Consider the following 51787-nt stretch of genomic DNA (forward strand, 5'->3'; position numbering starts at 1 on the left):
TTGATTTAGTTTTCAGTTTGATACTTTTCAAACCACCACAGTATATGAGCCACTTTCGAGATTCTAAACTGTGGTTTGTTTATTGATTTAGTTTTCAGTTTGATACTTTTCAAACCACCACAGTATATGGGCCACTTTCGACATCAAATTACTGGGCCTTTTATAAATTCCATGGGGCGCATCAGGAATTCGCACCATAGCAGTATCAATATTGCGTAATTTAAGCGCTTGATAAAACTGCTCAGTTTCAGCAATAGGTGTACGTTGATCTGCTTCACCGGTTAATAGCATTGTTGGGGTGGTGACATTACCCACATAGCTGATGGGTGATAATTTCATGTAATGGGCGCTGTCTTCCCACGGCATTTTCTCGAACCAGTTTTTAATCACAAAAGAGTAGATATCAGTTGTTAATACAAAGCTATACCAATTGATTACCGGTTTTGCGACCACAGCCGCTTTAAATCTGTCAGTGTGCCCCACAATCCACGCTGTCAGTACGCCGCCACCAGAGCCGCCAGTAACAAATAATGCATCTTCATTAATCGCATCTTGTGCGATAACGCCATCAACCACAGACATTAAGTCATCATAATCTTGGCTTGGGTAGTTATTATGGATTGTTTGAGCAAACTCTTTACCGTAACTGTCACTACCGCGGGGGTTAGCGTATACCACTACGTAACCACTTGCCGCCATCAGTTGTACTTCAGCTGAAAAGTGCGGTCCGTAATTGGTGACGGGGCCACCGTGGATTTCTAAAATTAGCGGGTATGTTTTACCGGCTTTTTTACCTGCTTCATAACCCAGCGGGTAAGCGACCCATGCTTGAATATCGCGCTGATCAAATGAAGATTTAACATTGAGCTCTTTAATGGTGGCCAAGGTTTTGTAATTAAGGGCGCTATCGCTAAGGCTGGTTAACTGCTTAGTTTTGCCTTTTTTAGTAATGGCGACATCAGCAGGGCGTTGTGGATTTGAATAGGTAAAGGCAATGGTGCCATCTGCAGCTACATCAAATTGACTACCTGTATATGGGCGGCCAAATGCTAATCCACCAAGGTTTTGTGCCACTACCTTACGTTTGCCGTTAAGGGGTTGATAGGCAACATAGGTTTCGCCATGGTCATGGTAATTAAAGTAAACTGCTTTACTGTTATCAGCCCATTTTATGCTGTTAATTGAACGGTCTAAATTGGCGGTTAATGAATGTTTACCTGAACCATCAATATTCATGATGTATAGCTCAGTATTTTCGTAATTTTTATGGTTTTGATCTGCACCTAAATAAGCAATATATTTACCATTTGGCGATACCATAGGGCTGATATCTGGGCCGACTCTATCGGTTAACTGAGTGACTTTTTTGGTATTGAGATCTAAGCGGTACAGATTATTATCAGTCCATTCTAAGTCACTTTCTGCGCGCTTATTACTTGAGTAAAATAGTTGCTTACCATCCTGACTCCAACTTAATTGGCCATTATGATCATAATCACCTGAGGTTAATTGACGCGCTGAACCGCCATCTGCTGACATCACAAATATGTGGCTATTTCCGGGTTTACTAAAGCCTGCACCATCAAAGCGGTAATACATATCATCAATATACACCGCTGGTTTGGCCCATTCAGCGCCTTTTGGCTTGCCCGGTAATGACACTACAGATTTTGGTTTGCTAGCAACAAAACGGGTAAAGGCTAGTTGCTTACCATTTGGTGACCAAGACAAATTAGCTGGCGAATGAGCAAAGTGACTCATTTGTGCAGTGTCTCCAGTTTCTAGCCATTTCATATGGATTTGAGGTGCGCCACTGGCAGTAGAAATATAGGCTAACTTGGTATTATCTGGTGACAGTGTTGGCGAGTAATCGACATGCAGTCCATTCGTCACTGGAGTGAGCGTTTTATTTTTATCGACCTTCCAAATATTACCGAGTTTTTTGTCCGTTTGAATGTCCATATAATTACGAACAAAAAAAACCTCATCGCCATCCTTGTTGATGGTAAGGCCTGATGCATATTGTAGATTGAAAACATCTTCTAATTGCAAGGTTGAGTCAGAGTCTTGCGCAAACACCATCATTGACGCAAAAGGGGCAATTAATAACATGCCAATGCTTTTATTGATTATATTCACTAAATTTAGTCCTTTAATAAGCTGTAGAGTCGTATTTATTCGGCCTTTCTTGCTGTTAGTTTTATGGTTTACGCATTCTAAATTAGCAGATGCAGTTCAAATGACAATTTTATATAGAGTTAAGTGTCAACAAAACTGGGGGAAGATCACACCGCTGGTTAGTTAAAATTATGGCTAATCTAGCAACTGGTTCTAAACTTGGTAATGAAGTGTAGTAGTAAAACCCTCATCATATTTTTCGCTGTGCACGTTTCTACACAGTTAGATTAAGCAAAGGCAGGTAATAATGGCAAAAGATAAGCCAAGTTTTATTGAGCTATATGGGCACTTATATAACCCCGCTGATGGCTCAGTTAATCGAGCTGAGGGCTCTAATCATCAGGTTGAAGACCCTGGTAATCAAGTTAGCGGCGCTGTGAATTACACTGCGGTTAACGATAGTGGTCAATACACTAATCATTCTTTAGGGGTGTCTTTTACAAAACCTGCCGGTTGGCATTTTATGTCGTTAAAGCCGTTTACAGCATCGATAACTTCACAAGAACTTTCACAAAGTCGCTTTACCCAAAATCTTATTAATGGTGAAGATCCGATTGTAGTGATGTCGCAAATCAATGCTCAATATAGCCGCACCATGGGGCCTTCTATCAGTGTTTATGCCGAACCTTTTACTTATCAAAAAGGTGAAAGCTTGCATGGGTTAGTGAAAGGGTTTGAAGCCTTATACAAAAAAGGTTTAAAGCAATACAAGATCCTCAGCATCGCTAAAGAATTCAAAATAAATCAGTGTGACTCAATCGAATATACCTCACAGTTTTTATTTAAAGCGACCTGGGCGGAAAAACTCACTCGGAATCGGTGCCTTATTTCGGTGAATGAACCAATTATATTCACTTTTAATATGATTGATGTACCTAAAGATGAATTAGTAAATCCCGCTAATGATAACCCTTCACATGATGCCCAATATATATTTGATCAATTTAAAGCCAGTATTCGCTACTTTTGATGGTTTAAAAAGCGCCTTTTTTACGATTACGTGATTCAGACTGAACTGAGTTTATCATTTTGCCAAAGGCTTTATCTTTAGCCCTTTTTTCCGCTAAGGTGGCACCATTTAACGCTTGTTCACGCATAAGTTTTTGATAACTAGCATAGCGCCGAGCAGTAATTACCCCAGACTCTATGGCTGCACGAACCGCACAACCTGGTTCATTGGCATGACTACAATCAGCAAAACGACACTGCTGGGCTAATTCAGTAATTTCACTGAAGGTTTCATTTACGCCTTGCTCGCAAGCGCCAAGTTGTAACTCGCGCATACCTGGAGTGTCGAGTATTAAACCGCCTTGTGGCAAAGTCTTTAAGGCTCTAGAGGTAGTGGTATGACGGCCTTTGCTGTCATCTTCACGTATATCACTGGTTAATTGTGCTTCAAAACCCATAAGCCCATTTACTATTGTTTATTTATCTACACTCGACGAACCAAACATGGCAATGGTATTTCCCTGTTTACAACATGTATCTGAAGCCGAGAGTTGTCGTTGGTTTAAAACATTATTGGCATGCACCATCATGAAAGGAGCAAGGCTTTGCACTTGTTCCAATTTTTGTTATAAGTCATCCCAAAGATCTGCTTTAGTTTAAATAATTACCGGCTCAACTTGTGCTCCTTTAGTTAACGATTAATAGCCCTCTATGCAGCTTAGATTAAAATTTTTATTCGAAAAATACACAATTGACACTCACTGAAATCAATTATTATTCAACTTTACTGTCTGGGACTTTACGCTGAAATAACGACTGTCTTTCTAACAGTCTATGAAATTGATTATCACCATTAAATAACACCCAGTCACCAACACATAAACGTTTAGCGTCCTCTGAATAGGATTAATGAGATTGAACTGTCCTAATTCAGACAACACGATGACATCGCTTCGATGTGGCTCAATTACTTGCCCAATCGTAAATTCGGTTAACTAATCTAAAGAGAACTGCTGTTGAAACAAGGGGTACCAACCAAGTTGGACTAATGACAATCGTGAATTCCTTTGAATACCTTTAATGCGTCTAATCATATTTATAGTACAAATGATAACAAGCTAATGCCGTGTTTGAATGAATAAAAGCGACAATATTATCTCGCTACATGTCTCAAAAAATAGCTTTTATGTTAATAAAACGAATGAAGTTCTAACGATATTACTATTTTTATAAGCGTATCTCAGTGATTAATATCGTACCAGCAAAACAAACAGAACAAAGGCACCAAAGATTTGTTCCCCTCCAGTATCGGTTTTTAAGTATCTGTTTTTAGGTGGTATTGTGTTTTCGAATATAAGCTTTTAAGGCTGTTTAATCCATATGGATTGGCTATATGTAAAGTCTTATAAATTGAACTTTAGGTCTTGCATATCTAAACATCATATGTTTACATATGAGTTATATTTAACAAGCTTCACAAAGCTGTAAAGACAGTAACGGTTAAGATGTTGTACAGGAAGTGAAGTTCAGAACAACACACTGATCCATAGATAGCTTATCTAAAAGATAAAAGGACCATCTTTAATGAAACCTAACTTTGCCAAAAACGCTTTATTTTTGCTGATAGCCCAAAGTTTAACCGCTTGTCAGAATGATGAGACGGTTAAAGAAGACACCACAGCGACAGTCAACACTGACATGGTCACTGTTGAGCAAGTTATGCCGTACTCAGATCCGAACAATGAAGGTGGCTGGGTATTAAATACTGAAATCAGTGATGAGTTTAACGCAGATGTTATTGATCAAGAAAAATGGTTTGTTCAAGGTGCAAATGATGAATACTACATTTGGAAAGGGCGCGCACCATCGCAGTTTGCGCCTCATAACGTTATTTTAGAAGATGGTTTACTCAAACTTCGCAGTCAGTGGGAACCCGACTTTGATTTTGCTGACGAAGCTTACGCAGATGGAAAAATTAAAGCCAAATATGGCACTGCAGAAAGTGGCGAGTTTATGCCTATTACTACTGCTGCTATTGTGAGTAATAAACGTTTTCTTAACGGTTATATGGAAATACGCTCTAAAGCGGTTAACGCATCCATGACTAGCGCCTTTTGGGCTATTGGTTACCAGTCTGAGCTTGATATTTATGAGCAAATTGGTAATCCAAAAATCATTGGTGATATTAAACCTGATCAATCTAAATCAACCGTTCATGATTGGAGCCCACCAGCAAAACGTCCTACACGTGTTTTTCATCATAAAGAAAACTTGCCATATCGCGTAGCTGATGAATTTCATATTTATGCAGCTGAGTGGGATGAAGATTACTTAAACCTGTATTTAGACGGCAAATTACTGGAACGTTTTACTCAAAAAGAATTAGGCGATCGTTGGGTATTGAATAATCCACTAGAAATTTGGTTAGATTCAGAAATCTTTGCATGGCTTGGCATGCCAAATAAAGATGAACTACCAGCAGATTTCGAAGTTGACTATATGCGTGTGTGGCAAAAGCCTAACCCGCAGTTATTAGATAGAGCATTCTTTGGTTTTGAAGGGCCTATTTTATTCCAAGAAAATAAGCGTCCACTTAAGTTGGTACCTGAAAACTCAGCAAATAATGATTACCAAAAGTTCTGGGATATCAGTACTGAGTCAGCTAAATATGCCGAGATAACTAAAGAGCAACGCATTACAGGTTTGCGTAGCTTAAAAGTGTCAGCATTGGCTGCAGATGCTACGCAACCAATTATTATCAGCTCTCCTGAAGCTGCAGTTAAATTAGATGCTGGTAAGTATGTTTTTTCTATGCGCCTATGGGTTGATACCAGTAATTCGCTCAAAGAGTTTGATGTCACAGTCACTAACGATGCGAATACTGATGTTGGTTTTAATTTAAAGCCGATTAATTTAAGTCATATTGATCATGCACATAAAGCGCAATGGATAACCGTCAGTCAAGAAATTTACTTAACCCAAGCAGTTCCAGCGGATGCCAAACTGACAATCGCAATTGACCCTTCTCTTATAGCTAAAGAGTCAGCTTTGTTTTATATCGATGATATTTCGGTGGTTAAACAGTAAAGGGTACGACTTAGAGATATCAACATAGCTAAAAGCTAGTAAGACTGTTGTGCGGGCAATTTGGGGAAGAGTGTCAATGATCCATTTACATTCTTAAGAGCTCGCGCAGTCTTTACTCGTAGAACAATTTACTTATAAACACTTACTCATAATCACTTACTCATAATCACTTACTGATAAAGAAGAGCACAATCTAGCATCATTGTTCTAAGAGGTTTTGTAAGTGACTGTTGTAAAACATGATTTTAAGTAATTGTTTTAAATGAGTAGAGAAAGACCAAACAAGAGACAAAATAATGATAAACAATAATCTGAAAACATTGCTGACATTAACCTGTGTTGGAATAAGCACATTAGTAAGTCAAGTTGTGCATGCTAATGAAGCAAACGACACCAATTTAAAATCAGCACAACAAGTTCAGCCTAATGTATTGATCTTGATGTTTGATGACATGCGTTTCGATACTTTTTCTTACCGTGATGGCCCAGTTAATACGCCTAACATTGATGCGTTAGCTCATGAAGGTGTTCGATTTGATAATGCAATGACCAGTACCGGTTTATGTTCTCCATCTCGAGCTGCAATGTTTACTGGACGCTGGGGTCATAAAACAGGCTTAGATGACAACGTCGGCTTATATCATTCACGCGTTGATGAATTAAACCCAGAAGAAGGAGGCGTTATTCGCCGCGCCGTTGATGTGGGTTACAAGGTTGGCTACGTCGGTAAGTGGCATATTGGCGCTCAAGGTCCAGCATTACGAGGAGCTGAGTTTATATATGGTCACGATAAAGACGTAGAGCGTCATGGCCGTCAATGGACACCTTATGAAACACAGGCCAATATTGCGAAATTTAATCGTGGTGAGCGTGATGCTAATGGTGAAAAGCACGAATATTACCGCACTATGCCAGGCACTTTTGAAGACACTAAAGCGGGTAAAGAGGTTCGTGAAGGTCAGAAAATGTTGCGCGCAGCCGCTAAAAAAGACGAGCCTTTCTTTGGTATCGTAAGTTTTGAGCAACCGCATCCGCCTTATCGCGTTCCTGAGCCATACGCGAGTATGTTTGATCCGAAAACTGTTGAGCTACCTAAGAATCATGGGATTGAACGTATTCATAAGCCGATGGCTCAAGATGATATTTGGTGGCCTTGGCACGATGTAAGCCACATGACAGATGAAGATTGGCGTAAGTCTCGGACCTTCTATTATGGAGCGATCGCAATGATCGATCATGCTGTCGGTGAACTGATTGCAACGGCTAAAGAAGTCGGCATGTATGATGATTTACGCATCATTATCATTGGCGATCAGGGCAGTATGCTAGGGGAACATAACCTTTATGATAAAGGGCCATATGCTTACGATGAATTAATGAGAATGCCATTAATTATTCGTGACCCAAGTGTTGAACCGAAGATTATCCAACGTCAAGTTTCTATGTTGGACATTGCTCCCACATTAGCAGATTGGATGACGCTTGCTGACGATGGTGATGTGGATGGCCGTTCATTGGTACCACTGATGGAACAAGGTGATGTGGCTGATAAAGGTAAAGATGATATCGCGCTATATGCCTACGAATGGTACAACGGTGGCTGGTTTGGAATAAGAGCTATCCGTACCCCAGAAATGAAATTTGTATGGAACCCAGGTGATAGTCGTGATGAGTTATATGACTTGAACAACGATCCTTACGAAATGACCAATTCAATCAAAGACCCCAAGTACAAAAAACAACTAAAACAGATGGTTAAATATATGCATGACGAACTGGTGCGCTTAGAAGATCCTTCTATCGTTAAGTTTCGTCAACATATGAAAGGCCTTTTGTAGACTTATATTTACCTTGCGAATATTACTCAAGGCGTAATGGTAAAAATAGGTAACAGTAACTTGTCACAACAATCATGAACTAAACAAAAATTGTTGTGATGACATATCGGCGCTGTGATTACAGCATCAGTATTAATGAAAGCTCATGTTAACTAAAGCATATGTTAACTAAAGCTTTTGTTAACAACTGAATGTGTCAATAACACAAGCGCCAACAATCCCTGTTTTAGATTGGAAACCACTTTTGGCTGTATAGCCAAGAGCGGGGTTTTGCGGCTCCAATGTTGGCAAAGCAGTAAAAATAATGTGAATTAGGAGAAATTATGAACAACGGTTTTAACACCAGCATCGGGAAAACTGCCCAGACATGTTTACTCGGAAGTATGCTAACGCTTTCAATGGCATCAATGACTTATGTCGCGCCAACAGCAGCTGCAAGTATTGGTAATCAAGGCCGTTATTTTACTAACAAAGTGACCGGAGCAACTGAAACCGTCACATTATCGGGTAGTGCAGCAGTGCAAACGCGAGCACTTCAAGCCGCTATCGATCGCGCTACTAATAAGCCAAATGGCGGCGTGGTAAAAGTGATGGGTAATGATTTGAAATTGGCGCAAGTTGATTTAAAAGCCAATGTTCGATTAGAAATTCAGTCAGGTAAAACCATTAAAATGGCTGATAAAGTTTTATTTAACCTCAACCGTAATGGTCAAGGTCCTCGTGCGCCTTTAATGCAAAATGTGGAGATTACCTCAACCGGTAATGCTCGTTTTAAAATTGACGTCAATAAAAATGCCATTTTTTTAAATGCAATTCCGGTACGTGTGGGTTATGTGAAGAACTTTGCGTTATCAAATTTTGATATCAAGGATAACTATTCTATTTTCCCATCACTATTTATGGTTGCTGATAGTGACGCTAGAACAGTGGCTAACAATGCGACTTATGGTCGCATTCCTCAAAAGGGTGTTGTCGAAAATATCTCTGCTACAAAGGTGGCAGCAGGTTACGCATTGATCCAACTATTCAGCGGTAAGCAGATGCGTCTAAAGAACTTAGATGCAGAAGGGGGGTTAACCATTCGTTTAGAGCCTGGTAGTGGCAGACCATCAGATTACTTAAACCAAGCAGGTCCCCGCGTCGGTAATATTGCAGATATCAAAATGATTGATATTGAAAACACTGAAGGTATGGCTGCTTTGTTTCTAAAACCGCATCAAAAGATTTGTTCTGATATCACCGGCACCAATATCCGTGGTGTAAACAGTGCATTTACCATAATGAGCAACTCAAGTGACTCTAGCACCTTTAGCCGTGGTTATTTTGAGCGCACTAAGTTTACTGGCCGCATATCTCTGACTAAAACTAAAAACACGCCGTTAGCTGATATTGGTGCGTCGTCACAATATTTTGTCGAACCAAGTGAAAGCGCGGGCAGAACTAAGATTGCTGATTTCCCGAACGATCCTTCTGGTCGTCGCTGGCACACCAAACCAATTGCACCAGTATTGTTGGCTTCTGCGCTTAACAAAAATAATGTTGGCACAGCTGTAAAAGGGCGTTTTGGTATTGATATTTCAAATGCCAATATTACAAAAACGGGCAATTACGAACGTGCAACGAAAGTCTTTTACCGTGAAGATGCCGTCAAACTAAATGGCAAAGCCGCGACAGTGTGGATTAACAAATAAGTTTAGATTAAGCCTTAGCTTGGTCATTACGTTAATAAAAGTGTTTGAGCAGTGAGTGATTCGCCGCTCAAACACTATAAACATTAATAGTCATATTGTTGAGTGGGTCATGAAAAGGGGAATGCAGTGTTAAATCATCAAACAAATTTAGTGTTTAATATTAGAACTAATAAACAAATCGCAGCAGCCTTGTTATTTTCAGTATGCATGATGTTTATTGGTTTTCTGTTTGGGTTCTTCTTTAATGATTTAACTAATAGCGCTTCATCTAGATATGCAAGTGAATATCAAGAACGTGACCAAAACCAAGGCCAATTACAAAACTCAAACCCAAACCAAGAGAACCCAGCTCAGTTTACTGATGACTCAAACTTGATTAGGGTAACAAATAACAAACCGCAGCCAATGATTATCGATAATCTAGATGCTGTATCCAGTGAGGCAATGACAGTTGAGCAATGCCAGCTGATTTCATCATTGTATGATCAACAATGGGATTTATCTTCTAATACTGAATTTTACCAGTTGATGAGTGATATTAATTCACTGCAAGATTCAGCGATTAAACAAATGGGGATAACAGCCATGTTGTCGATAACGTCTGTTGAGGATGAAGGTTTAGAAGAGGGGATATTTGAGTTTTTAATTGAAAATCCAAATGATGTTATTGCGAATCAACTATACCAACAAAATTATTCACATAAGTTATTGCCAGAACAGCGACAACAATTAAGACAGAATTTAGTCAATATAACAGATCCTAATATATTAACTGACAGCATAAAGCTGACTAGCCAAGTCAGTTACATGGCTGAAGAGAAAAAGCAGCAATTCAATCAAGCGTATCAGCAATTTTATTATTCTCCTTATGACAATGTTCGTGCTGCAGCCATTGAAGTGATTGGTGTGGTTTCAAGGGACGATGAAGTGATGTTATTAACGGATGCGCTATCAGATCCCTCAGATGCGGTCATTGATATGGCTTTAGATGTCATAGGAAAAAGACAATTAACCGATCCGCAATTACTCAGTGCATTAGAAGAATTGCATTACCAAAGAACCGATCAATTAAATACTGCGCAGCAGCGTGACATGGTAGAGCACATTCTTTTTGAATCAGGGGCTATTTGAATAAAGTGCTATTTGATTCAGGCGCTATTTGACTCAGGTGCTATTCGAATCAGGGGCTATTCGAATCAGGGGTATATGCATAAGGCTAATTCGATACATGTTTAGTCGGCAAGTATATGGTTGCAGCCGGTATAAAACTTTGAGCATGTGTATGAGATTTTGCAGGAGTTTTAATGTGAGAGTTTTCACATCTCAGTAGCTAGATTTGCTACATAAAATTGTACAGGAAAACGGCATTTATAATGCCGTTTGTATCGCGTTAAGCAAAATAAATTATCATATTTTATTAAATGAATTAAGTAACTTAGTTCTAGTAGTGATAATTTACTTTAGTGACGGTAAAGGCTTTGAGCGTTTAATGCGTAATAAGTTAATACACGCTAAATTAATACTCGCTCAGTTAATAAAGCATGATTAATGATAATTGCAGTAATTAGAGAAATGGATGTTATGAATAAATTACTTACTACAAGTTCAACATTAAGCCCTTATCAGCACTTGAATTTAAAAAGGGAAGCTAAGGTCAAGGTTAATGTTTTGGGCGTTTTCTCATCATTAGCCATGCTAGTGTCAACCTCGGTCACAGCTGTACCAGCTATCGCTGCAGAAACTTCGCATACCAGTCAGCAACAGCCGAATATACTGCTTATTTTGACTGACGATCTTGGCTATAACGACGTTGGATTTAATGGCTCGACTGATATTACAACACCAAACTTAGACGAGTTAGCTGCAAATGGGACTTCATTCTCACAAGCTTATGTGGCGCATCCATTTTGTGGTCCCAGCCGAGCGGCGTTAATGACAGGGCGATACCCACATAAAATTGGTTCTCAGTTTAATTTACCTACCAAAGGTTCATTTGTTGGCGTTCCAACCAATGAGCAATTTATCAGTAAGCTACTGCAAAATAACGGCTACAACACTGGAGCAATCGGTAAGTGGCACTTAGGTGAAGCGCCTGAGTTCCATCCCAATGCGCGTGGCTTTGATGATTTTTATGGTTTTACTGGCGGTGGGCATAATTACTTCCCTGAACAGTTTAAAGCGCAATATGCTAACCAAGTAAAACTGGGCAATACCAATATCAATCATTACATTTTGCCTTTGGAACATAATGGTAAAGAAGTTGATGAAAACGAATACATCACTGATGCGCTTTCTCGCGAAGCCAGTCGTTTCGTTGAAGATGCAGCGACCGATGACAAACCATTCTTTTTATATTTAGCCTACAACGCACCTCATGTTCCTTTAGAGGCGAAACAATCTGACATGGATATGTTTCCTAACATTACCGATGAAAAACGTAAAACCTACGCAGGAATGGTCTATGCGGTAGATCGCGGTATTGGGCGCGTTGTTGACTCGTTAGAAAAGACTAATCAATTAGATAACACCTTGATTGTTTTTTTAAGTGATAACGGAGGCAAGCTAAGCAAAGGTGCTAGTAATTACCCGTTAAAGGAAGGCAAAGGAAGCGTGTATGAAGGCGGATTTAGATCGCCAATGTTGTTTCACTGGCCTAAACAAGTTGCTGCTGGTCAGCGCTTCGAACACCCCGTGTTAGCGTTAGATTTATATCCGACATTTGCAGCGTTAGCTGGCATAACAATTCCGAGTCAAAAAAGGTTAGACGGTAAAGATATTTGGTCTGCATTTAGTGCCGGAGAAGATCCGCATAAAGATGAGCTCTTTTATGTTTTACGTCACCGTAAAGGCTATAGCGATGCATCTGTTCGCCGCAATCAATGGAAAGCGGTAAAGCAGGGTGACAAGCCTTGGCAATTGTTTAATGTTGAAGTGGACTTAAATGAAACCAATGATTTAAGTAAAAAGCATAAAACAATGTTGATTGACATGGTACGAGAGATGGAAAAGTGGAGTTGGGATAATAAACAACCGCTTTGGTTCCATGAAGCCTATGAAGGCGCAGATTGGCGTTTAAAAGGCATGCCGCGTTTCGATCAAACCTTTTCTACCAGCAAGTAGATTTGACTCTCACTCATCTTAATTGATTGTGTTTATATCATTAGTTATGCACTTTTAAAGCTCATCGGTATTAACTCATCAATCTAATTGAGTTAATACCATGGCCCTTCATGCAGGAAGCACTCATGTTACAGTTTAAAAAATTATCGACGGCGCTCGCTGTCAGTTTAGCTATTGCCAGTTTGTTAGGTTGTGAAACTACAACTGAAGACTCTGGTTCAGCAGACACAGTGACCAATCAACGCATATTATTCTCAGACCAGCACCAAGATATCAAACTGGAAAGTGTTAATCGCCGTAAATGGGATAATCCGGTGATAGCCGATTTTGACCAGGATGGTTATCCAGACCTTTTGCTGACCGATCATGGATATTCAGTAAAGCTTTATTGGAACAATGAAGGCACATATTCGAAAGGTCATGATTTGATTGTGGGTGACATGCATGGCATTGGTGTTGCAGATTTTAATCAAGACGGAAAAGTTGATATTTTAATTTCTCGTGGAGGCGGTTCAGGCTCCAATGCACGTAATGCCAAGCTATATCATTTTGATGGCCGAACGATCATTGAAGGTAATGAATTTAACCCGCCATTACAAAACTTACGTGGCAGAACCAGTAAGTTTTTTGATGCAAATAACAATGGTGAATTAGATTTAATATTAATGGGTTTTCCCTCGCGGGCTAAGGGGCCAAAGCCCAAAAGTACGACTGAAAACTTTATTTATCAAAATGACGGTAAAGGCAATCTCAGTTATGCGACAGATTTACCGCAAACCTATCAGGATGGGCAAAAAGTACTAGTTACTGACTTTAACAATGACAAAATTGATGACTTATTTATATACGGTCATGGCCGGCTAATCGCTTTAAAGGGAAATGGTGATTTAACTTACACAGAAGTGACTAATGGTGTGTTTGCTCAAGATATAAAACATGTCACTGGTATAGCTGAAATTGATTATGATAATGATGGTGACTTTGACCTCTATCTTACTAGAGCAAGACCATTTGAAGCGGGTGACACCTTCTTTGATAAAGCCAGTAATACTTTTGCCTTTTATACTAAACGTGGCAAGTTCCGCTTTGAGGATTTAATCATTGGTGACACTTTTGAATTAGAAAATTACCAGTCACCTTATCCAAATCAAGATGTGTTTATAGGAGAGGGAGCTTATAAGTACCAATTTGAAGGTGAGCGTCATAGTGGACAAAACATCAAGTTGGTTAGCAGTAATGCATTAGGCTGGCCTGACAAACTACCCAAAAAAGGGCTATATGTTGGTTACATAGGTAATGATACCTGGCGGATCGCAGGGAATACCTTCTCGCCAACTACTGGGGTAGTTAAAGGTGTTGAGCAATATGACGCGACAGAGCAACTGCCTGCGCCTAAAGACATGTTACTTGAGAATCGACATGGAAAATTTGTCAATGTCATGGCTAAGGCTAATCTAGTGATGAATGAGCATACTTCAAGTGTCGCGGTGGCAGACTTTAACAATTCAGGGTATCAAGATTTGTTTGTGGTTAAGCAAGGAGATTTGTCTCAGGCAACAGAACAGCTACTTTGGCTTAATAATGGTGATGGTACATTTACAGTTCAAGCGCACCATGGCATTAAATCACTTGAGCTCGGCGCAGCAGGCTCTGGCAGTGATGTGGTGGATTACAACAGAGATGGTTTTAATGATCTTGTTTACGCAAATGAGCGTGGTCAATGGCATGTTTACAAAAACCAAGCGGTCAATCGCGATACGGGGAATGCGAACTTCACTGTAGTAACAGTTAATAACTCACCAAAGGATAAAGCAACTGCACAAGGGGCTTTGGTAAAACTTAGTGCTTGTGGCAGTAGTCAAATTAGGCGAGTCGGCGCATCTGGTGCGCCTTACACGCAATCTTATAATCAACAAATCCATTTTGGGTTGGGCGAATGTCAGCAAGTTGATTCTGTTGAGGTCAGTTGGACTAATGGCGAAACGTCGACATTTAAAGGCATTAACCCTAATACCATCAATCAAATGGTTTACGACAAGTAATAAATAACGATTGATAAGTATTCAGTAATGAGTGGCGAGTATTAATTAAGCAATATAAGTGACAGTGAAAGGTTTCCCAACTTAACCAAATTGATTAACAGTTTTAATCGCGCCGTAATTCGACTTTATTTGGATTACGGCTTTTTTATAATGGTATCAATTTATTTTGCACTAGGTGTTACATACTGAAACCTCATATGTTTATATGTGAGTAGGACTTAGCCAGCCTCATAAATCAATGCATATAAAAATGATTAACATGTGATCCAGGCTGTGAAACTGAAAGCGATAACGATTTTAGTGTGACCAAAAGCCGCATAAACGCAGCGTAATGTTTCTGGAACTTGCTGGCGTATCAGTGATGCTAGGTACTTTTACATCTCGCCTCATCATGTTGACGCCAAAGAGACTGTGTATTACGCGTACACTAGTGCAAGCGCGAATGTTTGCGGGTCATGATTCTTAATGATGCATATTTGAACCAGTTTTATCATAATCTCAGCAGCGATATGGCTACCCACTTCCATTAAAGGTAGATATATTACCTCGCTAGGTTGCGAAAGAAGGGAGATTTTGTTTGAAACCGATAGATATTGGCAAAGCTTATAATCAAATTACGCATATTTGGGATAGTCAAAAATTCGATATGAGTAATGGCATTGTGCAACACAAGAAAGCAATAAGCTTTGTTAAGAATCGCGGAAAAGCGTTGGATATTGGCTGTGGCTGCACAGGGCGATTTATAGCGTTACTTACGGCTGAAGGTTTCGTTCCTACAGGGCTGGACGTTTCATCTGAAATGCTCTATCTTGCGCGCAAACGGCAACCTGAGATTCACTTTATACAAGCTAATATCTGTGAATACGACTTGCCAGAAAAATACGATTTTATCACCGCATGGGACAGTATTTGGCTTGTTCCTTTGACAGAGCAACGAAACGTTCTTACCAAAATAGTCGCAAGCTTAAATGTTGGTGGGGTGTTTATATTTTCATTTGGTGGAACAGACAAAGAAGGCTTTCATACGGATAATTTTATGGGGCTAGAAGTTTACTATTCATCACTTGGTACCAATGGTTTCGTCAGATTATTTATTGAGCTTGGTTGTATTATCAGGCATTTAGAATTTGACCAATACCCAGAGATTCACACATATCTTGTGGTAGAAAAAACCTAAAAATACCCTTATGTGGAGCAGCGACCTTATGCAAAGCGTTAAACAATCCCTAATAGCTGCATTGGGTTAACTTGTTTAAGGGATAAATTACGGATAGCGCTTACTATGCCGACAAATTTCATCGATGATTCTTTTGTGGTACCCAAAATATGGGTCACTGAACACTTTCACTTAACCATGCTCGAAGATGCACTTGCTAGAATAGATTATGAGGCGGTGATGTCGAGCCAAAAAAGGCTGCAAGGCACGTTTGGCTTAGATTCTGATTGGCCAAAAGCGACGATGTCGTTACAACAAAATACTGAAGATCTTAAAAATCACAAACTAGAATTTGAAGCAAGAGAGGCATTTGCTTACTCCGTTTTAAATCCTAGTAAAAGCAAATGTCTTGGTTGTGTTTATATCGATCCGAGTCAATCAGCAGAATATGATTGTGAAGTCTATTTATGGGTTCGCGATGATAGTTTGGCGTTAGAGCAAGCACTTTATGAATCAATTTTACTATGGCTTAATAATGATTGGCCTTTTGCTCGCATTGCCTTTCCTGGGCGATGTATTTCATGGCTAGCTTGGACTAAGGCAATCATGTCATAAAGACGCCTAGTCTGCCTTTCGTCTCAATAAAAGGGTACTGACCTCATTTCCAACAATGGTTTAGTCGCCAAGCAGCTTAACAGGCTTTGGGCTACTATTTACTTTCTCTGGACACCAGTATTCTAGACATAAAGCTGATTTGTAAAAAATAGCTAAATAGAGTTTGCCTAAGGAAGACTCCGTCATGTAAATCCATTAACATACTTAATTATTATCGTATATTCACTGTACTCATGCTCATTTCGGAGGTTGTTAAATGTATATAGAGTTGGCGATTTTGGCCGTTTTTACTTTATGTTACAGCTTGGTCGAAGGGCGATTTGAACGCTCGATGATTTCTGGCCCTATGGTGTTTGTACTGGTGGGTTTTGTGCTGGGTCCTTTGGTGCTTAATTGGCTAGGTACTGATCTTGACGGTATCGGTTTACGTGTTTTTGCTGACATAACCTTAGCGATAGTCTTGTTTTGCGATGCATCAAACTCGAATTTATCTGTGCTTAGAAAGCACATTAGTATACCCACTCGAATGCTAATGTACGGCTTACCTGGTGCGATTTTTCTTGGGGTTGTTGTTGGTTTTGTGCTGTTTCCTAATCTTGGTATCTTTGAGATTGCTGCGTTAGCCACCATGCTCGCCGCCACGGACGCAGCTTTAGGTAAAGCAGTGGTTTCAAGCCCCATTGTACCTGCAAGGTTACGTGAAGGTTTGAACATAGAAAGTGGCTTAAATGATGGTATATGCGTGCCTATTTTGTTCGTGTTTTTAGCGTTAGCGGCTGGCACAGTGGCAGAAGGTGATGTGTCAGAATTGGCAATTCATTTCTTAGTCGAAGAATTAGGCATCGGGCTTGTGGTGGGCTTAACCACCTCTTTTATGGGTGCTAGCTTAATAAAATTGTGCCACAAAAAAGGCTGGATAACCGATGTTTGGAGCCAGAATATTGTACTCAGTTTAGCGCTTTCTTGTTTTGCTATTTCACAAGAGTTAGGCGGTAGTGGTTATATTGCGGCATTTACTGGTGGGCTGTTGTTTGGCCATTTATGTAAAGAGACTAAGCATAAATTATTGCTGCCTACCGAGGGTATGGGTGAAATTATGGCGCTTCTGACATGGTTATTATTTGGTGCATTTGTCATTGGAAATGCCTTTCACGAGTTTACTTGGACTATGCTGATTTATGCCTTACTCAGCTTGACCATTGTTCGTATGTTACCGATATTTTTGTCATTGTGCCGTGCTGGTGGCAATATCCCTTCGAAAATTTTTCTAGGCTGGTTTGGACCTCGGGGCCTTGCATCGATAGTGTTTGTTATTATCATGCTGGACAAGGATTTACCCGGCGGTAATTTTATGGCCATGACGGTGATTTGCACTGTGTTTATTAGTCTTATTTTACACGGGATGACTGCTCAACCTTTCGCTAAATGGATCAGTAAAAGGGCAGATTAAGTCCTGATTTAATAGGGAAGTGAGAGATTAGCTATCTCTCCCTTAATTTTTTGTCAGCAGCAAACAAAGCTAATCCCCATTCATGTTACGCCTTTCACTTTTCACTATTTAAGATTTTATTCTTTGGTTTCACAGCACATATTAGATTAAAAATCGTTAAGCTTGATGTTGTTATTGATTGGTATTTGCTAATCTAAGTTAATGATTTGTTATTACATAAAAAGGAATTTATATGAACAATGCTGTAGTGAAAGCGATTAAAGCCAATAAGTCGTTATTGTTATTTATCATGTTAATGTGTGTTTTTCGAAGCGCTGTTGCAGACTGGTATACCGTGCCGTCGGGCTCAATGAAACCGACTATCATTGAAGGTGATAGATTGTATGCCGATAAAATGGCTTATGATTTACGAGTACCTTTTACGCACATTTCGCTTTATAAGATTGCAGATCCTCAGCGCGGCGATATTATTATTTTCGAATCTACTGCTGCTGATAATAGACTGATTAAACGTGTCATTGGCATACCAGGGGATGTCATTGTATTGACGGATAATGTGCTCAGCATTAATGGAAAGACATTAGCCTATCAACCAATAAGTGCAACTGATTCATCCGAGGACAAAATTGAGCAGTTATTCTCTGAAACTAGCACGGTTAACCATTTCGTTCGTACCAGTAATAGTGGCTCTAGGCTTTCAAATTTTTCTGAGGTTACCGTACCAGAAGGTCATTACCTAGCACTAGGCGATAACCGTGATCATAGTTCTGATTCTCGAGTGATTGGTTTTGTACCTAGAGATGAAATCATAGCCAAAACATCCAGTGTAGTAATGTCATTTGACTATGATAATTACTACATTCCACGTTCAGAGCGCTTTTTACATAGCTTAATTAAGGGCTAAACTTTCATAAGCAAGATCATAAGCTTTGCCTAAATCTACGGTTTTAGGTTTAGCTGACTTGTGGTCTGCTTCTCGTTTATCGGTTGCTCTTATTGTGGCTGGATGAATAAAAACGATAGCTGGCTTCAATGTCGCCAATAAAGCACCTTCCAATAAAAAAGTACCCGCGCCGCCAGCACCTTGTCCTGTTGTAGATCGTCTATTAATAACTACTTTTTCAATATTATTGGCATCACAATATTGTGAAATTTGCTCTATCAGAATTTTCACTTCCGCTTGCTGAGGGTGCTTGTCTACAGCCAGTTTATTGAACTTTGGATTAATGAGTTCATGTGCTGTTCTTGTGCCCGTTAACGTCACTATCCGCAATTCATTTGCTTTAAGCATGATTCCCATTACATTCATGATATGTTCTCTTTTGTCATTTTTATTTGGTCAAATCAGCCTTTTGAAGGCGCTGACAGATAAACTTAATCGGCTATCACTTAATTGACTATCACTTAATTTACTATCACTTAATTTACTATCACTTAATTGATTAGAGTGAAAATCATTATGATAATTATAGTGATAATAGCGCACTAACTTAACATGATACTGTTTATTTATACAGCGTTTGTGATTGGCGTTATTGAAGGCTGATATAGAGGTATATCTTGTCTTTGTAGTGGTTTTTTTGCTGTGTTAGTGGATATTTTAACCATTGGCGCTTTTTTCATTAACTGAGTTCAGCAAGGGAAATTTGGGATGTACGACAAATTCATTTGTATAAAATAAGAAGGCTATAAAAATTATAATCTTATAGCCTTTTGTATATCTTAGTTAGCAGCTTGTCTAGAAAGTTATTAGCCTAAGAATAACTGCATGATTATCAAGCAGATTAATACTGGGCAAACAAACTTCACATAAACAGGCCACATACGCCAAAAGTAGCTATCTTTATCAACGCCTTGTTGCTGTGAAATTGCTGCAAGTAACGAATTCCTATGCCAAACCCAGCCTAAATATATCGCAATACCCAAGGCAATTAATGGCTGTGCTCGTTCAGTCGTTATGGTGATGATCAAACCAAATAACTCATTAAAGTTAAACACAATCACGCAAGCAACAGTGGCGATAAACGCGCCGACGACTAAACTGGCACTGTTACGTGTTAAGGACGTTTTTTCAACTAAATAGCTGGTGGGTACTTCTACAATTGACATTGCCGAGGTCAAACCGGCAATGGTCATTAATGAAAAAAACACGATTGCTAATAGATATTGGCTGATCCCACCTAAAGAATCAAAAAGCGCTGGTAATACACTAAACACTAAGGTGTCAGAATTTAGTAAACTGCCATCGTCAGCGAAAATTTGTACGCCATTGTGCTGGGCCACATACATGGCTGGAATAATCATTAACGCGGCTAGCAATGCGACGCTGGTGTCCATTAAGGTAACGTATGCGGTTAGTTTAGCTATGTTTTCTCGTTTATTAAGGTATGCACCGTATACCATCATGGCGCCAGTACCCACAGACAGTGAGAAAAAGGTTTGCCCTAATGCGCCCATTAACACCTCTGTATCTAATACCCTCGAAAAATCAGGCACAAATAATACTGACAAACCTTGCATTGCCCCTGGCTGGGTTAAAATATAGATAGCGCCAGCGACTAACATGACTAGTAACAGTGGCATCAATCGTTTTGACCAACGCTCAATTCCTTGCTGTACCCCTTGGCGGATCACCCATATCACCAGTGTGATAAACAATAGGGTAAAGACTAAATTTCTACTGATAGAAAAGTCCATTAACCAAGCCGCCACCTCAGCTTGGTTCGCCATCTGTGCCACTGGCGCTAGGGCAAAACTGACAAACCAGCCTGATAGAATGCTGTAGAAAGTACAAATAAGCGTGGCAGTGATAATTGAAACAAGTCCGATACTTTTAGCTATCTTTTTGGCTAAGGGCTTATTAGCAAGTTTAGCCATTGCATCAGCTGGATTAGTCTGTCCGTGACGACCAACCATTAATTCAGCCATTAACATAGGAAAGCCCAGCAGTAAAATTAACACGGCATAGACAAGTAAAAATGCACCGCCGCCATGGGTTGCAGCTTGTGTAGGGAATCCCCAGATGTTACCAACACCAACAGCAGAACCTGCTGCGGCCATAATAAAACCAATACGAGAACTGAATTGGCCTGATGATTTTACGCTCATGATATAACTCTATAGACATTATTGAAGAGCGCGCATACTAGTACTTTATAAATTAATGGCAACGAATACTTTTTGCTTTAAATTAATCATAAAAGCGATTTTATTGCTATGTATTCATCAGAAGAGATGATTTATCTTCTCATGCTGTGTTTTGTGTGACTTTTGTGTTTTAGCGTAGTGGTAAGGAGGTGAGTACGCAATTTAATTTTTTACAGCTTCAGTTAACGAAAAGTGATTTAGCACCTAAGACGTTGCTAAAATTACCCTTTTAATGTTTTATTTGTGTCGTTTTTGTTATTAATTTGGGTCGGTTAATTATCATTATTTGGAAGTGGAAGTGGAATTGCAGTGCTGCTTTTGACATTTTTGAGGACAAAACTGGAGTGAACACCGGCGATATGTGTGTTGGTAGTTAATTTTTCTAATAGAAATACTTTATATTGTTGCATATCCTCAACGATGACTTTTAAATGATAATCGGCTTCACTGCCAGTGATAAGACTACATTCTTGTACTTCATCATATAAGGCGATTTCAGCTTCAAAAGCATCCAATATATCTGAACTGTGTTTTTCTAGGCGCACTTGAATGTAAACCGTTAAGTTTAAGTTGAATTTTACTGCATTAAGTACTGTAGCGTAACCATTAATAAAGCCTGCATCTTCTAACGCTTTTACACGTCTTGAACAAGGTGATGGAGATAAACCGACTTGTGCGGCTAAATCTTGATTTGATAATTTCCCTGTTGATTGCAGTCGTTGCAATATTTGCATATCCGTTTTATCAAGGGTTAGTTCAGCCATGTTTGTGCCTTTAGGGAATTCAATAGGAAAGCGACATTTTCTTTGATTATAAATACCTGAATCGATAATACAAAGCGACATAAAAAATAGCGTATAAAATAATGATCATGTTCATCTATAAGTTAGTATTATCTCATAAAAATGCCGTTCAGCGTGGCTGAACGGCATTGATATTAAGGCTAATGCCGCATAAAGCTAATCATGGTTTATTCGTTAATCCATTTATGCGCTGATCGGCCGTTAACGAGTACCGCATCTTCACGGTAAAGTACTAGCTCTGGACGTTCTAACGGTAACTCAGCAGAAGGCTGAATATCAGCTGCTGAAACATCATAGCTGTAGCGACCTTTTTCAAAAGGACCCACTTCTTCGCTGTTCATTGCTGAAGCGATTAATACTGGTACCATAGGTTTAGTATGCTTGCGACGCCCTGAAGGATCATCTGGAAAACTGCCGTAATTTCTTTTACCGACGCGTTCAGAATCAGTGACAAAGTACATTGATGACGGGCCAATATCAGCCATTGCTTCATCGTTTGTTCTATCTAAACGGATGACACCATCAAAGCGAGTGTTACTAAAGTGGCCACGAGTAAAAGTGTCTGAATCACTGGCATTGGCCATTACTGCGAAGGCGCTATCTGTTGCTGTGATATTAGTGCCCCAGATATTGTCGATGATTTTTTCATGTGGCTTTAAGAAAACAGCCGCCATGCCTTCATAGTTATGAATGTTGATCATACGAATATCGGTAATTGAACCGACATTTTGACCCGCACGGTTTAAGTAATCATTTGGCTTGCCACTACCTGGCTCTAAACGAATAGTCAGTCCGCCTTGTGCGGTTAAATCTCGCAGTAATACTTGGCGGCCACTAAACAGTTGCACCAGCGCATAACCCGTAGCGACCTTGGTATTAGTGGCATTTTGAACCACGCCTTTAACCGCAATACGATTATAAGTTTCATTATTCTCAACTTTACGCGTGTCGCTGTCTGCAACGATAAACACCGATGGGAATATTGAATAGTAGTCTTCAACATGGAAGTTAGAAATAGCAAAGTTTTCGACAAATCCTACGCGAAAAGGAATCGAGTTTCTGAAAATAACTGGGTTATTAACATCGATGGTAAATTTCTTAGTCGGGTGAGTAGAAGTAATTTCAATATTATATAACTTCGGCGGCAGGTTATTGGCATCACGTCCAGCAGAAAACAAGGCTCTATCAACCATTTTAATGGTGACCTCAGGGTCAATCTCAAGGCGTACATTTGATTTAAGATTGATTTGAGTTAACACATATTCACCTGGCGCCATACGCACAACCCCCCCCATTTCTTCTTCAGTTGCGCGATTAATCGCTTGTTGAAGACGAGCAACCATTTCAGCCGTGGTACCACCTGGGTATACCATTTCAGGTTCATCGTCGATGACTTCGTTAGTGAAGTAATTAACCTCATCAACGATAACACTTTCACCTAAGCCTCCAGCAATCGAGCCCATTGGTGCATACTCAAGTGTAGGCGTGTAACGTGGAAAACCGCGCTGAAATGGAAAGCTAATAGGTAGCTTAACTTTTGACTTTGGGGCTAACGTTTGTTCAGTCACTTCGTAGTAAGGGACGTTATTATCAGTTTCGCCATCAAAATTAATCACTGGCACAGTGGCGTTATCAATCAATAGGCGGAAATTGCCATTAATGGCATCACGGGTACGGTTTCTAATCGTTACGTCAAAAGAATAGGTTTGGTTTTCTTGGTTGATAATAGGGCGTGAGTATTTTTGGATAAAAACATCGCTAGAGACACAAGTATCGTGAATATACTGGTAGCTTTCATAGGTTTTCCTTGTGTAATTAATGATAATTTATAGATGGTTTACCGTGATCTAATCCATTAGATAGGCTTAGCCATGTTCAAAATGGGCATTGATTAAAATTGAACGTTTTCTTCATTATGTTATAAAAAATTCAAGGAACCGCAGACGTTACAAAGGTGAAGATTACTCTGAAACGACATGGCTTAAATTCAGTAGTTAAATCTGTCGCTAAACTCAGTAGCTAAAAGCAAAAAAAATGCCAGTGACTCATTCATAGAAACTTATTCAAAGGGGAGTCTCATAGAAACTTACTCATTACACATAAAGGGGAGATGTAATGAGCAAGTCGTCTCTGACGCTAAAGTGAATTGACAAGTTGTAGATTTCGTCAATGAAATGGAGTTTTTTAATTAGTGAAACCGAGTTTAATGCTGTTGGGGCAGAATAAACCCAGTATTCAATGTTAATCGGCTACAACAGCTGACGATTAACATTGTCATAAATTAAAATGAGTATTGCACGCTGCCGCCAAAGAAACGGTTCCAATCACGAGGGTAGAAGGCTTGTCCATAACCTTCTTGGTTGGTGTTTTGACGTGTGGTATATGGCTTGTCGAATAAGTTCTTCACATATAGGCTGAAACGTAAATTGTCTTGCCCAAAGTTAAAGTATAAATCCCAAATACTTGAAGAAGGATTAGCATTTTGATCAAGCGCTAGCTCATTAATAGTTTGTGTATGCGCACCGTTATAACGCCAAGCTGCTTGTACGTTACCATTCCAGCCCGTGTTACCGAATTCAGTTGAGTATTTCAATGTACTAAATACTTGCTGCTCAGCATTATTCGGGAAAGAAAGGCCTGTTTGATCAAATGTTTGACGACCGGTTACAGGATCAGTGTTACAACGATCTGCTAATTCGCCACCATCACCTGCAGGACAGTTAATCGGTGTATCTGAGAAATCTTCGTAACGCGCATCAAAAATGGCGTAACTTGCGGTCCAACGTAAATCTTCTGTGATATCAACTATCGCATCAGCTTCGAAACCCGTTGAGCGTGCTTCTTTTGCATTCACGTAGCCTGCGAAAACGATATTCTCTTCTTCATCAATCACACGTGTTGCGCGTACTTGATAATCTTCAACTGTCATATCAAAGTAAGTGATGTTGAATAGTACGTCATTATCAAAAAAGCCAGTACGTAAACCAACTTCAAAGTTACTTGATTGCTCAGGTTTTGTTGGGAATTGATCAGCATCTAATGGGTTAGTATTTGTAGTAACAAAATACGAAGAACCTTTATAACCCGTTGAGTAATTGACATAAGCACGAATTGAATTGGTAAAGTCGTAACCCACAACAGCCTTGTAAATAAATGCATCATCAGAATCTGAGAACTTGGTTTTTTCAGTTTGACGTTTAATCAATGAAGGATCTGTTTGAGACATTGCTAACACATCAGCATATGTATCCATACCAATCCCATCTGATGGTGCAAACAAATCAGTACGCTCGAACGTTGCTTCACCTTCTTCATGCAAAGCACGGAATCCGAAAGTGGCATCTAGTTGATCTGTTATTTGGTATTCAAATTGACCGAAAATGGCAAAGTTTTCGAAGTTAGTGGTGAAGTTACCACCAGAAAGCAAACGGCCTGGATTTAGGTCGGCCATCATACTTTCGTCAAACTGTTGTCCTTCATACATGCTTAAGAAGTTTCTTGTAGACTGGCGATCGTAACAACCAGATAACTCGCCGCCATTGATAAAGCCGAAGTTACCAGCGATACAACCATCTCGGTTTTCTGAACGTTGACCTTCAGTGTTGTGATAAAACAAACCTACAATCCAATCAAATTTTTCATTATCGAATGAGCTTAAACGAATTTCTTGTTGGTTCACGATAACAGATTCATTACCGCCAAATGCTGAGCGCTCTAGTGGGAAGTTTAAAGTGAAAAAACCTGAACTGTTATATAAGTCGAAGTCACGGTAGCTACCATTATATGAAAGGGTTAAGTCATCATTAAGGTAATAGTCAGCAGCAATAGAAAAACCGAGGTTTTCAGTTGAACCATAGTTTGCTTCGGGGTTACGAGCAGTAACAGGTTTACCTGTATCATCAAAAGATTTTGAAGAATTGATACGGTTATAAGTTGTGCCTTCAATGATGCCATCATCTTTAATGTTGATGATAGGTTTAGGGCCGTAATCTGGATTAACCGGACCAATCTGTGTCATTGAACAACAGTTACTGTCAGTTTCTGCATATTCAGCACGGAACAAGATATTAAATTGCTCGCCATCATCATAAAGAAGTTGACCACGTAAACCTGATTGATCTTTTTCACCTATTTTATAATCTTCATGACCTGGCATTGTATTGTCAATCCAACCGTCAACTTCGCTCCACTGTGCGTTCATTCGAAACGCCCAATTGTCAGAGAAGGGCACATTCACTACGCCACTAACATTTATACCATTATCTTGGGTGAGTTCGGTTCTAACTTTACCGCTAACACCATTTAAATTAGGCTTTTTGGTCACATAATGCAGCATGCCGGTTGAGGTGTTTTGACCAAATAAGGTGCCTTGAGGACCACGTAACGCTTCAACACGTTCAACATCGGCAACCGCAAGGTTTAGCATAGATTGACGGGGTAATACTTCACCATCAATAACCACAAGGTTTGAAGATTGCAAACCGATAGAGTTAGTAAAAGTACCAATACCACGGGTTTTTAATGTTGTTGTTCTAATTTCAGTACTGTCATCGATACCAAAGCCCGGTAGGTATTTAACGAGGTCGAAACCGTCTTGGACACCCATTTTTTCGACTAAATCACCATCCAAAACTTCAATAGAGACGGGAACATCTTTTAGTGCCTGCTCACGTTTTTGCGCGCTTACCATGATGACTTCAATGTCTTTAGTTGAAACCGCTTCTTCATTAGGCGCATCTACAACTTCCGCAGCATATAGGTTGCTTGAGAAGGCTGCAAAAGAACAACCAGCCAGCAATATTGCTTTGTGCAATTTACTATATTTAGGCATTTTATTACTCCGTGTATTTATTATTTATGTCTCATTGCGGGAATTTCTCCCCCCCCATACAAACCAGAACTTGGTAAACCACGACTTAATGTTCACTATGTATTAAAGGTATTTGTTAGTATTTGTATATTAAACACCCAATACAGTTCATATGAAGTATTTAAACATATGATGTTTAAATGTGCAACATGTTAAATATTTGTTGTTATAACGGTGCTATCATCTTGATTTTTATTTATTTATTACGCGAATTGTCATGTTTTGTAGCGGATTTGTAAATAAAAATATCTATTCAAAAGTCAAATCAATGGCATTACTTGTGACCCAATAATGACGAATTTTGACTGTTATAAGCACCATATGAGTGCGCTTAAGATTGTAAGATACTACTTTTGTTGCAGTTTTAGGCGCTTTAGATAATATAGTCAGGTGCTGTAATCGTTTTGTTTATTAATCTGTAATGTTAATTTATGTAAAATAAGATAAATAAACATCATATGTTTGAATAGTTATCATGTTTTGGTTATGATTTCAATTATCTTGTATAAATGAACGCGTTATTTGACCACTATTACCTTCGTTAATTGCTCGTTCATTTAACGAGTTAAGGCAATCGGTACAACAAGCTTGTTCTTTCTATACCCATAAACTGAGTGATAGAGGATTGTGAATTCAATGAAATGAGCCGCTGATATTTTAATCAGATCACTCAACATTGGTTAGCAAGGTTTAATCTAGGAGCATGGATCATGAAAACTAAATTGTTAGCAGGGCTAGTTACCCTTACTAGCGTATTGTCGTTAACAGCATTTGCACCATCCAATGCGTTAGCCGAAACAGTTAGCGCTGAAGATAAAAAACAACAGCCAAATATCATATTAATATTTGCAGATGATGCAGGTTTTGCAGACTTTGGTTTTCAAGGCAGCAAAATAATGAAGACCCCACATTTAGACAGTATTGCAGCGCAAGGCATTGTTTTTAGTCAAGGCTATGTCAGTGATTCAACCTGTGGCCCTTCGAGAGCGGGGTTAATGACAGGGAAGTATCAACAACGTTTTGGTTATGAAGAAATTAATGTACCTGGTTATATGAGTGACAACTCAGCATTAGATGGCGCAGAAATGGGTCTACCAGTTGATCAAACAACCATGGCTGATTATTTAAAAGACCAAGGGTATAAAACTGCTATTTTTGGTAAGTGGCATTTAGGCAGTGCAGAGCGTTTTCATCCATTAAACCGCGGTTTTGACGAGTTTTTAGGCTTTAGAGGTGGTGATCGCAGTTACTTTAAGTACCCTGAAAATATTACGAACATTAACAATCCTGATGACATTATGTATGACAAACAACTTGAGCGAGGCTTAGGGCATTTTGAAGAGCGCGAAGAATACCTAACTGACGTATTAGGTAAGGCGGCCGCAGACTTCATTGATAGAAACCAGCAAGACCCTTTCTTTATCTACCTAGCCTTTAACGCTGTGCATACACCATTAGAATCTGAACCAGACGATCTTAAACAGTTTCCTGAACTTAAAGGCAAGCAACAAGAACTGGCTGCAATGACGTTAGCCATGGATAGAGCTACAGGGTATGTGACCGACAAACTCAAATCATTGGGGTTAGCAGACAATACTATTATTGTATTTACTAATGATAATGGCGGCCCAACAGATAAAAATGCATCGAGTAATGCGCCATTAGCCGGCACAAAATCTAACTTTTTAGAAGGCGGTATCCGTGTTCCGTTCATCATGAGTTGGCCTGCAAAAATAAAACCCAATCAACAATTTGATTTTCCTGTATCGACCTTAGATTTACTGCCTACTTTTGTCAGTGCAGCTGGTGGCATTGAAACCGTGACTGACACTGATGGAGTTGATTTACTGCCTTATATTATGGGTAACAATAAAGCGCGTCCTCATAAGCAGATGTTTTGGAAAAAAGAAACCAGAGCGGTTATCCGTGAGGGCGATTGGAAAATGATCCGTTACCCAGATAGACCCACTGAACTTTATAATTTAGCCAATGATATTGGTGAGCAAACAAACCTTGCAAACGACCAGCCACAGCGGGTTATATCCATGTATAAAGATTTGTTTGCTTGGGAACTGACATTAGAACGTCCAAGATGGTTGCTGAAACGTAAATTTGAAAAGTATGATATGGATAGAATGGATAAATATCGTCTACCCGCGAGTCAATAAAATAACAATAATAAGAGAACAACATCATGAAGATAGAATCTGTTGAAGCAATACTAGGTAGAGTTGGCTCGCGCAATCAGTTACTCGTTAAAGTAGTCACTGAATGTGGCATTATCGGTTGGGGTGAATCAGGCCTTTCAAATCGTGAATATGCCGTTATGGGGGCGATTAAACATTTTAGTCAATTTTTAAAAGGTAAAGACGCCAAACAAATTGGCCGTATTTGGCAAGAATTATACCGTAGCCATTACTTTGAAGGTGGCCGCGTGATTACCGCGGCTATTTCAGCCATCGATATCGCTTTATACGATATTCTCGGAAAAAAATTAAACGTCCCTGTTTATCAACTGCTTGGCGGTCGACAACGTGACAATATTCCTTGTTTTGCTTGTTGCTATACAGAGGCGGATCCTGACAAGTTAGATGATTTAGTTAAAGAGTCAAAAGCCTTAATCGCTTTAGGTTGGACAACCATTCGGGTTATTCCAAGCCGATTTGATGACTTAACCACTTTTGAGCCACAAGAATCGATTACTCGCACCGCGCGCTGTTTAAATGAATTACGTAAAATTTTAGGGCCTGACATCACCCTAGGTATCGATTATCACCATAGATTAAGTGTCGCTGAAACCGCATCATTTTGTCAGCGCCTAGCGCCTGATACGCTGGACTTTATCGAAGAGCCTATTCGTAATGAGTCGCCAGAGGCTTATAAAACCTTAAGAACGATGACAAATATCCCGTTCGCTATTGGAGAAGAGTTCAGCTCAAAGTGGGCAGCTAAACCTTATATTGAACAGGGGCTGACACAATATTTACGTATCGATGTGTGCAATATTGGCGGCTTAACTGAAGCGGTGAAAGTATCAGGTTGGGCAGAAGCGCATTATATCGATGTCATGCCCCACAACCCATTGGGGCCAGTATGCACCGCCGCTACAAACCATTTTGCCGTAGCGTTACCAAACTTTAGCTTAATGGAAACACATCAAGGGCCGTTTAGTCCGTTTGGCGCCCATGATGACAAACTGTTTCCGCAACAGCATAAGTTAGAAGGCAATAAATTTATCGTGCCTGATGTACCGGGTTTAGGTGTTGAAGTGAATGAAGCTGAATTTAGAAAGTCGACCCCAATAGAGGTTGAAGCGCCGCATTTAAGTAAGCGTGACGGTTCACACACTAACTGGTAATTAATCCTATGACTACGACTATGACTGAAGAAACACTATGACTAAAGAAACATTAGCCGTGCAGCAATACGATAACAGAGTGAATTTTGTGGGTGAAAGCCCATTATGGCATCCGCTGCGCAGTACCTTATATTGGGTCGATTTCCCTAATAATCTATTAATGGGTAAAAATGACAATGAATCAATTGAATATACTTTTGATGAAATGGTCACCGCAATTGGATGGATTGACGAGCTTCATTTATTAATAGCCACAGCAACAGGCTTGTATCAATTTAACCTCGAGTCAAAGCAAAAATCTTTAGTGGTTCATGTTGAGCATGAATTACAAAGCAATCGCAGTAATGATGGCCGCGCTGATCCATGGGGCGGTTTTTGGATAGGCACCATGAATACTGATGCCAAAGCCGATGAGGGTGCGTTTTATCGTTATTACCACGGCGAGTTACGAAAGGTTATCCCTGATTTGTCCATTCCCAACGGAGTGTGTTTTGATCTTTCTCGCCAGCGTTGTTATTTCACTGACTCAGCGAAACAGCAAATCTATGTGATAGCGCTTGATGCAAACACTGGCTGGCCTATACAAGATGCCGTTAACGCCACACTGTTTTACGACTTTTCAAATACGGCGGTGTCACCTGATGGCGGCATTGTCGATGCTGACGGAAATCTTTGGGTATCACTTTGGGATGGCGGGGCAGTCATGTGTATTTCGCCTGATGGGGTTGAGCTTAAGCGTATATTGGTTGGTACCCCCAGAGCAACATGCCCAGCATTTGGTGGTGATGAAGCACAGCTATTGTTTACCACAACCGCTGCCTGTGGTCTTGAAGATGAAGCCATAACCCAAGTCATTCATGGTGCAACGCTATTAGTGATGGAAAAAGTGAATGGCGTTTTTGAACCTGCAGTGAAAATGTAATTTACAATAGTGCTATTTAACAAAGATATCGAACAACGCTGGCTGCTAGTTCTAGTGGTCAGTTCTTCGTGTTGTCGTTTTTATCGGTCTAAAGTGAGTTGTTAGATAGATACAGGCTCATTTTCGTCACCAAGTAATTTGCCACTTTAAACAAATCAAAGCCGTGGTGCTTCGGCTTTTAATTGTAAAGAACAGACCAAAAGGGCAGCGGTTCAGCCCTCTTGGTTTATTTATAAACCATAGTTCCAGCAGTCCCAGCGAGATTTTCGAAAAACGAAAATATTTCCAATGAGGGACCATTCAGATTTGAACCTGATTGGTATTGTTTACGTTGTTTTTCGAAAAACTAATTATGGAGCACAGTTAATTTCTGTGGTCATCAATTTGTTTGTTAAAAAATATCGAGAATAGAAGAAAAGCCCATGATCCCAATTTTTAACTAGAAGCGCTCTTTAACGAGAGCAATTCTTTTACTAGATTCCAAAATTTAACGGTATCAACCCACCCTTAAACATAGTATGTTTATAAACATATAAGGTGAATTGCTTTTGTCATACTATTCATTTTATTATCCACAAACAAGGCACTGTATATAACGCACAACACAAGGCTAAACTCACATGCTCTTTAACATTAGGTATACAAACTCTTCATTGCTCATTTTACTCACTGTCGCCACTATGAGTTGTAGTGTTGAGGTCGAAAAAGACCAGGTTCAAGCGATAGAGGCTAATGAATCAGCAGCATATAACACAATGGCTGTATTGCCTTATTCAGATCCAAAAAATCATGGTGACTGGATACTTAATCCCGAGGTCAGTGATGAATTTGAGACCGATACATTAGATGAAGACAGATGGTATATCGTTGGTAAATTTGAAAACGGCAAGCCCGTTTATAAGCATCCAGACAAGCCCAATAAAAAAGTCTGGAAAGGCCGAGCACCGTCGCAGTTCTCTGGTAAAAACTATCGTTTAGAAAATGGAAAGCTAATACTAGAAACCCGTTGGGAGCCAGATTTCCCGTTCACCGATGAGATTAGAGTTCCTGTTTTCGGGGATGCGCTGCCCCATGAAAATCTCACTACAGCCTGTATCATTTCCCGCAAAGAGTTCAAATATGGCTACATTGAGATTAAGAGTAAGGCAGCAGATGCTGAAATTACCAGTGCTTTTTGGGCGATGGGACATCAACTAGAAATCGATTTCTTTGAACAGTTTGGCGATCATCGCGATCCAGAAAAATTAGAACTGGATAAAGAGCTTTGGTGGTCAATTCGAGACTGGAGTAAAAATACCAGTAAACCGGGTAAGCCAACTTACACAGAGCATAAAGACCTAGGATTTAGAGTCGCTGATGATTTCCACATCTACGGTATTGAATGGAATGAAAATGGCTTTAAATACTATGTCGATGGGGTATTATTTTCAGATGTAAGCGCCGATGACGTTCGAAAATGGGCCTATGAAAACCGTGAGGTGAGCGAAGATTACGACGGATACGTAGCGACTAAACCCATCAGTATTTGGTTAGACCAAGAAACCTTTCCTTGGCACGGTGTCCCTGATAGTAAAGCCGATTTAGAGCTTAATAGTCCTGAAGATAAAAAAGATGACGGAATTGTCGATTTTGAAATTGAATACGTCAGAGTATGGCAAAAATAATTCAACGACGAGTCGTAGTTGTGCTCGTTAGACTTAGGTGGCCCCTTACCTTTGTAGGAGCCACTTTCTTTCGCCATGGGGCAACTCTGATGAGAGATGAAGCTTTTTTAATCGTAATATTGCCTAACTCTGGCATAGGAACATAGCTGCTATTTTTCAGATATCAGGCATGCACTGTAATACAATATGTCTACTTTGATACTCTGATTTGATACTCTGATTTGATACTCAAAAAAGTAGGCTCAGATCAAATTGTATTATCTACGACAGATTCGTTCTGAATTATCTATACCTTAAACTTATCCACTTTAAAGCCTATACTAAATCCCTCAAAGATAAATAATAATTTAATCAGTTGTTTATCTAATTTCTTGTCACGTTTTTTGAAATGAAGTTAGGTCCTCTCTCATTAAATCCCTCCAATTTATTCGCCGATCATAAATCTGTTTAAATTCCATATAAACATATTGCTTACTTAAACATCATATGTTTAAATCATGTTAATAAAATGATTTGCACCTGTAGCGAAATGCTTCGACCATCTGTAGCTTCGTCGTAAATCAAATTTATTAACATAAAAAAATCAGTGGTAGTCGATATCTTTGCAGTGCTGGAGTTTTGCTTAGTTTGCGAATGAGTTGCGTGAATTACTGCCGCAGTAAGTAACATCGGTTGGTTAAACCATGGAATGTAAACAAAACATGGTGTCAGCCAATGTTAATTTTAAAACTCGACTTTCGAGGTTTGGGGAAACTATTTTGTTAGAGAACACATTGTCAGAGAGCACTTCGAAAGAGTCTAAACTTGTTTCGAGCCAAGCTTCGAAAAGCAAAAACATTCAAGCGATAAAGTTTTCATTAATTGCCGCTTTTGGTGGCTTTGTATTTGGCTTAGATGCCGCCAACATTTCTGGTGCGCTGCGCTTTGTTAGCTCCCAATTTGAATTAACTAGTATGCAAACCGGCAACGTGGTCGGTTGCGCTATTGTAGGGGTGATTTTAGCGCTATTTTTTACGGGGAGTTTATGTCAGCACTTTGGCCGTAAGAAAGTGTTACTGGCTATTGCCTTGACCTATTCATTGTCTACCGTGATCTCAGCATTTGCTAATAGTTACGAAATGCTGGTTGTAGGGCGTTTTATTGGCGGAGTCGCCTTTGCCTCAATCACCGTATCTGCCATGTATATTGGTGAAATCGCACCAGCCAAACAGCGAGGGCAATTTGTATCGGTCAATCAGTTATTGATTACGTTAGGAAGCTTAGTTGCCTTTGTTGTTAACTATTTTCTAATCAAATCAATGGGCAATATTGAAGTATTAACGGATGAGAATATTTGGCGAGTGATGTTAGGGTTTGAGCTAGTACCTAATATTATTTGGTTCGGTTTATTACTAACCATCCCTGAGTCTCCACGCTGGTTGATGAGTAAGCAACGACATAAAGAAGCTGAACAAGTATTCAGTGACATTTCAGATCCATCTGAAGTGCCTGCAATGATGGACGATATTAAACAAACTATTGCACAAGATAGTAACACCTCAGTGATTCAGCAGCTTAAGTTACTGTTTAGTAAACCCATGCGTTTTTTAGTCATTCTTGCTGTGTGTTATGCCGTTGTTCAGGGTGCGACAGGGATGAATGCGGTGTTATTTTACGCACCTACCGTGTTTGAACAAATCGGTATGAGTGTTGAAGATACCTTTTTACAAACCATAGTGCTCGGCGCAATGTCGGTTTTATTTACCCTTGTTGCAATATTCACGGTTGAGAAATGGGGTCGTAAAGTATTAACCGTTGGCGGCTTATTATTAATTACCGTCGCACACTGTTCAATTTGGTATGGTTTTGGCAATGCAACTTACGTTATTAACCAACCTGCGATTGAAATAATTGCTGAGCAAGGTGTTGATGCAAATAAACTCATTCCATTTATTGGCAAAGATTACCACAGTGATGTAGCGTTAAAGGCTGATCTAGCCAGCGTGTATTCTAAAAAAGAGTTACCGTTAGTCAGTGGCACAGTTATTAATGCCTCGATTAATATTAACCCAGCATTTGTTTTGTTTGGTTTATTTGCTTTTTTAGCGGCGTTTAACATGTCCATAGGCCCTATTATGTGGGTCATATTTTCAGAGATTTTTTCAAGCCGGGTTCGCAGTGTTGCACTGCCGTTTGCGGCATTAGTACAAAGTATATCGAGTTGGAGTATCCAACAGTTTTTCCCTTGGCAGCTTGAAAACATGGGCGCTGCGAATACCTTCTTGTATTACGGCGGGGTAGCCTTTGTGGGTTGTTTTGTGATGATGCTAATTTTGCCTGAGACCAAAGGTAAATCCATCGAAGCCATTGAAAGACAATTAGTGAAACAGGGATAAATTACTCGCTTAACGCGGTTGTTAACACGTTAGCGCTAATCGCTGTAATCAAGAGTTGTTTCAGAACAAAAATAATAAGTAGAGAAGTCATATGTCAGATCGGTTGAAAGGTGAAGTTGCTATCGTTACGGGTGGTGCTGATGGAATAGGTCGCACTATCGCTTTAGAGTTTTGTCAGCAAGGCGCGAAAGTGTGTGTTGCTGATATGAACAGTGAACTAGGGCTTGATGCTGTTGAAGCGTTAGTGACAAAAGGTTACCAAGCTATATTTGTGAAAACCGATATTTCAGATGAAGCCATGGTCGATGCCATGGTCGCTATAACGGCGGCAGAACTTGGCGCGCCAACAATATTAATTAACAATGCAGCGTTGATTAGTCCGGGTAATAAGATTGAGTCTGTTGGCGTTGATGCGTGGAAAAAGAGCTTTTCAGTTAACGTTGATGGTATGTGGTATTGCAGCAAAGCCGTTTTACCCCATATGAAAGCCAATGGCCGCGGCAGTATTGTTAATGTCGGGTCAGTGCATTCATTTAAAATAGTACCTGGGTATTTTCCTTACGCAGTGACAAAACATGCGGTTATAGGGCTCACTCGAAACCTGGCGGTTGAATTCGCTCAGTATAATATTCGTGTTAATGCGTTATGTCCTGGAATGATTGAAACGCCGATGGCATTTAAGTCGTGGGGAGCGACAGACGATCCACAAGCGTCAAGACAAGCTATGGGTGAAGTGCATCCGTTAAAACGTAATGGCACCACTGAAGAGGTCGCGAAACCGGCATTGTTTTTAGCCAGCCAAGATTCAAGCTTTATGACAGGACAAAGCCTAGTGGTTGATGGTGGTCGTTCGGTCATTTATCACGATTAACACCTCAATTGTTGGAACATAAAAGTGGCCACTATGGTGTCTTTACAAAAGTCGATTAAAGACGGTTTTGAGCTTATTACCATTGCCAACAATACCCTGTCTTTTACCGTGGTGCCTGCCATTGGTGCGAAAATAATTTCATTAAAATCGATGCTTACTGGCAGAGAGTGGCTTGAACAACCTCAAGGCGCTCATGCTTTTTTGAAACAGCCAAATTATGGTGAGTCATTCGTCAATGGCTTTGATTGTGGTGGTTGGGATGAATGCTTCCCCAGCATCAATGGCGAGCAATACGCTTTGCCTGCGCTTAGGCATGTATTAATTCCTGATCACGGTGAGCTATGGTGTTTACCGTGGCAAGTCACTGAAATTGTTGAGTCTTCGAATTTCATCTCGTTGACGCTTCGCTGCGTGGGTAAACAGTTACCTTATGTGTTTACGCGTACCTTAACTCTTGCCGCTGATGCTAACCATATCGATATTCAATACCAGCTTACGAATAACAGCGACTATCAATTACCCTTTGTGTGGTCAATGCATCCGATTTTTGCTGCTGAAAAAGGCATGACCATAGCGCTTTCAACAGTGATTAACCGCTTTAAAACCGACAGTGGTTTTAAAGCGTTTTTTAATACAGATGCTATTACAGCGCAATGGCCTTATAAAAAACAGCAGCAAGGTAAATGGATTGATTTGGATAAGGTGTTAGCACCAGACAGTCACTTTTCCTGCAAGCTTTATAGTGATGATTTATCAACGGATGCTATTAAAAATCAGTCTATTGAGGTTGCTTTAGTTGAGCCGCCTTCAGCCAGTGGCGCTTATCAACAACGTTGTGGTTTTAGATATGATAGTCATGATATTTCACATTTTGGATTATGGCTTAATTATCGAGGCTGGTCTGGCAGTGATCAACCGCCTGCCTATGTCGTGGGTTTAGAGCCTTGCTTAGGGGGGGCTGATTCACTCAATGAAGCGATTAAGCGCGATGATTATTACTTCATCAAACCCAATAGTAAACGTAACTGGTCGGTACAATGCTTTATTGTGTAATTGCTATTAATGAGTGTGTTTAATTACTAAGTAGCTGTTATAAAATGACTTAGTCTTAATCCTTATCGTAAAAAGTTATTTTGATTGTTTACATGTTCACAAACTAATTACATTTCTATATTGTTTTATCAAACATCATATGTTTAAATACTTATCATGTATCGCGTTATCAATATGCTTATTTGACTACTGATTAACGGGTTCAGTTAAAAGCTTATTACCTAGTTTGTTTTGAATTTTTCACATGGAGCGTTGCTAATGCTGTCTAAACAACTTTATATCGGCGGTAAACTCATATCGAGCGGATCAACCACTGATGTTATTAATCCTGCAACTCTTTTATCGGTAGGCAGCATTGCTGCGGCAGATATTCCTCAAGCTGAATTAGCGCTTGAAGCTGCACAAAAGGCGTTTCCAATTTGGTCTAAAACATCTATTCAACAACGTACTGAATGGATGTATAAATTACGTGATGCAGTGATAGAAAATGAACAGCATTTACGTGAGTGTGTGCATCTTGAAATGGCTAAGCCTTGGGCATCAACCAAGGATGACTACCAAATGTTGGTCGACAGTTTAAATTTTTATGCTGATGCCATGCTCAATTTAGCGCAAGAGACATTAGAAGATAAAGAGGGCACCCACGTCCATGAACTTCGCCGCGAGCCAGTAGGGGTTGCTGCTGCATTTCTTGCATGGAATTTTCCGCTGCTTAATCTTGCTTATAAGTTAGGCCCAGCAATGGCTGCGGGTTGTCCTATTGTGATTAAGCCTTCTGTTAAAACCCCATTATCTGCTTATGCCGTCGGTGAGCTTTGCGCTCAAATTGGCTTACCTGATGGCGTGGTTAATATACTTTCTGGCCCTGATCACAAAGTGGGCGATGCCATTTCTGCATCCACTATCCCATCTTTATTAACATTAATCGGTTCAACCAATGTCGGTAAGCACGTTATTGGTACAGGGGCTACGTCAATCAAACGCTACTCGATGGAGCTTGGTGGCAATGCACCTGCCATCGTATTTGCTGATGCAGATTTAATCACGGCTGCCGATGTTATTTGCGGCGTGAAATACAGTAATGCTGGCCAAATTTGTGTTGCTCCTAACCGAGTCTTTATTGAAGAGTCTGTGGCTGACGAATTTATTGAAATGGTGTTAACCCGCACTCATTCCGTCAACGTTGGTTTTGATAAAGAGGCTGATATTGGAATGGGACCACTGATGGACGGTGCTTCTTGGCAGCGTATCGATGGCTTAGTAAAAGAAGCGATTGCTCAAGGCGCCAAGTTGTTATCAGGTGGCGGTAAACCACCAGGATTAGACACCGGATATTTTTACAGTCCTACCGTGTTACTGGGTGTGACACCTGAAATGGCGATATCGAAAGAAGAAGTTTTTGGACCAGTTATTAGCATTGCTACCTTCAAAAATCATCAAGATGTACTGAACCTTGCTAATGATACTGATGCGGGCTTAACCGCTTATGTGTTTACTCAAAATCAAACGACAGCGGACCATTTTGCGGACGAACTTCGTTTTGGCGAAGTACAAATTAATGGGATTAAATATGCCATTAATTTACCGCATTTTGGGATTAAGCAGTCAGGAGTTGGAGTTGATTGTTCGTTGCTAGCGCTCGACGATTACTTGGCTTATAAACGCATCTCACGTGCGCTTTAATCAGATTAATTTGGGACTATTATTGAATGAAAATTACTGAAATTATAAGCCACGTTCTGCAGTACGATCTTGAAGAAGAGTTAGGTTACTCGCAGCAGTATTATGCCAAACGTACTACTCACCTAGTCGAAATTAAAACGGATGTTGGCATAACAGGTTGGGGTGAGTGTTTTGGTGGCGGCGGAATCGCTTTTGCCAACAAAACAATCGTTGAAAAAGTGATTCAACCTATGATCCTTGGTATGGATCCGCTAGATCGCGAAGTGATCTGGCATAAGGTGTACAACTTAATGCGCGACCATGGTCAAAAAGGCATGCCTATTCAGTCTTTGTCGGGTGTGGATATCGCTTTATGGGATATTGCCGGTAAATTTCTTGATCAGCCCGTCTATAAGTTACTGGGCGGTGCCTTTAGAGACCGTATCCCAGCTTACGGTTACGGCATGATGCTACAGCGTCATGACGACCTTGAAGCACGCTTTACCGATGAAAGTGCCCGCATTAAAGAGATGGGCTTTAAAGCGATGAAAATGAAAATCGGTTTAAGTCCTGATAGAGATATTAAATTAGTTGAAGCTGTACGCCGCGGCATTGGTGATATGCAATTAATGGTCGATGCAAACCATGCCTATACCACCAGAGAGGCGATCCCTCTGGGTCGTGAGCTGCAAAACCTTGGCGTAAATTGGTTTGAAGAACCCGTAGCACCTGAAGATAAACAAGGCTATCGCGAACTGTGTGAAGCCTTAGATATGACCATTGCAGGCGGTGAAGCAGAGTTTACCCGCTGGGGTTTTAGAGACTTAATTGAAAATCGCTGTGTGGATTTATTGCAACCTGAAGTATGTGCATTAGGTGGTATTACCGAATACCAAAAAGTATTAGCGATGGCACACGCACATTTTATTCCGGTAATAAATCATGTTTGGGGCTCTGCTATTGCTGTGGGTGCCAATTTGCATTTATTGGCAGCATTACCTGATTTACCAGGCGCAGCTCACCCAATTCAGCCGATGCTCGAATACGATACTACTCCGAATTTATTCCGTGAAGACTTACTTAAAGAGCCATTAAACATTCTTAAGCAAGTTAAAGAAAACGATGGCACGGTTGCACTTCCACAAGGGACTGGTATTGGCGTAGAGCCAGATCCAGACTTCATAAAACATTATGAAGTTTTCTAAGCCCACATCATTGTAGAGAATTTTTAAATGACAGAGCAATCGTCACCCACGCCTGTACTTATTGCAGTCGATTGGGGGAGTAGTAATTTTCGCGCCTTTTTATTGGATAAACGCGGCAAAATCTTGTCTGAAGTATCGGCGCCTCAAGGTATGTTATGCCTTAAAAAAGATGAATTTGAAGCTGCGCTTTTAGCCCATATACAGCCATGGGTTACAGACTTTTCAGTGCCAGTGTTAATGGCCGGCATGGTGGGTAGCGCACAAGGTTGGGTCGATGCAGGCTATATAGATTGCCCAGCAGATGCTAAACAAGCCGCGATGAAATTATGTCATGTGGATAACGAATCGAAATTGTCTATTCGCATTGTACCGGGCGTTAAGTGTCAGACTGCTAATTTACAACCTGATGTTATGCGCGGTGAAGAAGTGCAGGTATTCGGCGCCGTATCATTGATTGAGCACGAGTTGGGTTTATTAAACAATGCTCAATTAGATAAGTTAGTTTTTTGCTTACCTGGAACCCATTCTAAGTGGATAAAAATGGCTAAGAATGATCAAGGTCAACCAATCGTAGAAAGCTTGTCGACTCAAATGACGGGCGAGATGTATAACATCGTAGTTGAAAACAGCATTCTTGGAAAAGGCGTAGATAAACAAGCGACTGATGTTGATATGGATAGCTTTTTACAAGGCGTACATACCAGTCAAAGGGAAGGGGGTTTGCTGCACCATTTATTTAGCGCGAGAACTTTACGACTAGAACAGCGATTAGATGACAAGCATGTTTGTAGTTATATTTCAGGATTACTGATTGGCGCTGAATTATGTTCAGTGTTGGCGGCATCATCCCTTGAACATATTTATCTCATTGGCAGTTCGACTTTAAACACACTTTATGCTCAAGCGCTAAAAGAACTTGGTTTACTTTCAACCCCAGTGAGCAGCGAGAAAGCCTCTGCTTTAGGCATGGTGATGGTAGCTGAGCAAGCGAATTTAATTAAATCAAAGGAAGTGCATTAAATGCCGATTACTCTTAAAGAAGCCATGAGCAAAATGCCATTGGTTGCAATTTTACGTGGCGTGACACCTGCTGAAGTATTAGATGTTGCAGATATTTTAGTGACCGCTGGATATCGCGTTATAGAAGTTCCTTTAAACTCACCGTCGCCTTACGAAAGTATTAAGTTACTTAGTGATAGATATGGTAACGATGTCATCATTGGTGCTGGCACTGTTGTTAGCCAGGAACAAGTTGATTTAGTCGAAGCTGCGGGCGGGCGTATTATTATTTCTCCCCATGCTGATGCAAAATTGATTCGGTACAGTAAAGCGAAAGACCTTTATTGTGTCCCCGGTTTTTTCACACCATCTGATGCTTATGCGGCTATTAATGCGGGTGCAGATTCGCTTAAATTATTCCCAGCTGATGCATTTGGCCCTATGGGGTTAAAAGCAATGTCAGTTGTTCTTCCTGATATTGATATTTTACCTGTAGGGGGAGTTTCACCAGACACTATGCAAGCATTTATTGATGCTGGTGCCAGTGGGTTTGGTTTAGGAAGCGGCTTATATAAGGCTGGGATGAGTGTTGAGCAAGTTAAGCATAACGCTTTGGCATATGTCCAAGGTTATAAAAGTACCTTAACAGCCCACTAGGCCAGAACTTTAGAGTTCAATAATGCCGTAAACTGAGTTCAGTGTGTTGTTTTAGTTCAGTCATTTCAGAGATGATTTTGAACTTGTCTGTTGTTGCTATTATACAAATAGTGTTGTTTTACTTTCCTGTATACTTATTCCTAGTAAGTATCTGTTGTAGCTTTAGCAGCCGAAAGGCTGCTATTTTTTTAGTTACTTCTGCTTCTGATCTAAAGCATCAATTTATCTAATATGAAGTCAATATATTATCATTAAGTCTCAATCGTAGATTGTTTCAATTGACACCTTAAACATACTATGTTTATATTTAACCTATGAGTGAATTAATATATTACGATTTAAAATGCACCCAAGGAATGTCGCCTAGTCTTTCTGTACAAGTTGCTAAAGAACTCGGTCGCCGCATTGTTTCTGGTGCTTTCGAAGCCCACAGTCTTATTGACGATGAAAATGCCTTGGCGTCTCGGTATCATGTTAGTCGAGTGGTAGTTCGTGACGCTGTAAAGATTCTAGTAAGCAAAGGTTTATTAGAAGTGCGGCGGGGCATTGGTACTCGTGTTCAATCACGAGATAAGTGGAATATGCTGGATGATGACATTCTTGCTTGGCATTTATCAGCGCCACCCAATCTTAATTTTTTGAAGCAGTTAATGGATGTACGATTAGCATTTGAGCCTAAAGCCGCGCGATGGGCTGCTGAGCGTGCGACGGATGCAGACATTGCTGAAATTGCCAAAGCAGTTGAAGGAATGGCGCAGGCTTCTGGTACTGCAGAAGACTTTATTATTGCCGACTCTTTGTTTCATAAAGCGGTGATGAAAGCGGCAAACAATGGTTTTCTGGCATCGATGGAAGGCGTTATATATTCTGCGTTATTGGTAAGTATTAAAATGACCAATAAAGACCCTCGAGACAATGGAGCGTCGGTTCCTTTTCATCGAGATGTGTATGAAGCCATTTTTAATCGTGATGGTGACAAAGCTGAGAAATTAACCGAAAAACTGCTCAATGATGCCAGTATTCGCCTTTCTCTTAGCCAAAGTGACAATAATTAACATCAGATGGTTGTGTATCATCACAAAATCATATACATAGTATGTAGTTATATTTCTTGGGATAGAATAATTACATGAGTGAACTAACATACTACGATTTAAGAAGAACAAACTCGATGTCGCCGAGTTTGCCGGTTCAAGTAGCAAAAGAGTTAGGTCGTAGGATTGTTGCTGGAACGTTTGTGCCTGGTACGCTTATTGATGATGAAAATAAACTGGCTGAACGCTATCAAGTCAGTCGAGTTGTCGTTCGTGATGCGGTAAAAATTCTTGTTGGTAAAGGCTTATTAGATGTACGCCGAGGAATTGGTACTCGTGTTAAACCTAGAAATAACTGGGCTTTACTTGACGATGATGTTTTAGCTTGGCACCTTTCTGCACCACTTAATCCTGACTTTTTAACTCAATTGATGGAGTTTAGACTCGCATTTGAGCCTAAAGCTGCCAGTCTCGCAGCATTAAATGCCACGGAAGAAGATATTCAAGCAATTACTCAAGCGCTGGCTGAAATGGAAGCGTCTACAAGCGATGTGGATCGTTTTGTGATTGCAGATGCACACTTTCACAGTGCTATTTTAAAAGCGTCTCATAATGAGTTATTCATTTCGATGGAATGTGTCATCTTTTCGGCATTGCTAGTCAGTATTCGTGTGACTAACCAAAATGATGCTGAAAACAAAAGCTCAATACCCTTTCACAAAGAAGTGTTTGATGCGATTAAAGCAAAAGACAGTACGTTAGCCCAGTCGTTAACAGAAACCTTGTTGAGCGATGCTAAGGCAAGGCTTGTAGAACTTATGTAATTTCTGCATGTGTCATGGCTAGCAGCATTATCTGATAGATAAAATTAATGTGCTTAAACCTTGAGGTTTAAGCACGTTTTTATTTATGGCTTAGAAGTAATCCATATTGATCCTCTAAACATCACATGTTTAACTGTATGGGATTGAATCAAATTAATTTTTACTGTTTTACCGTCTCTTTCTCTCATTGCTTAAATTAAGCCACATAAGGATTTAGTGTGTCCAATATATCAAAAACAGTTGATCAACAAGCATTACGTTTTAAATCGATAGCAGAGCATTTAGTAGCACAGCGTAATGCTACACAGCCTAAGTCTGAATTTAATTTATTACAGTCGCCTAAAACTTTGGCTGATGCTCATGCTGTACAGCAATTGATGATAGCCCTACATGATCATGCTCCCTTAGGTTGGAAATGCCTTACCCCAAGAGAAGATGGCAGTATTATCGCAGCACCATTGTTGGGGCAAGTTGTTGAAACTCAGGTGGTATGTCAAATGAAAGCGGTTAATGGCCAAGCATTGATAGAACCTGAAATCGCATTCTTACTCAGAAGTAACTTACCCAGTGGCAAACATTACAGCGAAGCAGAAATAGATGCTGCCATAGGTTCAACTCATATGGCATTAGAGCTTATTCAGCCGAGGTTTAGTCAAGGTTATAAAGCTAATCATTATGAGCGTTTAGCTGACGGTTTAAGTAATCAAGGTTTATTTATTGGCCCTGAAATTGAGAAAGCGGCGGCTTATAAAGCGGCTGGCATAAACATTACAATGACTCAGGCAGGGATTAAACATGATTATATCGGTGTTCACCCATGTGAATTACCTCAAAATCCTATGTATTGGCTGGTTAACTATTTATCTGCATTAGGAATCGAGTTAAATGCGGGAGAGTACATTATAACGGGGTCATACCACGGCGTAATAAAGGTCGATATGGATACGCCTTTATCCGTTGTTTATGACAACTTAGGAGAGTTTGAAGTGAGTTTTTCACATAACGAGTGTTGCGATTAATCGTGCTGACGTTAAAGTAGTCAATAGCCTAAACTATGAATAATAATGTCACTGTGGTTGTTTATTCAGTCACAGTGAATTTGTTTTCTTATAATTATTTTGAAATAAACCCGTATTTTTTTCAATATTGTGTTTAGTTCTTGTTGACTAAAATGCAATTCGACATTACTTTCTTTTTCCAATATTAATCTTCTTTTAACAAGGTAAAACCTAATGACAGAGCCATCTGCGATCAGTTTGATCCCGCCTTTGGTTGTAATAATGTTAGCCATATTTTTACGCAGACCGATACTTGCCTTAGTGATAGGCGCAGTTGTGGGATTATTGATGCTAGATCCTGCTGAAGCATTGAATAATTTTTCAGAAATCTCACTGAGTGTAATGGCTGACGAAACTATAGGTTGGCTGATATTAGTGTGTGGTACCTTCGGCGCTTTGATTGCATTATTAGTCAGGACCGGCGGCGCTTTTGCCTTTGGCAAAAAAGCCTTGTTGGTTGCAACAGGGCCAAAGTCATCATTAATGATGACGTTTGTATTAGGTGTGGCCATTTTTATTGATGATTACCTTAACGCGCTCACTGTGGGTGAGACCATGAAGCGCGTCACCGATAAATATAAAATCTCCCGTGAGATGCTCGCATATGTGGTTGATTCTACCGCAGCACCTATTTGTGTGTTGGTGCCTTTATCCACTTGGGCAGTGTTCTTCTCTGGTTTATTAGTGGACAACGGCATCGCAGAATCGGGGCAGGGCATTGCGGTATATATGCAGGCGATTCCTTATATGCTCTATGCCTGGGTGGCGGTGATCATGGTGCCATTGGTTATTTTAGGGGTAATACCGCTAATTGGACCGATGAAAAAAGCAGAATTTAAAGCCAAGCAAGGTATTGGTATTCCTGTGGATGAGTCTGCAGAAACCCATACCAGCGATGACTATGGCGTTAAGGCGATTGAAGACAATTTCAGCGCCGCAGATGAACAAGGCAAGTTACATAATTTTTTAGTGCCCATCATCTTACTGGTCGGTTTTACCGTGTACTTTGATATAGATGTCTGGCTAGGTTTATTAGCGACAATGCTGATCACTATTCCCTATTATGCGGTGCAAAAATTAATGCCGTTCTCCGATATGATGGAGCAAATGATCGACGGCTTTAAAAGTATGTTACCTGCCATTGGTACTGTAATTGCTGCATTTATATTTAAAGATGTTTGCGATAAATTATTGCTGCCACAATTTGTAATTGAAAGCTTAAGCCCCTATATGACTGCGCAAATGTTACCAGCAGTGGTATTTGTCGCAATGGCGGTTTTAGCGTTTGCTACGGGTTCAAGCTGGGGCATCTTTGCTGTCTCCATCCCCATTGTGATGCCGTTAGCCCAAGCTGTTGGCGCGGATATGCCACTCGTGATAGGCGCGCTGCTTTCTGCGTCATCTTTTGGCAGTCAGGCGTGTTTTTATAGTGACTCCACCGTACTCGCTGCCCAAGGTGCAGGCTGTAATTTAGTTAGCCATGCGGTAACGCAATTACCTTATACGCTTATTGCCGCTGGCATTACCTTTATTGGGTTTATTTTTATTGCTTAGAATATAAGTTCATAAGTCGAGGTTATCGTATTAAACCCGTGCTGAAACTGAATCAATCTCAGTATCAACACGGGTTTTTTTATGGGATAGTGATTATAAATAAATCAACCGTGGAGTCGCTGACAAATGGGGCTATCAAATCAACAAGCGATAACCAAAAATGTGGATTCTGAATCATTCACTGGTTGTAAATTAGCTCTGATTTTTGAAGATAAATTGGTGGTGTACTTACGGGATGATAAAACCAATATTCCTTTTCCAAATCAATGGGACTTTCCAGGTGGTGGCCGCGAAGGCAAGGAGTCGGCCCAAGAGTGTGTGCTTAGAGAGTTACATGAAGAATTTGACATTGCGCTGCCAATAGAGCGTTTGATATATCAACAGCGGGGGATTAATCAAACTGCAAATGGCCACTCCTACTTTTTTGTCGCTTATATTACTCAAACTGAACTAGATGCGATTAATTTTGGCTCAGAAGGCCAATATTGGCAATTGATGACGATTGCCGATTATTTGGCTCATCCAGCTGCAATAGCGCCATTAAAACAAAGGTTACAGCAGTTTTTAGAAACGAATTAACGCGTTTATTGAGTCACTCATTAATACTGAGCACCCAAAAAGTTAAACCTACATATTAAGGATGATCATGTACCTACCTAAAAAATTACAAATGCAGTCTAACGAGGCTTTAGACTTTATCCAGCAGTATGGCTTTGCTCTGCTTAGCTCGAGCGATTTACAAGCCTCTCATCTGCCATTAATCCTTAAAACTGATGCTGACGGTAATCACACGTTATATGGCCATATGGCAAAAGCCAATAATCATTGGAAAACATTGGATTTACAATCTGTGCTGGCGGTATTTTCCGGTCCTCATGGGTATATTTCACCTACTTGGTATGACGGTTTTCCTGCGGTGCCAACTTGGAATTATGCCGCAGTACATGTCACAGGCACTTTTGAACTAACTGATAACAATGAAACCATTTTGCATTTAACTGACACCATTGCTAAATATGAGCCTGAGTTACTGCAGCACGGTGGCTTTATTCCCCATGATTACCGCGATAAATTGGCAAAAGCCATTGTTGGTTTTAAAATTTCAATTACTGGCGTTGAAGGAAAACTCAAGTTAGGCCAACATCGCTCAGAGGCTGATCAACTAGGGGTATTAGCGGGTTTGGCCAAATCGACAAACTTAGATGCTCAGCAGTTATATCAATATACTAAGCAAATGTTGAGTCGAACATAAGCATGGGCAGCGATACTTGTTACGTAAACGGAATAAATCTTAGTTAAGGGGCGTTAATGCAGCAGTTAGGCAACAAGGGTTATGTTATTTCAACGGATCAAAATAAATTAGATATCAGTGTTATTCACGGTTTTATCTCACAAAGCTATTGGGCCAAAGGGATGCCGATAACAGTATTAACTAAGGCCATTGAGCATTCTTTGTGCTTTGGGGTATTTACTGACGAAGACCAGCAAGTTGGTTTTGCCCGCCTTATCACAGATAGAGCCACATTCGCCTATCTAGCTGATGTGTTTATTACTGATCAACATCGAGGAATTGGTTTAAGTAAGTTACTCATCGAAACGGTGATAAGTCACCCCGATATACAGGGATTAAGGAGAATGATGCTGGCCACAAGGGATGCTCATGGCCTTTACGCTCAGTATGGTTTTCTGCCGATAGATAATCCCGAAATATTAATGCAAATTTGGCGGCCAAACATTTATCAGCAAGCACAAAATGATACTTAATTGTGGCTTGTTGACAGTGTTTGAGCGCGCTTTAAATAACCACTTAATGGCAACCAAATTAACCCGCACAATAACCCACTTACGACGCCAATTAAGTGAGACTCTGTGGCGACTCTGGCATTGATCAGCTCACTTACGCTGTCACTGGCGCCAAAATAGGTTTCATAACCAGCTTTGATGATGACCCCTAACAATAACAAATAGCCTGATTTAAAGCCTTTTCGGATATCAAGTAGCGCGCCAAAAGTGAAAAGTCCGTGTAATAGCCCGCTTAGCCCCACATAACCCTTTAGTTCTGGGTAAAACCAATATAAGCCGAGCCCTTCAAGCATTGCCAAACTCAAAAATAAGCCTGCGAGTTTAACGCTATGCTGTTTGTAGTGGGTCTCATGCAAAAACAAAATCACCCAAAAACCGGCTAGGTTCATTAGTAAATGCCACAAGTTAGTATGCAGAATATTACCACTAAGCAGTCGCCACCATTCACCTTGGGTAATTGAGTCATAGCGATAAGCCAGTAAACTGTCGATATCTATTTGTGCAAGAGGCAGTAAATTTAAGGCAAATAATGCCGCGCAAATGACGCTCACTATAGTTGCAAAAACATATACGCCAATTTGAGTTTGCTTATTTGCCATGTCAGTAACCCTATTTTAAGCTTTAGCCATTTTTTGATTAAGCTCAGCCATTACAGTGTCAGCGTTAGCTAAATAATCATCTAAACCACGTTGGCGAAGGGTGCAGGCTGGGCAATCGCCACAACCACAGCCCTTTATGCCGTTGTAACAGGTAAGGGTTTCATTTCTGACTAAGGTTAATGCTTGGTATTTATCTGCTAGTGCCCATGTTTCAGCTTTGTTTAGCCACATTAACGGGGTGACAATTTGTAATGGTTTATCCATACCTAACGCCAATGATTGCTGCATAGACTTGATAAATTCATCACGACAATCAGGATAGCCAGAAAAGTCTGTTTCACACACGCCAGTGATAATGGCATCGCACCCTAACTGATAAGCATAAATGCCCGCTAAGGTTAAAAAGAGAATATTGCGCCCAGGGACGAAGGTATTAGGCAGTCCATTATTCATGATCTCATGGGATACCGGAATTGAATCTCGAGTAAGCGCAGACACCGCAAGCTCATTGAGTAAACCCACATCCATGACTTTATGGCTGGCAATGTTTAATTCTTTAGCAAGTGATTGAGCAATTTCAATTTCTTCACGGTGACGCTGGCCATAATCAAAGGTGATGGCATGCACTTCGTCATATTGAGACATTGCTTGAATGAGGCAGGTTGTAGAGTCCTGACCTCCGCTAAATACGACAATTGCTTTAGACATTTTTTTCACCATATAAAATTTAAATATATCAACATGTTCCCAGAGCAGACTCATTGAAACAGTTAGTTAATTGAAGCCGTTGATTACGGGCTAAATTATAACGACATTAAGGATAACTTTCATGGTTATTTAACTTTTGATTAGTAGAGTTTTAGTGAGATTTTTATAGCAGTGACCTTTTTGTAAAAGCGGCTATTAATAGGCTGATTAATAATCAGCTTTCATCAGACATATGTAATTAGTTGGCAGGTAATCTAATAAGCAGTCATTATCATGGCCGTTAATGGTTGCAGCTACAGTGAAAATACACTATAAATGCGCCCTTACTGAGAATAAGGCAGCTAAATGAAATATCCAGTTAATGAAGTTTTTGAAACCATCCAAGGTGAGGGCACCTTTACCGGCGTTCCAGCAATTTTTGTTCGTTTGCAAGGTTGTCCTGTTGGTTGTGCTTGGTGTGATACCAAACAGACCTGGGATGTATTAGAAGCAAACAAGGTTTCTCAACAACAAGTTATTGCAGTGGATGGCACCATTGGTCGCTGGGCAAATCATGATGCGCATTCATTATTAACTGCATTTACTGAAAAAGGTTTTACTGCAAAACATATTGTCATTACTGGTGGCGAGCCATGTTTATATGACCTAAGTAAGTTAACCAGTCATTTGATTGAAGCTGGCAACAGCGTGCAGATTGAAACCAGTGGCACTTTCGAAATTCATTGTGATGAGCAAGTCTGGGTCACCGTGTCACCAAAAATAAATATGAAAGGCGGCTATAAAGTTTTAGAAACGGCGCTATTGCGTGCTAATGAAATTAAGCATCCCATCGCCACCCAAAATCATATTGATGAACTTGATGAGTTATTAGCTGATATTGATGTATCAAATAAAACCATTTGCTTACAACCTATCAGCCAAAAGCCTCGGGCAACTGAACTTGCCATGAAAACCTGTATAAGCCGTAATTGGCGCTTATCAATTCAGACCCATAAATATTTAGATATCGATTAACTAACATATTGAAAAATAATCCCGCCTAATGTCAATTGGGCGGGGTTATTTTTTATAACTGATTTTATGGCTAAATTTTTATAACTTCCCCAAACAACCACTGCTGTTAAAATGTTGCAACTCTAGGTCAAATTCTTCAGTACAACCGATATTGTTATTAATCCATTCATTATTATAATAGGTATCTAAATAGCGCTCACCAGAATCACACAGCAAGGTCACTAACGAGCCTGTTTCGCCTTTTTGTTTCATCTGACAGGCTAACTGCAACACGCCATATAAATTAGTCCCCGTTGATGGCCCTACCTTACGGCCAATATGCTGTGCTAACCAGTTCATGGTCGCAATGGATGCTGCATCAGGGATTTTTTTCATTTCATCCACTACACCTGCGATAAAAGACGGTTCAACCCTTGGGCGACCGATGCCTTCAATATTACTGCCTTTATCGCTGGTAATACTTGCATCACCATTTATATAGTAGTCATAGAATACCGAATTTTCAGGGTCTACCACGCACAGCTTAGTATCAAGTTGTTGGTAATTAAGGTAGCGGCCAATGGTTGCTGAGGTACCGCCAGTGCCTGGGCTCATCACAATCCATGCTGGAATTGGATGTGGCTCTTTTTGCATCTGATTAAAGATAGAGTCAGCAATATTGTTATTGCCGCGCCAATCGGTGGCGCGCTCAGCATAGGTAAATTGATCCATATAATGGCCATTGAGTTGCGCTGCTAGGCGCTGAGATTCTGCATATATTTGGTCAGTTTTGTCGACGAAATGACAACTACCACCATAAAACTCAATTTGTTGGATTTTCTTTTTCGCGGTTGTGGCTGGCATTACCGCAATGAACGGTAGGCCAAGTAACCGAGAAAAGTATGCTTCAGATACAGCAGTACTGCCAGATGATGATTCTATGATGGTGGTATTTTCATTAACCCATCCATTTGAAATCGCATACAGAAACAAAGAGCGGGCTAAACGGTGTTTTAAACTGCCAGTTGGATGGGTGCTTTCATCTTTAAGATAAATGTCGATGCCAGTTAATTGTGGAAGTTCTAACTTAATTAAATGTGTATCGGCGCTGCGCTGAAAATCAGCTTCTATTTTAGCTATGGCTTGATTAACCCATTGTTTAGACATCTGACATCCTAAGTTTGCTGTAATCGGATTATCTTAAAGATAAATAACAAGATCAGGAAGTTAAATTGTGATGTTTTATCAATAAGGTTACATTTTGACGCTAGACAGCAAATTAATAATCGATATCAATAATTGACTAGGATAAGGCTGTGAAGTTGAAACTAAGCAAATCTTGATGATAAAACTGAAGTGAAACTACTGAGAATTGAAATTGAGCTAATTTGAATGAGCTAACTTGATGAACTGAAGTGACTAGAAGAAATGGTGGAGGGAGAAGGATTCGAACCTTCGAAGGCTGAGCCGTCAGATTTACAGTCTGATCCCTTTGGCCACTCG

At 40.1% G+C, this 51787-nt stretch carries 40 protein-coding genes; 30 read left to right on the forward strand and 10 right to left on the reverse strand.

Translation table 11 applies throughout. The features are described 5' to 3' along the window. Positions 1 to 87: 87 nt before the first annotated feature. Entirely contained in the window at positions 88 to 2112 is a 2025-nt protein-coding gene (locus Q4546_RS16120; RefSeq protein ID WP_303446624.1) for a S9 family peptidase, read from the reverse strand. A gap of 313 nt (positions 2113 to 2425) precedes the next feature. Between Q4546_RS16120 and Q4546_RS16125 the strand changes: the two genes are divergently transcribed. Continuing rightward, the gene (locus tag Q4546_RS16125; protein ID WP_102532081.1) at positions 2426 to 3148 is read left to right on the forward strand and encodes a hypothetical protein; all 723 of its coding nucleotides are present in this window, start codon (positions 2426 to 2428) and stop codon (positions 3146 to 3148) included. A gap of 4 nt (positions 3149 to 3152) precedes the next feature. On the opposite strand, the gene rsgA is transcribed toward Q4546_RS16125, so the two are convergent. Then, positions 3153 to 3599 (reverse strand): GTPase RsgA, encoded by a 447-nt coding sequence (rsgA, locus tag Q4546_RS16130; protein ID WP_303446625.1) that lies wholly within the window; start codon positions 3597 to 3599, stop codon positions 3153 to 3155. A 1111-nt stretch (positions 3600 to 4710) separates the two neighbouring features. Here rsgA and Q4546_RS16135 point away from each other — a divergent pair. The 10 genes from Q4546_RS16135 to lepB all read left to right on the forward strand — a co-directional run bounded on the left by Q4546_RS16135 (position 4711) and on the right by lepB (position 19029). Beyond that, positions 4711 to 6213, forward strand: a complete 1503-nt coding sequence (locus tag Q4546_RS16135; protein WP_303446602.1) for a family 16 glycosylhydrolase — start codon at positions 4711 to 4713, stop codon at positions 6211 to 6213. 296 nt (positions 6214 to 6509) lie between these two features. After that, positions 6510 to 8051: a sulfatase-like hydrolase/transferase gene (locus tag Q4546_RS16140; RefSeq protein WP_102435622.1), complete on the forward strand. Its 1542-nt coding sequence runs from the start codon at positions 6510 to 6512 to the stop codon at positions 8049 to 8051. A gap of 323 nt (positions 8052 to 8374) precedes the next feature. Then, positions 8375 to 9742: a hypothetical protein gene (locus Q4546_RS16145; protein WP_303446603.1), complete on the forward strand. Its 1368-nt coding sequence runs from the start codon at positions 8375 to 8377 to the stop codon at positions 9740 to 9742. A gap of 126 nt (positions 9743 to 9868) precedes the next feature. Further along, a complete protein-coding gene (locus tag Q4546_RS16150; protein WP_303446604.1) occupies positions 9869 to 10873 on the forward strand; it encodes a HEAT repeat domain-containing protein in 1005 nt (334 codons plus the stop codon). Between the two features lie 417 nt (positions 10874 to 11290). Further along, on the forward strand, positions 11291 to 12862 hold the full coding sequence (locus Q4546_RS16155) for a sulfatase (RefSeq protein WP_303446605.1): 1572 nt from the start codon (positions 11291 to 11293) through the stop codon (positions 12860 to 12862). 125 nt (positions 12863 to 12987) lie between these two features. Then, positions 12988 to 14904 carry a CRTAC1 family protein gene (locus Q4546_RS16160; protein ID WP_303446606.1) on the forward strand — a complete coding sequence of 639 codons (1917 nt, stop codon included), beginning with the start codon at positions 12988 to 12990 and terminating at the stop codon, positions 14902 to 14904. Positions 14905 to 15481: 577 nt separating this feature from the next. Beyond that, positions 15482 to 16081: a trans-aconitate 2-methyltransferase gene (locus tag Q4546_RS16165; RefSeq protein ID WP_303446607.1), complete on the forward strand. Its 600-nt coding sequence runs from the start codon at positions 15482 to 15484 to the stop codon at positions 16079 to 16081. 105 nt (positions 16082 to 16186) lie between these two features. After that, complete coding sequence (locus Q4546_RS16170; RefSeq protein WP_102532084.1) at positions 16187 to 16675, forward strand: hypothetical protein; 489 nt, start codon at positions 16187 to 16189, stop codon at positions 16673 to 16675. A gap of 256 nt (positions 16676 to 16931) precedes the next feature. Further along, entirely contained in the window at positions 16932 to 18125 is a 1194-nt protein-coding gene (locus tag Q4546_RS16175; RefSeq protein ID WP_303446608.1) for a sodium:proton antiporter, read from the forward strand. A 232-nt stretch (positions 18126 to 18357) separates the two neighbouring features. Beyond that, positions 18358 to 19029 carry a signal peptidase I gene (gene lepB, locus Q4546_RS16180; protein WP_303446609.1) on the forward strand — a complete coding sequence of 224 codons (672 nt, stop codon included), beginning with the start codon at positions 18358 to 18360 and terminating at the stop codon, positions 19027 to 19029. Here lepB and Q4546_RS16185 read toward each other — a convergent pair. The 5 genes from Q4546_RS16185 to Q4546_RS16205 form a co-directional block, all read right to left on the reverse strand. Then, positions 19015 to 19434 (reverse strand): DUF3010 family protein, encoded by a 420-nt coding sequence (locus Q4546_RS16185; protein WP_303446610.1) that lies wholly within the window; start codon positions 19432 to 19434, stop codon positions 19015 to 19017. The genes lepB and Q4546_RS16185 overlap by 15 nt on opposite strands. 440 nt (positions 19435 to 19874) lie before the next feature. Continuing rightward, the gene (locus Q4546_RS16190; protein WP_102476711.1) at positions 19875 to 21233 is read right to left on the reverse strand and encodes a sodium-dependent transporter; all 1359 of its coding nucleotides are present in this window, start codon (positions 21231 to 21233) and stop codon (positions 19875 to 19877) included. Between the two features lie 311 nt (positions 21234 to 21544). Next, complete coding sequence (locus Q4546_RS16195; protein WP_303446611.1) at positions 21545 to 22036, reverse strand: Lrp/AsnC family transcriptional regulator; 492 nt, start codon at positions 22034 to 22036, stop codon at positions 21545 to 21547. Positions 22037 to 22242: 206 nt separating this feature from the next. After that, complete coding sequence (locus tag Q4546_RS16200) at positions 22243 to 23715, reverse strand: hypothetical protein (protein WP_303446612.1); 1473 nt, start codon at positions 23713 to 23715, stop codon at positions 22243 to 22245. A 641-nt stretch (positions 23716 to 24356) separates the two neighbouring features. After that, the gene (locus Q4546_RS16205) at positions 24357 to 26906 is read right to left on the reverse strand and encodes a TonB-dependent receptor (RefSeq protein ID WP_303446613.1); all 2550 of its coding nucleotides are present in this window, start codon (positions 26904 to 26906) and stop codon (positions 24357 to 24359) included. A 749-nt stretch (positions 26907 to 27655) separates the two neighbouring features. Here Q4546_RS16205 and Q4546_RS16210 point away from each other — a divergent pair. The 18 genes from Q4546_RS16210 to Q4546_RS16295 all read left to right on the forward strand — a co-directional run bounded on the left by Q4546_RS16210 (position 27656) and on the right by Q4546_RS16295 (position 47945). Then, positions 27656 to 29113: a sulfatase gene (locus Q4546_RS16210; protein ID WP_102476715.1), complete on the forward strand. Its 1458-nt coding sequence runs from the start codon at positions 27656 to 27658 to the stop codon at positions 29111 to 29113. Positions 29114 to 29139: 26 nt separating this feature from the next. Further along, entirely contained in the window at positions 29140 to 30303 is a 1164-nt protein-coding gene (locus tag Q4546_RS16215) for a mandelate racemase/muconate lactonizing enzyme family protein (RefSeq protein WP_102532093.1), read from the forward strand. Between the two features lie 37 nt (positions 30304 to 30340). Continuing rightward, a complete protein-coding gene (locus Q4546_RS16220; RefSeq protein WP_102476717.1) occupies positions 30341 to 31225 on the forward strand; it encodes an SMP-30/gluconolactonase/LRE family protein in 885 nt (294 codons plus the stop codon). Positions 31226 to 31845: 620 nt separating this feature from the next. Beyond that, positions 31846 to 32889: a family 16 glycosylhydrolase gene (locus tag Q4546_RS16225; protein ID WP_241904115.1), complete on the forward strand. Its 1044-nt coding sequence runs from the start codon at positions 31846 to 31848 to the stop codon at positions 32887 to 32889. 758 nt (positions 32890 to 33647) lie between these two features. Further along, complete coding sequence (locus Q4546_RS16230; RefSeq protein WP_303446614.1) at positions 33648 to 35264, forward strand: sugar porter family MFS transporter; 1617 nt, start codon at positions 33648 to 33650, stop codon at positions 35262 to 35264. 91 nt (positions 35265 to 35355) lie between these two features. Continuing rightward, positions 35356 to 36135 carry a glucose 1-dehydrogenase gene (locus Q4546_RS16235; protein ID WP_102476718.1) on the forward strand — a complete coding sequence of 260 codons (780 nt, stop codon included), beginning with the start codon at positions 35356 to 35358 and terminating at the stop codon, positions 36133 to 36135. Positions 36136 to 36168: 33 nt separating this feature from the next. Next, the gene (locus tag Q4546_RS16240) at positions 36169 to 37188 is read left to right on the forward strand and encodes a hypothetical protein (protein WP_303446615.1); all 1020 of its coding nucleotides are present in this window, start codon (positions 36169 to 36171) and stop codon (positions 37186 to 37188) included. A gap of 258 nt (positions 37189 to 37446) precedes the next feature. Then, entirely contained in the window at positions 37447 to 38871 is a 1425-nt protein-coding gene (locus Q4546_RS16245) for an aldehyde dehydrogenase family protein (RefSeq protein ID WP_303446616.1), read from the forward strand. 26 nt (positions 38872 to 38897) lie between these two features. Next, positions 38898 to 40055: a mandelate racemase/muconate lactonizing enzyme family protein gene (locus tag Q4546_RS16250; protein WP_303446617.1), complete on the forward strand. Its 1158-nt coding sequence runs from the start codon at positions 38898 to 38900 to the stop codon at positions 40053 to 40055. A 27-nt stretch (positions 40056 to 40082) separates the two neighbouring features. Beyond that, a complete protein-coding gene (locus Q4546_RS16255; protein ID WP_102532098.1) occupies positions 40083 to 41075 on the forward strand; it encodes a 2-dehydro-3-deoxygalactonokinase in 993 nt (330 codons plus the stop codon). Next, positions 41076 to 41711, forward strand: coding sequence for a 2-dehydro-3-deoxy-6-phosphogalactonate aldolase (locus Q4546_RS16260; RefSeq protein ID WP_102476723.1), 636 nt, complete (start codon positions 41076 to 41078; stop codon positions 41709 to 41711). 314 nt (positions 41712 to 42025) lie between these two features. Further along, positions 42026 to 42766 (forward strand): FadR/GntR family transcriptional regulator, encoded by a 741-nt coding sequence (locus Q4546_RS16265; protein ID WP_102435576.1) that lies wholly within the window; start codon positions 42026 to 42028, stop codon positions 42764 to 42766. A gap of 74 nt (positions 42767 to 42840) precedes the next feature. Further along, the gene (locus Q4546_RS16270) at positions 42841 to 43569 is read left to right on the forward strand and encodes a FadR/GntR family transcriptional regulator (RefSeq protein WP_102435574.1); all 729 of its coding nucleotides are present in this window, start codon (positions 42841 to 42843) and stop codon (positions 43567 to 43569) included. Between the two features lie 218 nt (positions 43570 to 43787). Beyond that, positions 43788 to 44588: a 2-keto-4-pentenoate hydratase gene (locus Q4546_RS16275; protein WP_241903426.1), complete on the forward strand. Its 801-nt coding sequence runs from the start codon at positions 43788 to 43790 to the stop codon at positions 44586 to 44588. A gap of 213 nt (positions 44589 to 44801) precedes the next feature. Further along, entirely contained in the window at positions 44802 to 46181 is a 1380-nt protein-coding gene (locus Q4546_RS16280) for a Na+/H+ antiporter NhaC family protein (RefSeq protein ID WP_303446618.1), read from the forward strand. 126 nt (positions 46182 to 46307) lie between these two features. Continuing rightward, a complete protein-coding gene (locus Q4546_RS16285) occupies positions 46308 to 46760 on the forward strand; it encodes an NUDIX hydrolase (protein ID WP_303446619.1) in 453 nt (150 codons plus the stop codon). A gap of 67 nt (positions 46761 to 46827) precedes the next feature. Beyond that, the gene (locus Q4546_RS16290) at positions 46828 to 47433 is read left to right on the forward strand and encodes an FMN-binding negative transcriptional regulator (RefSeq protein ID WP_303446620.1); all 606 of its coding nucleotides are present in this window, start codon (positions 46828 to 46830) and stop codon (positions 47431 to 47433) included. Between the two features lie 56 nt (positions 47434 to 47489). Further along, positions 47490 to 47945: a GNAT family N-acetyltransferase gene (locus tag Q4546_RS16295; protein WP_303446621.1), complete on the forward strand. Its 456-nt coding sequence runs from the start codon at positions 47490 to 47492 to the stop codon at positions 47943 to 47945. Here the strand turns inward: Q4546_RS16295 and rrtA are convergent. Continuing rightward, positions 47942 to 48583, reverse strand: a complete 642-nt coding sequence (gene rrtA, locus Q4546_RS16300; protein WP_102435564.1) for a rhombosortase — start codon at positions 48581 to 48583, stop codon at positions 47942 to 47944. The genes Q4546_RS16295 and rrtA overlap by 4 nt on opposite strands. A 15-nt stretch (positions 48584 to 48598) precedes the next feature. Next, positions 48599 to 49291 carry a 7-cyano-7-deazaguanine synthase QueC gene (gene queC / locus Q4546_RS16305; RefSeq protein WP_198589275.1) on the reverse strand — a complete coding sequence of 231 codons (693 nt, stop codon included), beginning with the start codon at positions 49289 to 49291 and terminating at the stop codon, positions 48599 to 48601. Between the two features lie 345 nt (positions 49292 to 49636). Here queC and queE point away from each other — a divergent pair, with 345 nt between their 5' ends. Next, complete coding sequence (queE, locus tag Q4546_RS16310) at positions 49637 to 50305, forward strand: 7-carboxy-7-deazaguanine synthase QueE (protein WP_303446623.1); 669 nt, start codon at positions 49637 to 49639, stop codon at positions 50303 to 50305. A gap of 78 nt (positions 50306 to 50383) precedes the next feature. On the opposite strand, the gene Q4546_RS16315 is transcribed toward queE, so the two are convergent. Further along, a complete protein-coding gene (locus tag Q4546_RS16315) occupies positions 50384 to 51451 on the reverse strand; it encodes a PLP-dependent cysteine synthase family protein (RefSeq protein ID WP_102435558.1) in 1068 nt (355 codons plus the stop codon). Positions 51452 to 51787: the final 336 nt, after the last annotated feature.

It is taken from the genome of Shewanella sp. 4_MG-2023 (assembly GCF_030548015.1).
Classification (GTDB): Bacteria; Pseudomonadota; Gammaproteobacteria; order Enterobacterales; family Shewanellaceae; genus Shewanella.

Excerpts from the sequence above, each read along its gene's own strand:
- Q4546_RS16145 (WP_303446603.1), top strand. The coding sequence starts at position 8,375 with ATGAACAACGGTTTTAACACCAGCATCGGGAAAACTGCCCAGACATGT.
- Q4546_RS16270 (WP_102435574.1), top strand. The coding sequence starts at position 42,841 with ATGAGTGAACTAACATACTACGATTTAAGAAGAACAAACTCGATGTCG.
- Q4546_RS16285 (WP_303446619.1), top strand. The coding sequence starts at position 46,308 with ATGGGGCTATCAAATCAACAAGCGATAACCAAAAATGTGGATTCTGAA.
- Q4546_RS16240 (WP_303446615.1), top strand. The coding sequence starts at position 36,169 with ATGGTGTCTTTACAAAAGTCGATTAAAGACGGTTTTGAGCTTATTACC.
- Q4546_RS16175 (WP_303446608.1), top strand. The coding sequence starts at position 16,932 with ATGTATATAGAGTTGGCGATTTTGGCCGTTTTTACTTTATGTTACAGC.
- Q4546_RS16265 (WP_102435576.1), top strand. The coding sequence starts at position 42,026 with ATGAGTGAATTAATATATTACGATTTAAAATGCACCCAAGGAATGTCG.
- Q4546_RS16225 (WP_241904115.1), top strand. The coding sequence starts at position 31,846 with ATGCTCTTTAACATTAGGTATACAAACTCTTCATTGCTCATTTTACTC.
- Q4546_RS16210 (WP_102476715.1), top strand. The coding sequence starts at position 27,656 with ATGAAAACTAAATTGTTAGCAGGGCTAGTTACCCTTACTAGCGTATTG.
- Q4546_RS16190 (WP_102476711.1), bottom strand. The coding sequence starts at position 21,233 with ATGAGCGTAAAATCATCAGGCCAATTCAGTTCTCGTATTGGTTTTATT.
- queC (WP_198589275.1), bottom strand. The coding sequence starts at position 49,291 with ATGTCTAAAGCAATTGTCGTATTTAGCGGAGGTCAGGACTCTACAACC.
- Q4546_RS16140 (WP_102435622.1), top strand. The coding sequence starts at position 6,510 with ATGATAAACAATAATCTGAAAACATTGCTGACATTAACCTGTGTTGGA.
- Q4546_RS16280 (WP_303446618.1), top strand. The coding sequence starts at position 44,802 with ATGACAGAGCCATCTGCGATCAGTTTGATCCCGCCTTTGGTTGTAATA.
- Q4546_RS16220 (WP_102476717.1), top strand. The coding sequence starts at position 30,341 with ATGACTAAAGAAACATTAGCCGTGCAGCAATACGATAACAGAGTGAAT.
- Q4546_RS16125 (WP_102532081.1), top strand. The coding sequence starts at position 2,426 with ATGGCAAAAGATAAGCCAAGTTTTATTGAGCTATATGGGCACTTATAT.
- queE (WP_303446623.1), top strand. The coding sequence starts at position 49,637 with ATGAAATATCCAGTTAATGAAGTTTTTGAAACCATCCAAGGTGAGGGC.
- Q4546_RS16315 (WP_102435558.1), bottom strand. The coding sequence starts at position 51,451 with ATGTCTAAACAATGGGTTAATCAAGCCATAGCTAAAATAGAAGCTGAT.
- Q4546_RS16195 (WP_303446611.1), bottom strand. The coding sequence starts at position 22,036 with ATGGCTGAACTAACCCTTGATAAAACGGATATGCAAATATTGCAACGA.
- Q4546_RS16160 (WP_303446606.1), top strand. The coding sequence starts at position 12,988 with ATGTTACAGTTTAAAAAATTATCGACGGCGCTCGCTGTCAGTTTAGCT.
- Q4546_RS16155 (WP_303446605.1), top strand. The coding sequence starts at position 11,291 with ATGATAATTGCAGTAATTAGAGAAATGGATGTTATGAATAAATTACTT.
- Q4546_RS16185 (WP_303446610.1), bottom strand. The coding sequence starts at position 19,434 with ATGAATGTAATGGGAATCATGCTTAAAGCAAATGAATTGCGGATAGTG.
- Q4546_RS16235 (WP_102476718.1), top strand. The coding sequence starts at position 35,356 with ATGTCAGATCGGTTGAAAGGTGAAGTTGCTATCGTTACGGGTGGTGCT.
- Q4546_RS16255 (WP_102532098.1), top strand. The coding sequence starts at position 40,083 with ATGACAGAGCAATCGTCACCCACGCCTGTACTTATTGCAGTCGATTGG.
- Q4546_RS16290 (WP_303446620.1), top strand. The coding sequence starts at position 46,828 with ATGTACCTACCTAAAAAATTACAAATGCAGTCTAACGAGGCTTTAGAC.
- Q4546_RS16135 (WP_303446602.1), top strand. The coding sequence starts at position 4,711 with ATGAAACCTAACTTTGCCAAAAACGCTTTATTTTTGCTGATAGCCCAA.
- Q4546_RS16295 (WP_303446621.1), top strand. The coding sequence starts at position 47,490 with ATGCAGCAGTTAGGCAACAAGGGTTATGTTATTTCAACGGATCAAAAT.
- rrtA (WP_102435564.1), bottom strand. The coding sequence starts at position 48,583 with ATGGCAAATAAGCAAACTCAAATTGGCGTATATGTTTTTGCAACTATA.
- Q4546_RS16260 (WP_102476723.1), top strand. The coding sequence starts at position 41,076 with ATGCCGATTACTCTTAAAGAAGCCATGAGCAAAATGCCATTGGTTGCA.
- Q4546_RS16245 (WP_303446616.1), top strand. The coding sequence starts at position 37,447 with ATGCTGTCTAAACAACTTTATATCGGCGGTAAACTCATATCGAGCGGA.
- Q4546_RS16170 (WP_102532084.1), top strand. The coding sequence starts at position 16,187 with ATGCCGACAAATTTCATCGATGATTCTTTTGTGGTACCCAAAATATGG.
- lepB (WP_303446609.1), top strand. The coding sequence starts at position 18,358 with ATGAACAATGCTGTAGTGAAAGCGATTAAAGCCAATAAGTCGTTATTG.
- Q4546_RS16215 (WP_102532093.1), top strand. The coding sequence starts at position 29,140 with ATGAAGATAGAATCTGTTGAAGCAATACTAGGTAGAGTTGGCTCGCGC.
- Q4546_RS16205 (WP_303446613.1), bottom strand. The coding sequence starts at position 26,906 with ATGCCTAAATATAGTAAATTGCACAAAGCAATATTGCTGGCTGGTTGT.
- Q4546_RS16250 (WP_303446617.1), top strand. The coding sequence starts at position 38,898 with ATGAAAATTACTGAAATTATAAGCCACGTTCTGCAGTACGATCTTGAA.
- Q4546_RS16120 (WP_303446624.1), bottom strand. The coding sequence starts at position 2,112 with ATGTTATTAATTGCCCCTTTTGCGTCAATGATGGTGTTTGCGCAAGAC.